Source organism: Undibacterium sp. Tian12W, from assembly GCF_049339405.1.
GTDB lineage: Bacteria > Pseudomonadota > Gammaproteobacteria > Burkholderiales > Burkholderiaceae_D > Undibacterium.
In genome coordinates, this window is the sequence record NZ_JBMPPK010000006.1 from 230687 (window position 1) to 288357 (window position 57671).

Below are 57671 nucleotides of genomic sequence, written 5' to 3' on the forward strand. Positions count from 1 at the left end.
AGCCACTCCAGTGTGGCAGGATCACCGGTTTCAGGTGCGCGGCCACTCTGACGCTTGAACAGGGAAAAACGGAAGCCCTGATAATGCCGCAGACTATTGCCCTCCTCAGTCTGCAAAGCGGCCAGCACAGGAATTTCCTGCGCCTGCAATTCGCGCACGAAATCATGTTCTTCCTGTATTGCTGCATCTGACCATCGCAAGGGCCGGTAAAACTTGGCAATAACCGGCGAGGCGTCTTCTATGCCTATCTGATAAACACGGTTTTCATAGCTGTTCAGGGCCAGCATGCGGCCATCACTGCGCAAGCCACTGCTTTCAACAGCATCAAGGACTAATTCGGGCGTCAGCCCGGCGAAAGAATCTGGGGGAGTAAAATCTGTCATCCCGCTATTGTACGTGGCTGCCAGTAGATTCGACATAAAACTCCTGTGCAGCCAGCACACAAAGCGCTAAACTTCCGGTATTTTCATACTTATCTTTTCAAGAGTCACGACATGCATCTCGACGAACCACTAAGCGACAAAGAATTCAATGAACTCGACAAATTCCTGATGTCGGACAAAGTCGGCGACGATGGCATGACCATGGATGCCCTGCACGGCTACCTGACCGCCATTGCCCTGGGGCCAGAAATCATCCCTATGGCTGAATGGTTGCCACTGGTATGGGGCTTGCCCGACCAGGGCGAACCCAAGTTCAAGAACGAAAAGGAAATGCAGCGCGTGACAGGTCTGGTAGCCCGCTTCATGAATGAAATACAGATTACCTTTGAAGTCGCACCACAGGAATATGAGCCCCTGTTTTGCGTCATGGAGCAAAATGGCAATGAATTGATCGATGGCGAAACCTGGGCCTGGGGCTTTTGGGAAGGCATGCAATTGCGCGAAGAAGCCTGGGAAGCCGCCTGGGAATCGGAAGAAATAGGCCCATTGCTGCAACCGATTTACCTGCTGGGCGCAGAAGAAATAGAAGAAGATGAATTGAAATTTGTCGATACGCCAGAAAAATGCCATGAGCTGGCACTGACGTTGGAAGCCTCCATCCCTACCATACGCCGTTTCTGGGCACCTTTACGCAAATCTGGCGTCACTACCGTCAAACGTGAAACGCCCAAGGTAGGCAGAAACGACCCATGTCCTTGCGGCAGCGGTAAAAAATATAAAGTCTGCTGCGGCGCTGAGCCTACCACCCTGCACTAATTGCAATCTTGCGCTGGAGGGAAACCTCTAGCGCAAAACTGCCCTGCCTGCATGTCTTCATGCTATTTTTGCGCTTCTTAATAACATGCTGGAGACTCCCATGAGCTTGCAAGAACAATTCACTCAGGCACAAGCCGATTCCAAAAACCTGTCCGAGCGTCCGGACAATATGACTTTGCTCAAGATTTATGGCCTGTTCAAACAAGGTAGTACTGGCGATGCCACCGGTGACCGTCCTGGCATGACCGACTTTGTCGGCCGCGCCAAGTTTGATGCCTGGGCTGGCCTGAAAGGCACAACACAGGAAGCAGCAATGCAGCAATATGTAGATCTGATCACTTCACTCAAGGATTAAGTCGCCTTCATTAAGTCACTACCATTAAGTTGCCATCTTAAGCTGGAGGGTTGAGCCAATCTCTGGGCTTGCCCTCAGTCAGACCGGCAATCAGATTATCTGCCGCACGGTTTGCCATTGCCCGCCGGGTTGCTTCTGAGGCACTGGCGATATGCGGTGTCAGTACGACATTGCTCAAGCTTAAAAAGTCTGGATGGAATTTGGGCTCATTCTCAAACACATCCAAACCTGCTGCTGCAATCTGCTTTTCACGCAAGGCCGCAATCAGTGCCTGGTCATCTACGATACCACCGCGTGCCAGATTCACCAGGGTTGCACCCGGCTTCATCATCTTCAATTCTGTCGCGCCTATGGTGTGATGCGAGGCGGCTGAGTAAGGCAGTACCAGCACGACATGATCAGCTTGCTGCAGTAACTCTTCTTTGCTGACGTATTGCGCGTTATTCGCATAGGCTTCCTGTTCAGCACTGAGGCGTGAGCGGTTGTGATACACAACCTTCATATCAAAACCTGTAGAACGCCTCGCTATGGCCTGCCCTATCCTGCCCATGCCGATAATACCCAGAGTAGCACCATGCACATCTGCCCCCAGGAAAGAATCGAAGCGCCATTTAGTCCAGTGGCCCGCGCGCAGCCAGTGTTCAGACTCCGTTACCCGCCTGGCCGTCGCCATCAGCAGGGCCCAACCAAAATCGGCCGTGGTTTCATTCAAGACCTCTGGCGTGTTGCTGGCCATGACACCGTGCGCCGTACATGCCGGCACATCAATATTGTCATAGCCAACTGCCATGCTGGCGATCATTTTCAAGCCCGGCACTTGCTGCAACAGCTCGGCATTGATTCTGGCACTGGCTGTCGCCAGAGTACCGGCCTTGTCCTTGAGTCTGGCAGCGAGTTCTGTGGGTGAAAAAATAATATCGTCCTGATTCGACTCGACTTCAAAATACTGTTCCAGCTTAGTCAGGACTTCAGGAAAAATGGCGCGTGTTACCAGGATTGCAGGCTTCATGTCTGGCCTTAATTAAAATGATATGTAAATTAGCAAATACTTCAAATGCCCATCCATCTGATGATGAACAGGGCGGATGCTGCATGATACCGTTTCTATGCCGAATTTTCCTGCACCCCTATAGCAGTTCAACAACTTTCATCCTGGCTATCATTGCTGCAAGAAAATTCATGCAAGTGATGCAAATCAAGCCAGTTCATTGACAAGTGGCTTACAATTATTCACTTCAGGCAGCCTTCAGGAGCAAAGCACCTTGATTCGCCTGTATTTGCTTATGCGCAAACTATATAAGCCTGATTTGTGAGAACTGCTAAATTGCCTTAAAATACAAGGCTTTGCAGCCCTGAGCCTGTTTTTGCGCCCAGACTGCGCCTAAATCCCGAATTTTTAGTTTAGATTGGACTGTTATGACCCACGTTGTGACCGAATCCTGCATCCGCTGCCGCTATACCGATTGCGTGGATGTGTGCCCGGTGGACTGCTTCCGTGCTGGCCCGAATTTCCTGATCATTGATCCAGACGAATGCATCGATTGCGCCGTGTGCGTTGCAGAGTGCCCGGCTAACGCCATTTTTGCTGAAGAAGATGTGCCTGCAGATCAGCAGCAGTTTATCAAGATCAATGCCGACCTGACCCGCAAATGGCCGTCGATTACCAAGACAGTTGCTCCCTTGCCAGACGCTGACGACTGGAAAGACGTCAAAGATAAATTGCAATATCTGGACAAATAAGTATCTATAAGTATCAGGCGCAGCAATATGGGCTTTGCTTAATCGGCTCAAACAAATCCGCAATATCAGGAATCATCTCGTCGTATGGAAAATAAACAAACTACCGCGGCCAACGCCGCTATTGAAGCAGATGCCGTCATCATCGGTGCGGGCCCAGTTGGCCTGTTCCAGGTATTTGAACTCGGCTTACTCGAAATCAAAGCACACGTTATTGACTCTCTGGCAGTTGTCGGCGGCCAATGCGTAGAACTGTACCCAGACAAACCTATCTATGACATCCCTGCTGTGCCGGTCTGCACAGGTCAGGAATTGACAGACAATCTGTTGAAGCAAATCGAACCGTTTGAACCGACCTTCCATCTGGGCCAGGAAGTGACCCTGGTTGAGCGCCGTGAAGATGGCCGCTTTGACCTGGAAACATCGACAGGCACACGCTTCATCACCAAAACCATTTTCATCGCTGCCGGTGTTGGCTCCTTCCAGCCACGCACTTTGAAAGTCGAAGGTATAGAAGCGTTTGAAAACAAACAGGTCTTTTACCGCGTCAAAGATCCTAGCCAGTTCCATGGTAAAAACCTGGTGATCTGCGGTGGTGGCGACTCTGCGCTGGACTGGGCACTGAACCTGGTTGGCAAGGCTGAATCCGTGGTGGTATTGCACCGCCGTGAAGACTTCCGCGCTGCACCGGCTTCTGTCGCCAAGATGAAAGAACTCTGCGACAACTATGAAATGCAACTGACCATAGGCCAGGTCACAGGCATAGAAACCAAAGACGATGTACTGTCTGAAATCAAGGTCACTGGTGCTGACGGCGTTACCCGTCGCATGCCACTGGATACTTTGCTGGTCTTCTTTGGTCTGTCACCAAAACTCGGCCCTATCGCCGAATGGGGCCTGGACATAGAACGCAAGCAGTTGAAAGTCGTCAATACCGAGAAGTTTGAAACCAATGTGCCTGGCATTTTTGCCGTAGGTGATATCAATACCTACCCAGGCAAGAAAAAGCTCATCCTGTCCGGCTTCCATGAAGCTGCGCTGGCTGCGTTTGGTGCTGCACCGTATATTTTCCCTGACAAGAAAATCCACATGCAATACACCACCACATCGCCAAAGTTGCACAAAATCCTGGGTGTGGAAACACCGGTTTTCGACTAATCCGAGAACCACCCAAACAAAAAAGCGCAAAGATTTTCTTTGCGCTTTTTTGTTTATGAACCCTGGCTTTTCCAGGGCTATAGAATCACAGCCGTCCAATTTCTCAATTTGCTGGCATGTGAGAATCCGATTCCTTGAACTGATTGGCAATCTGATTGAACTCGTCCGTGATTTGCAGGAAGGCATCGAGGATATCAGGGTCAAAATGCGTCCCATGCCCCTTGCGCATGATGCCGATGGCCTCTTCATGCGAAAATGCAGGCTTATAGACGCGCCGCGAGATCAGGGCATCATATACGTCGGCAATCGCCATCAGGCGCGCAGAGAGCGGTATGGCGTCACCTGCCAGATTCTCTGGATAACCTGAACCATCCCATTTCTCTTGATGCGAATACGTGATTTCTCGGGCGAAGCGCAAAAACTCATTACTTTCACCCAGGTATTTTTCTACTGAGATAATGGTTTCACGCCCGTACACAGTATGCAGCTTCATGACTTCAAATTCTTCTGAAGTCAGTTTGTCGGGTTTGAGCAAAATATTATCAGGAATTCCGACTTTGCCTATGTCGTGCAATGGCGCCGATTTGTACAGCAGGTCTATATTTTCATCCGTCAATTCATTCGTAAAGCGAGGATGGTTTTTCAGCTTGCGGGCCAGTGCTGCGACATAATTCTGGGTACGGCGAATGTGGTTGCCGGTTTCGTTGTCCCTGGTTTCAGCCAGCGATGCCATGGCCATGATAATCGCGTCCTGCATCTTGCCCAGCTTGCGGGTTCTGTCCTGCACCAGGCTTTCCAGGTGTTTGTTCTGGTCTTGCAATAAATGCCGCGCCCTGACGAGATTTAATTGCGTAGCCACTCTTGCAAGCACGATAGGCGGACTGATCGGTTTGCTGATGTAATCGACCGCTCCCAGACGCAAGCCCATCTCTTCATCCTGCACCTGGCTTTTCGCAGTCAGAAAGATAATCGGGATATCCGCCGTGGCAGGGTCAGCCTTGAGGCGGCGGCAGGTTTCATAGCCGTCCATCTCGGGCATCATGACATCCAGCAGTATCAGGTCAGGTCCGGGCAGGCTGGAGGCTATTTGCAAGGCTTTCAGACCATTGGTGGCAATCTTGATTTTGTACTGGTCTTTCAACAAACCCGACAGAAGTGAGATATTGTCGGGTGTGTCATCGACGATCAGGACTACCTGCTTGGCGTTTTGATCGAATACTTCATTCATACATCACCCCGATAAGAAGTAATTGCCCCGCATTCCTGTGAACGCCATGCATTAAACTGGATACCATCGTATCAAAGTATTTCATAACCGAGGTTTTTCGCACTATTGCTTAATAAGTTCAGGGCTACATCGTAGTCAAACTGTCTGACTGCACGCATGATTTGTTTTTGCACATCGACGCCAAAAGCATTGGCGATCATTTCTCCTGACTCTAACAGCAAGTCCACTGCTTCGCCATCGTAATCGCGCAACAAGTTACAGCATTTTACAAGTAAATCCTGCATGAGCTCATGATCCACCGGCACCAGATCAAGCACTTTCGCATCTGCTTTACTGGTGGATTTTTCCTGCGCCAATACCTGGTCTATCGCATTGATAGTAACCAACATTGTTTGCGCGCATTCATCCAGCACTGGTGCCAGTTCTGCCAGAGTCGCATTGTCATGCAGCTTCAACTCCAGCTCTGCGGCATAAGGCTGTATGGCTTTAGCGCCTATCAGACCAGCCACGCCCTTGAGGGTATGCGCCAAACGCTCTGCCAGCAGATTGTCGCCAGCCTCCATCGCCTTGCGGATATGCTCGGCAACATGGCGCTGATCATCGCAAAAGCGCGATAACAGCTCCAGATAAAATGAGCGATTGCCAAGGGTGCGGCTCAAGCCCTCTTCAACATCAATTCCCTCTATCAGCAAGCTGCTAGTAATGTCCTGTATCGGTAATTGCACATTATCAAAATTGCTGCCAGTCACATGTGCCGGGCACCAGTGCGAAATAGCGTGATACAGCTCCTTGGGATTAATGGGCTTGGCAAGGTGAGCATTCATGCCGGAAGCAAAGCAGAGCTCACGCTCCTCAACCATCGCATGCGCTGTCATGGCGACGATGGGCAAGCCATCAAAACGGGCATCTGCACGTATCAGGCGAGTTGCCTCATGCCCATCCATTTCCGGCATCTGCACATCCATGAATACGACGCCGTAGAATTCCGGATCGACCTTGCTCACCATATCGACGGCGATTTTCCCATTGCCGGCGATATCGACGGCAACACCGGCGGCCTCCATCAGTTCACGGGCAATCTGCTGATTGATTTCATTGTCCTCGACCAGCAATACGCGCAAATCGGTATATTTGGGCACGAGTACACCGTGACTGACAGGTATCGCGTAATTGCTGCTGGAAAACAGCTCAACCAGACAATCGACCAGGGTTGAGGCATTCACAGGCTTGGTCAGGAAACCGTCAGGCAAGGCGATATCGTCACGATAACTGACTTCTTCACGACCATGGGCACTGACCAATACCATAAGAGGTGTGGGCTGCAACGAGCCATCACGCTTGAGGTAGGTAATGAGCTCCAGCCCATCCATTTCCGGCATGCGCAAGTCTGTGAATACGACGCCATAGGGATAGCTCAGATTACTTTCCCTGACAGCTTGCATAGCAGCCGCACCGCTGCTCACCACATCAATATCGACCGGTAACTCAGAGAGTATTTCCTGCAAAATCTCGGCAGCGGCAGGGTTATCGTCAACAATCAGCAAACGCATGCCATTGATGGCACCGGGGATCACCTGTCGCTGCACTACTGGCTGAGCTATACCAAACCAGCCCGTGAAATAGACACAGGTGCCACAACCTGCTTCGCTGCTCAGGGCAATCTCACCGCCCATCAACTCAACCATGCCCTTGGAAATCGACAGGCCCAAGCCTGTGCCACCAAATTTGCGTGTCGTTGATTCATCAGCCTGGCTAAAAGGACGGAATAATTTTTCCGACTGTTCTTCCGACATGCCTATGCCGGTATCACGCACCTCAAACTTGAGTTTGACTTTGCCGCCAGCCATTTCCAGTGTCTGGCAAGTAACGTATATCTCACCCTTCTCGGTAAATTTGATGGCATTGTTGATGAGGTTGATCAGGACTTGCCCCAGCCGCAAAGGGTCGCCATTGAGATAACGAGGAATGTCTGGTGGCGCACGGAACAGGAATTCCAGTCCTTTTTCGTCAGCCTTGTCAGTCGTTACCGCAGAGATATTATTGAGCACATCGTCGAGATTAAAATCAACCTGTTCGATATTGAGCTTGCCTGCTTCTATTTTGGAGAAATCCAGGATGTCATTGATGATGCCCAGCAAAGAAATACCTGCCTTGTGGATTTTATCTACGTAATCTTTTTGCTTGGGATTGAGTTCCGTTCTTAAAGCCAGATGTGCCATACCGATGATGGCATTCATCGGCGTGCGGATTTCATGACTCATATTGGCCAGAAACATGGATTTGGCTTCCGTCGTCTCTTCTGCATGACGGCGCGCCATTTCGGATTCTTTTAATTCATTTTGCATTTGCAGGGTCTGCAGGCGTATCTGTTCAGCCATGCTTTCCTTGAGCTGGGATTCGAGCAGCTTTCTCTGCGTGATATCCGAGACAAAAGACAGGGTCGCCGGGCGGCCTTCCCAATCTATCATGACGGCGGATAATTCCACCCAGATGATGGAACGGCTTTGGTTATTTTCTATGCGAAAATGATAGTACTGTTCAACGTCTTCACCACGCAGGCGGCGCGTATGATGATCAATCACCATAGGCCTGTCGTCGGGATAGATGGCGGTGATAAAAGACATCTGTGCCAGTTCGTCAGCCTTGTACCCGGTCAGACTCTGCACGCGCGGATTGGCAAAAACGATGCGCCCATCCTGTACAACCAGTATGCCTTCAGTCACGTTATTGATAAGTTGCCGGTAATGCTGCTCGGACTTACTCAAGTCTTCTTCTAGCTGACGACGGGCAGAAATATCCATGACCACCCAGACTGTGCCATGGTTCAGGTTGGTTTTATCCACCGCACGGCCAGAAAAATGAACCCAAAAAACGGTGCCATCACTACGCCGCATTTTCAATTCAGTCTCGAAAGCAACACCCTTGAGAACGGACTCATTGACCAGGGCACCTGATTCCAGATACGCCTCACGAGACTCATAGAAGGGCTCCAGCGAAGCTCCCAGAACATTATCGCGCTCTACCCCAAATATTTGGCACAGCGGGGTGTTAACCCATTGCACACGCCCCTGGTTATTCAAGAAAACCATGCCAACGATGGAGTTTTCCAAAATAGTTTCACGTTCGGCCAGTATGCGTTTGAGTTCATCTTCGAGCTGGCGGCGCTCAACCATGGCGCGCTCGGCCATGCGGCGTGCTAACTCCGCTTCTTTTAATTCGTTCCTGATGTGCAGGGTTTGCACGTGTACACGGGTAGCCAGGCCCTGTGCCTTGGCAAACAAGTCAAGATAGCGCTTTTGCTCGTGATAAGCTTCTTTCCACTCTCCCATTTCGGTAAATATCTCGGACAATTCCTTGAGGGCCCTCAAGGGCATATAGATATACCCATTGCCGCCGACTTCATCAACCCCGCGGCGCAAGTCACGGATGGCTTCTGGATAACGCTTATGAATGCGGTGCAAATGACCGCTGACCCACCAGCTATACGGCTTCAAATGCTTGTCTTCAAAACTGTCCAGCAACTTCATTGCTGCATCACTGAGTTTATCTGCCTCATCCACCTGCCCACGCATGGCCAGCGTATAGGCAGCTACCGAGAGGCAAAATGCCCTGCTGGAATTATCAGAATTTTCGCCGCTCTTGATACCGCCAATATATGAAGCAATGGCCTGATAGGCTTCTTCATATTTGTCCAGCGATACTTTGCACAAAGCCAGCATGGTCGACACAAAAGGTGCCAGCCAGCGCTCGCTGGAGTTGACAGCGATATCTCTTGCTTCTTGCAATAAGACCTCTGCATCTTCCGCATTACCGCTGACGTAAAAAATCTCCCCCAGGTTGGCAGTTACCTGTGCCACACGGTTGGGGATTTGCAGTGCACGGGCGTCATTCAACGCAGTGTAAAAATGCCGTATGGCTTCTTCGGTATATCCCAACTCCTGAGACAAAATACCGAGAGTGTTATAGACAACGACAGAAATGCGGCTGACCTTCATGCGCAAAGCCGGCACGATGCGTGAATGGCAAAGCGCATAGGCATCTTGCACCTTGCCACGGCGACGCCAGACTGCAACAGTGCCAAACAGGGCAAATGCCATGCCCTCATGCTCATCCACTGATTCAAACAGCGTTGCTGCACGGTCAAATACGGGGGCTGCCTGCTCCATGTGATCATCAAAATAATCAGCAAAAGCGTCGATCAGATCCGCAGCAATCAAGGCAGTGGGGTTGGCTTTAACGGCATCTTGCAGACGCATGGCGACGGCCACCTTGCGGCCATCTGCCGGGTTATCGCGCATCAAGTCCAAGGCATCGAGGCAAAGCTCGCGCCAGTGGATTTCTGCTAGAGAACTATCTTTACTCATTCTGCTCGGCTCTTCAGAAAAGAAATGATGCGATGAAAAATCTAATTGAACCTGAGTCATATCCACACTCAAGCACCGGCTCAAATTCATTATTCTTGTATCAGGCACTGCACATACCGCAATATTAATGCGAGTGACCTGCCAATGGATGAACATTGCCTGAAACTGTGTCTTTTACCTGAATAAATACGCGAAACAGGTCTTTTTACGTTTTGCGACAGTAAACGAAACGGCACAAAACAGCACAAAACAGCGAATTCTTGAAAAATAACTTAAATTTCAACATTTCCACAAGAAATCATTGTATATAAATCAATAATTTAACATTAATTCACACCAACAAGTTGCGCAAGTCCTTTGCTCAGCCAAAAATTTTTAAAACTGGTTTATGATGCATTGCAGCAGTTCGCAACAGTTTGATTAAGTGTTTTTTCTAAGCTTGTTTCGCCCTGTGTCATTTGGTCCCGGCTATCCTGTTTTGACCGAGTGAATGCGTGGCCCCCTATTTGAAAGATTCACTATGCTTTATCAATTTCATGAGCTCAATCGCGCCTTTCTGAATCCCCTGACTCAATGGGCAGAAGCATCTTCAAAACTGTTCACCAATCCAGTTTCACCTTTGGCGCACACACCCTATTCGCAACGCATCGCTGCAGGCTATGAACTACTGTTCCGCCTGGGCAAAGATTACGAAAAACCAGAATTTGGCATTACCTCTACCACCATAGACAAGCAGGAAGTAGAAATTGCACAAAGTACGGCTGTCATCAAGCCCTTCTGCAAATTGCTGCACTTCAAAAAAGTCTTGAGTGACAAAGAGCTGACAAAACTCAACCAGCCCAAAGTATTGCTGGTCGCCCCTCTGTCTGGTCACCATGCAACTTTGCTGCGCGATACTGTGCGCGGCTTGTTGCCCAAGCATGATGTGTACATCACCGACTGGACAGATGCACGCATGGTGCCTTTGTCTGCCGGCCCTTTCCATCTGCATGATTATATTTATTACGTGCAGGATTTCATCCATTTCCTGGGTGCAGACACGCATGTTATTTCTGTATGCCAACCGACTGTACCGGTGCTGGCGGCAATTTCCCTGATGGCGACAGCCAAAGATCCTTTGCTGCCCAAGACCATGACGCTCATGGGTGGCCCTATAGATCCACGCAAATCGCCAACACAAGTCAACAACCTGGCGACGGAAAAGAAATTCTCGTGGTTTGAAAACACCGTGATCTACAGCGTGCCGGCAAATTATCCAGGCTATGGCCGCAAGGTCTATCCAGGCTTCTTGCAGCACACCGGCTTTGTTGCCATGAACCCTGATCGTCATGCGCAAAGCCACTGGGACTTTTACCAGCACCTGATACAGGGTGATGATGAGTCTGCAGAGCAGCATCGTAAATTCTATGATGAATACAATGCAGTACTGGACATGCCGGCTGAGTACTATCTGGAAACCATCAAGTCCGTGTTCCAGGAATTCCGCCTGCCAACCGGCACCTGGGAAGTTGAAGGCAAGCTGGTAAGGCCACAAGATATCAAGAATGTTGCCCTGTTCACCGTAGAAGGCGAACTCGATGACATCTCTGGCCCTGGCCAAACCCAGGCAGCCCATGACCTGTGCAGCGGCATCCCTGCCAATATGAAGCAGGATTATGTGGCACCGGGTGCAGGCCATTACGGCATTTTCTCTGGCCGTCGCTGGCGCGATATCATTTGCCCGAAAATCGGCGAATTCATCAAGCAGCATTCCTGATCCATACAGGTCAATTCAGCCTGAACAAAAGCCACGACGCTCAAGGCCTCGTGGCTTTTTTGTTTGTGGCTGTTGATGTTTAGGGGGATAATCACGGCTCTCCATTGTCTTTTATGATCACCGTGTCAGAATCTCTAGCAGATCAGCTTGAAAACGCCTTGCCGCAAACCCAGTGCACCAAGTGTGGCTACCCTGCTTGCCGTCCTTATGCCGAAGCCATTGCCAACGGCACGGCCAACTACAATCAATGCCCGCCCGGTGGGCAGGAAGGTGTAGTGCGGCTTGCCAGCATACTCGGTAAGACTGTCATTCCGCTGGACATCAGTCACGGGCTTGAGCGCGAAAGACCAGTAGCGAAGATAGAAGAAGCCTATTGCATAGGCTGCACCCTGTGCATACAAGCCTGCCCGGTCGATGCGATTATCGGTGCACCCAAGCAAATGCACAGCATCATCAGCGAGCTGTGCACCGGCTGTGACCTCTGCGTTGCCCCCTGCCCGGTTGATTGCATCAGCATGCTGCCTGTCACAACAGGACAAACCGGCTGGGATGCCTGGAGCCAGCCCCAAGCGGATAAATCGCGTCAACTCTATACTTTGCGCAATCAACGCCTGATACGTGAAAAACAGGAGAATGATGAGCGACTCGCGGCCAAGGCAGCGGCCAAGCTTGTTGCACTCGAAGCGGAGCCAGCACTCAGTGCAGAAGAAGCTGCCAGCAAGGAACGCAAGAAAGCCATCATTGCGGCAGCCATAGAAAGAGCGCGCATCAAGAAACTGCAAACACAAGAAGACTCAGCAAAAGGTGACAAGCAATGAATGCAGCAAAACGCCAGGCCATTTTTGAACGCTTGCGAGAACAAAATCCACATCCGACTACAGAGCTTGAATACACCACGCCTTTCGAATTACTGATAGCAGTGCTGCTCTCGGCACAGGCCACGGATGTATCAGTCAATAAAGCTACCCGATTACTTTATCCAGTCGCGAATACACCCAAGAAAATACATGCACTGGGCGTTGATGGTTTGATCCCCTATATACAAACCATAGGCCTGTTCCGCACCAAGGCCAAGAATGTGATCGAGACTTGCCGCATCCTCATGGCTGAGCATGGTGGTGAAGTACCACGTCAGCGCGAAGCACTGGAAGCATTACCCGGCGTAGGCAGAAAAACTGCCAATGTCGTCATGAATACCGCCTTTGGCGAACCGACTATCGCGGTGGATACGCATATCTTCCGGGTATCGAACCGCACCGGTATTGCACCAGGCAAAAATGTCGATATCGTCGAGCAAAAGCTCATGAAATTTGTGCCCGCAGAATTCAAGCAAGATGCGCATCACTGGCTGATATTGCATGGCCGTTACACCTGCATTGCCAGAAAACCCAAGTGCTGGAACTGCATGATCGCCGACTTATGTGAATTCAAGCAAAAGACGCCCTTGCCCGATTCAGTTTAAAAAGCATTCACGCAAGAACAAAAGCCTGCATTTTTGCAGGCTTTTGTTTTTTAACAGAGCATCAAGAGATTCAGACTATCTTGCACGCTTCATCAAAACTCAGACGCGGGGAACGTGGGAACAATTGCTGTGCATCGCCATAACCAAGATTGCAGATGAAATTGACTTTAACCGTCGTGCCGGCAAAAAAGGCAGCATTGAGCTTGTCTGCATCAAAACCCGACATAGGACCGCAATCGAGGCCCACAGCGCGTGCGGCGAGCATGAAGTAAGCCCCTTGCAGCGATGAGTTACGGAAAGCCGTTGCATCGATATTGGCTTGATTGCCAACGAACCATGAACGGGCATCTGCATGCGGGAATAATTGCGGCAGCTTTTCAAAAAACTCCATATCCATGCCGATGATGGCAGTCACTGGTGCTGTTTTGGTTTTTTCAAAATTACCCTGGGAAACACAACCCAGCAATTTTTGTTTTTCAGCTTCGGACCTGACAAATACTATGCGAGCAGGAGAACAATTGGCAGAAGTAGAGCCCCATTTCATCAAATCATATATTTCTTGCAACTGCACATCAGTAACCGGCTTGTCCAGCCAGGCATTGTGGGTACGTGCATTGGTAAACAAGGTGTCGAGAGCGTCTTTGGATAACATGGAGTATTCCTTTCAAATAATCGGAGGATAATAACTCAAGTCGTCAAAAGCTTCAGGGCAGCAAAAGAAAATACCTTTTACAATAGGCGCACTTTTTAATTTGGACCAGCCATGTTCACCCCTAGCCAGCACGATGTACGCCGTTTTTTTTGTGAAACCTTTAGAAAAACCCGCGAAAACCTGATACTGACACCAATAGAAATCATTGCCTCTGACTGGATCAGGCAGCATCCCGAGTACGACAATGAGCTTGCAGATATAGAGCAAGCCCTTGAAGCCAACTACAGTGTGGATCAGGGTCAGACCAACCCCTTCCTGCACTTGTCCATGCACTTATCGATAGCCGAGCAAATCTCGGTTGATCAGCCACCCGGCATCAAACAGGCGTTTCAGATACTGGCCAGAAAACATCAGTCTGAACATGAAGCACACCATGAAATCATGGAATGTCTGGGGGAAATGATATGGAACTCACAAAGGACAGGCTTGCCGCCAGATGGGCAAGCGTATATAGAATCGCTGAAGATGCGCTGCAGCTAAGCTGCGTATTATCGACTGACTGTACACAAATTCATTTAAGGTTAATCGACCGAAATCCATCCCCACCCTGAGCCGTCCACCGCGCCGCTCATAGGCACTTTAGATTCTGTCGGCACAAAGCAAAAAAGCGAGGCTCAGCCTCGCTTTTTTTACGTAACCAACTATTATTTCAGCTGATCGTTCAAGAGTTGCAGGATCTTGTCTGCCACTGGTGAAGATTCAACCTTGCCGTCACTGCCATGTACGGATACCTGGCTGGTTTCGCCAGTCGTCGTGTTCTTGACCAGAATGCGGTATTTCTGCGCATTCTTGGCTGCATCGCTGGATGAGCCGAACGAGAACAGGCGTGAGAAGAAGCCTTCGCTGGCGCCTTTAGTCTTGGCATCGATGTCCTGATCAACATAACGGACAAAGTACAAGCCCTGGGAACGGTCACGGTCTTCCACTGTAAAGCCTATGCGGTCCAGCGCCAGACCTACCCTGCGCCACGAACGGTCAAAGGCCTCATCCACTTCAACAAAAGTCTTGCCATCAACCTTCAGCAATTGAGAGTGCGGCTTGCCTGTTGCGGCAGGTGACGCCACAGCAGTTTTGGCTTTTTCACCATCAGAACCCAGGCGCACCATCAGGCGTGACAAGAATTCAGCTTCCAGGCCAGGATCAGCAGCACGAGGTGTCCATACCGTACCATCTTTCTGCGCGCCAACCAGTACCTCTTGTGCGCCGCGATGGCTGATATAGATCTCTACTTCGCCATTAGCACTACGCTCAATGCGGGTACGGAATTTATCACGCTCACCCGTTGAGTACAAAGAATCAAGCACTTTACCCAGGGTACTGCGGATAATATCCTGAGGAATCTTGGCGCGGTTCTCTGCCCAATCAGTTTCCATGACGCCAGCTTCCTGGTTTTCCACATTGATCAGGAAACCCAGTTCCTGCCAAAAGTCTTTCAATTGTGGCCACAGGGCTTCAGGCGTGTCTTTAACGACCAGCCAGCGGGCATTGCCATTGCGTTCTATACGCATGCTCTGCACTTGCTTGACTGCAACTACGCCAGAGTTAGTGGCGACTTTATTTCCTTTTTCCAGGTTGTAGCTGGATGCTGTAGCACTGCTTTTGTTTGCTTCAGGAATGGAAAAACGACTATCGCGTCGAATTTGCGTCAAATCTGGTGGCACCTCCAGGGATGCAGTCGTTGCCTTACTGGCACTTCTATAGTCGATCTTGTTAGGTTCGAGGATATTGCCGATCGAACTACAGCCAGTCAAACCTGCCAGCGCCAGCGCGCCTATGATGCCGTTTTTAGCAACAAAGCTTTTTGCCATGTGAAAGTCCCTACGTATTAGTATCGAGTATCAATTAAAACTGCGTGAAGCAAACGTGCAAGTTTCCAAGCCGTTCAGGGGGAGTCATTGTAATACACCCGCCTCACGCATTGCTGCGCGAACGGTTTCATGATATTGCTCAGCCATCGTTACCAAAGGCAAACGAATACCAGTTGGTATCAAACCCATTTCTACCATCGCCCATTTCACTGGCAAAGGATTAGGTTCGATAAACAATTTATTGTGCAAAGGAATCATGCGGTTATTGATGGCAACGGCTTCCTTGACATCGCCGCGCATGGCAGCTGCACACAATTCATGCATGGCTTTGGGAGCAACGTTGGCAGTCACCGAGATATTGCCTTTGCCGCCGTACAGCATCAGCGCTACTGCCGTCGCATCATCACCAGAATATACGGCGAAAGAAGCTGGGGCCAGACGTATCAGGTCTGTACCTCTGGCGATATTGCCTGTTGCATCCTTGACACCGATAATGCCAGGAACTTGCGCCAGACGCAGTATAGTCTCATTCGACATGTCTGCAACAGTACGGCCAGGTACGTTGTACAAGATAATAGGAATATCAACAGATTCAGCAATCTTTTTGAAATGCTGGTACATGCCTTCCTGGGTAGGACGATTGTAATAAGGCACGACTTGCAAAGAAGCATCAGCACCCGCCTGCTTGGCAAACTTGGTCAGGTTGATCGCTTCTTCAGTCGAATTACCACCAGAACCGGCAATGATAGGGATGCGCTTATTGGCATGCTCAACCGCCACACGTATTAATTCGCAATGTTCCTCGACAGAAACAGTGGGAGACTCACCTGTCGTACCAACGATGACGATGCCGTCTGTGCCTTCGGCGATATGCCAGTCTATCAATTTGCGCAAACAAGGCAAATCAAGACTGCCATCTGCATGCATGGGGGTTACGATCGCAACCAGACTACCCTGAATCTTTGTCATGTTAATGCAAGAAAAAAGTAAAACCCTGATTGTAGCGGATACGCTGCTAAACGGGGCGCAAATAGCTGGAATAAGCCTCTAAACTTGTGAGCATTTGCTTCAAAGCTTATCCAAAACACTGATTTTTCCAGTTTTTCTGGCACAAATACGCTGCACCATGGCTGGCTTAGGCTGCTCGACATAGCCATCTTCGTAAGCGATGATGGACATAGTCACTGCGGGATTAGACTGCATTTGCGCCAGAAGTTCGCCTGATCGTAACAAAAATGCAGGATTAGAGGGTTTACCAAAATTCTCATTACCGGCAGCAAAGGTTTCATAAATCAGCAAACCATCCGGTTTCAGACTGGCGAGTATGTGTGGGAATAATGGCCGGTGCAGGTAGTTACAGACGATGATGGCGGTAAAACTATGCTCGGCAAAAGGCCAGTCATAGCCACCCTCGCCGGCCTCAAGATCATGCCCTTTAGTCGCTATACCTGCGGCTTGCATGCCAGCAAGGCTTGCAACATCCCTGTCCAAAGCCAACAAAGGTAACCCAAGGCAGTGCAGATAGAAACTGTTTCTCCCAGTACCACAGGCCAAATCAAGTATTTGCCCGGCATCTGCATTAAGCAAATGAAGGTAGCGTTGCAACCAGCTTGAAGGCAGGCTCAAAAGAAGAACTCCAGAGTGCAAAATGCCAGCATCAACCCGCTCCCAATAAAAGGCTAAAGGGATACATGAATAGGGATAACAAGAAGTTACCTGCCAGCATAACTGGCGTCATCCAGAAATCAAGCACATTCATCATCGCAAGACCGATGACGATGAAGAAGCCATATGGTTCAATCTGCGCAAATTTATATGCCAGATTATGCGGCAGCAGGCTAAAAAGTATGCGACCCCCATCCAACGGGGGGATGGGGAACAGATTGAAGGCAAACATCATCAGATTAACGATCAAACCTGCGTTGGCCATACTCATAAAAAATTTAGCCATACTCAGGAAAAACTCTTCCTGCACCTGCATCTTTTGTATCAATGCGGCAAGCAACACCCATGCAAATGCCATGATTAGATTTGCCATAGGCCCGGCCAGAGCAACCCAGGCCATATCACGCTTAGGTTTTTTCAAATTGGAATAATTAACTGGCACCGGCTTGGCGTAACCAAATAACAATCCGGTCCCCGTAGAAATATAAATGACAGCCAGAACAACAGGAATCAGAATGGTGCCAACTGGGTCTATATGCACCATGGGATTCAAGCTTACCCTGCCCTGGCTATAGGCTGTCAAATCACCAAGGTATTTGGCGACATAGGCATGAGCCGCTTCATGCAAGGTAATCGCAAAAATAACAGGTAGCGCATAAATGCAGATTGTTTGGATTATCAGGTCCATTGAGTATTTCTATTTAAGTCTGTCGTTGAAGAGGAAATTGCCCCTGCCATCACAATCCGAACAAAGCAGCGTCACCACGTCCCTGGCGCACCAGTTCTGGAATTCCGCCGGTCATGTCAATGACGGTTGTCGGCACCAGGCTGCAAGCCCCGCCATCAATGACCAGATCGACGAGTTTTGAAAGCCTGTCTCTGACCTGCTCAGGATCAGTCAAAGGTTCTTCTTCATCGGGCAAGATCAGTGTGGTGCCCAGCAAAGGTTGCTTCAACTCTTCCAGCAAGGCATGGGTGATAGAGTTTTCCGGTACGCGCAAGCCTATGGTTTTGCGCGATGGGTGGCTCAGGCGGCGCGGCACTTCCTTGGTCGCTTCCAGGATGAAGGTATAGGGTCCTGGTGTAGCAGCCTTCAACATGCGGTACTGGCTGTTATCAACTTTGGCATATTGTGCAATTTCAGACAGATCGCGGCACAGCAAGGTCAGGTGGTGTTTTTCATCAACGCCGCGAATTTTGCGCAGACGCGTGACCGCATCCTTATCGTCCAGATGACAAACCAGTGCATAGCAAGAATCGGTAGGCAAGGCAACGATGCCGCCATCATCAATAATTTGCACGGCCTGCCTGATCAATCTCAGTTGGGGATTATCAGGGTGAATTTGAAAAAATTGGCTCATAAAAAGAAGAAAGGCGGTAGCTCAGCTACCGCCGCAAAATAATTATAAAATTAACGCATGTTCTGTAATGCGGCAATACGTTGCTCTAGTGGCGGATGAGAAGAGAATAAAGCACTCCAGCCAGGTTTATCACTAATGCCAGATGCGGCCATCGATTTTGGCAACTCGCCCGGTTGCAAACCACCCAGTCTTGCCAAGGCATGCATCATGGGCTGGCGGTTACCCAGCAAGTTCGCCGAACCGGCATCTGCACGAAATTCACGCTGACGCGAAAACCAGTTAACGATCATGGATGCAGCAATACCAAACAGTATCTCACATACAAATACCGTGATCATATAACCTATGCCCGGCCTGTCATCATCATTATTGCGAAATACTGCCTTATCCACTGCGTAACCAACTACCCGGGCCAGGAATACCACAAAAGTATTCACCACACCCTGTATCAGTGCCATGGTCACCATATCGCCATTGGCGATATGCGCCACTTCATGACCGAGTACGGCTTCTACCTCTTCCCGAGTCATCCCCTCCAGCAAGCCAGTGGAAACAGCAACAAGTGCAGAATTCTTGAAAGCACCAGTGGCAAATGCATTGGCCTCACCGTTATAGATCGCCACCTCAGGCATAGCGATGCCCGCCTTTTCAGACAGGGCCTTGACAGTATTGACCAGCCAGAGCTCGGTTGATGTAGATGGAGATTCAATGACCTTGGCACCCGTTGACCATTTCGCCATGGGCTTGCTGATCAACAACGAAAATATGGCCCCGGTAAAACCGACAACCAGGGAAAATGCCAACAAGGTCGATAATTGCAGGCCGTTCGCCGTCAAAAACCGGTTAACGCCCAACACGGATAGCACAACCGACATGACGGCAATCACCGCCAGATTTGTCAGCAAGAACAAGACTATGCGCTTCATGAACACCTCCCAAAGGAACACACGATTCATGCCCTGTTACATATGGCTTAAACCCGCGTTTTCAAGGCAGCATCTTCAAGCCAGAGACCACTGCTCCCACACAGGTTTTGCTATTTTTGGCAAGGGTGGCAAACGCCCAATATCGACCTCGGCATCCTGAGGAGAGTGAAAATCAGAACCACGTGAGGACAAGAAACCATAATGCGCAGCAATCCTGGTGTATTCCTCATACTGATCCACCGTGTGGCTACCAGTCACAGTTTCTATTGCCAGGCCACCAAGATTCTTGAACTCGGTAAAAAAGGCATCGTAAGCCAATGGGCTAAGATCATAGCGCCCAGGATGTGCCACTACAGACACACCACCGGCACCACATATCCAGCCCACCGCCTCTGCCAGAGTCGCCCAGCGATGAGGAACAAAACCTGGCTTGCCATCTGCCAGATAATGTCTGAATACGTCGGACACCGTGGCGCAGGCACCAATCTCCACCAGGTAACGGGCAAAATGTGAACGCGAAATCAGGTCAGGGTTGCCGACGTATTTGAGCGCGCCTTCATAGCTATTGGCTATACCTGCCTTGCTCAGCAACTCCGCCGCCATATCACGCGCACGACGCTCACGGCCTGAGCGTGTTTGCGCCAGGCCACTGACCAGATCAGGATTGGTTTCATCAATATTGAGGCCAACAATATGGATAGTCTTGCCAGCCCAGGTAATCGAGATTTCTACCCCGGCAATATATCCCATGCCCAGGTCCAGTGCCGCAGCACGCGCCTCAGGGATGCCGCGCACTTCATCATGGTCAGTCAGTGCCCAGACATCCACCCCATTTAACTTGGCGCGCTCTGCCAGTTGCGACGGTGTCAACACACCGTCAGAGACGACGGAGTGGCTATGTAAATCGGCATTTAATTCTGGAGATAACATGATGAGTACGGTGGAAAATCAGGCTGGCGGTGTTTATTTTTTTCCAGACTGCCTGTTTTAGCCAGGAATTGCTTGTGTATGCATCTATACATCGTGCACCTATACACCGCCCTACTGAAGTATTGTACTCTCCAAGACAAGATCGTGCTGCACTGCACGATCCTTTGTTTTTATGGCATGACTTACAGCTTCATCTCTACACGCAATGTCCAGGTGGTGTAGGTTCTTGATGTATTGTAATCAGCACGGTTGATCGCAGGAGACACTGGCGTCGCAGGCGCGACAATAGAACTACTTGTTAAGTAATCATTGGCACGTAAGTTATTGGCAGACAGGCGTACCTGTAAAGTCGGACTGAATTTCCACAAGCCATACAAATCTAGCTGACGTTTTATACCAGTAGTATTTAATTGCTCCACGCTACTCTGCACCTCATAAGCGGGTGTCCAGTTGATGTTCCCGCCTACAGTCAAAGGGATGCCTGCTGGGCGATAATCCAGGCCAAAATTTGCAGTTTGGCTGGGTTGCTGATCAAGGCGATTATTTGGTCCCGGAATCTCATCGACCTTGGACCAGAAATGGCTATAGTTGCTGCGTACATCGATCGCCGGGCCATCAGGGAAAAATTCCTGCAGTTGGAATTTTGCTTCCAGCTCTATGCCACGGGTCGTGGCATGACCGATATTAACGGGCATGGAAACCTCACGGGTTACAGGCACACCATTCACCAATTTTGTGACTGGATCAGTACGCCTGCGTATCAGGTTATCAATGTCGCGCACAAAGAAATTAGCACTGATGATACCTGCACGCGTCAGATAATGTTCAAAGGCCAGGTCCAGCCCTTTGGATAATTCCGGCTTCAAGTCAGGATTTCCCGTGCGGTCTGGACGGTATTTGCTGTTTTGATTCGAATAACTAGGCAAGGCAATTAAGTCATTCAAGGCTGGCGCACGATAGCTATGCGTCAAACTCAACCTGACCTGATCCTTGCCTGCACCTGGTATACGCCATACACCGTGCAACACCGGGCTCCAGACACTACTGGTATTTTCTATCACGCCGCTGGCCGTCGTACTGCTGGTCTTAATACCTTCCCAGCGCAAGCCTGCATAAGCAGAAAACTGGGGGTTGATATCAAACTCATCTTGTGCAAACACCGCCATGCGCCGTGTGCTGGCGTCCAGATTATCTCCTGACTCAGCGAATTGTGGTTGTCCATTATCCAGCGAAACACGGGTCTGGCTACGCTTGCCCACTTCCAGGTCCCAGCCTGCCGCCAGGGTATGCCCTTCCCCATAAGGCTTGCTATACTTGCCGCCAGTATTGAGGCTGCTGTCACGGGTATTATTGATATCACTGATGACATCAAGCTGATTGCCAACGCTATCAAACTGATAGCGCAGCGAAGAGTTTTCCATCTTGCCCAAGCCACCACCAAATTTGATATTCAGCTTGGCATTGTCTTCAAACTTATGCTGCCAGTTACCAAAGCCACGCAGGAAGGTGGTTTCTCCATGCGCGGACGAGGTTGCCAGGGCAAAACGCTGAGTGGTGATATTGGTGGCGTTTGGATCGCGGAAAATCTCGGCAACATCACTGCGAGTATTGGAGTCACTGCGTGAATTCATCAAGAAAGGTTGCACCATCAAGGTATCGCCATTCTCAAATTTATAATTGAAGCGCGGAGTCAGATGTATGCCCGTCGTCTTGCGATTGGTTTGATCATGCTGATTTTGCACTAACATGTCATTGCCAACCGGATCTTTTTCGTCAGTCAATGTATTGCCATCATCATGCTGGCGATTTTGGGAAATAGAACCACTCAAGGCATAAGACAGGTTACCGAATTCTCCAGGCACAGTAATCGACACGTTGGGTGCAAGCCTACCCTGCTCTACACCGAGCGACAGTTTCAGATCCGTGTTTTTTTGCTTGTACTCTTCCCGCAAAACAATATTGATGGTGCCAGCAATCGCCTGGGTGCTGTATTCAGCCACGGTACCGCGTATGATTTCTATGCGTTCTACCTGGTCAGGTGTCAGGCTGTCCATGGAGAAGCCGCGTGGCGCACGTTCACCATTAAGCAGTATCTGGGTATAACCATTGCCCATGCCACGCATGCGTATATCACCGCCACGTCCTGGCCTGCCGCCCACAGTCACGCCGGGCAGGCGTTTCAACACCTCCCCGAGATTGCTATCGCCATTCCTGTCCAGCTCTTCCCTGCCGAAAATAATTTTGGCTGCAGTGGATTGGCGGCGCTCTTCCTGGTCAGTACGGCCACCATTGATGGTGACTTTTTGTATATTGTCCTTGCTGGCTGCTTCAGTTTTTTTGTCGCCTGTCTTGGCTTTGGCTTTCACGTCCTGAGAATTTTCCTCAGTACTTTTGATGGCTTCAGGAGGGGTAGTTTGCGCATAAGCAAACGTGGTCACTGAGAAAACACTGGCAACCGCCAGTGTCAGGGTACGCAATCTAAATTTTGGATACATAGGTTTCAAACGTGAAAATACAAAAACTGCATGAGCGCAAACAGGCAGCGCTCGCTCATGTCAGGATTGTATTTTTAAGCAAGCTTGAATACCAGCAAACACCGGTTCATATTTGTATAGAATTGAAACAGTGGGCTTGAGATGGTTACTTTGTGATACCAGACAAAATCTATGGTTTTCAGGCTTTACGGAAACGCCATAGCGCAATTACACCAAAAACAGCAGCAAAAGCCAGTTGCACGCCCACTGCGGGCAAAGCAGCTTCCAGCCCCAGGCCACGCCAGGTCATGGCATCCAGACCATCGACAGCCCAGCGTGTAGGCACAATCAGGGTCAGGCTTTGCAACCATTGCGGAAACATGAAAGAAGGCATCCAGGCACCGCTGAGCATAACCATGATCAGGGTCGCAAACACCGATATGCCACGCGCTGCCTCAGGGGTTTTGCCAAAGGCAGCAATCAACAATCCAAAACTGGCTGTCATCAGGGAGAAAGAAACCACTACGCCGATGAAGCCAGGCAGACTTCCTGCTATATGCACATTGAATACAAAAACCGCGACCAGAAAAATAAAACACATGAGGCCACAGGCGATCAGGGCACATGACAGCGCCCTGGCGATCAGCACTGTATTCAGGCCAACTGGCGCGGCCAGCAAGCGGTTCCACAAACCCAACCGCCTGGCCAGCAGTATGCCGATGCCAGCATCTATCGCCATGAATAAAATAAACTGCACACTCATGCCTGCAAATGAATGAGCATAACCATTGTATTTATTGGTGACTGGGTCACCTGCGGTCATGGCCTGATCCTTGGTAAGGAAGGGCATGCTCAAGCCAGTATTTGCGGCCTTTGCTGATTTTGCTGCATCTGTTGATTTTGCAGCAGAAGCGCTTGCTGAACCCGCATCTGCAGCAGTATCTGCAAGCTCAGTTTTCTGCTGGCTAAGCTGAAATTTTTTCAGGCTACCAAGAAAGTTATGCAGCTCACCTTTATTTTTATTGGCTTCATCCATCTTTTCCAGCTCTTGCAGGCTCTGGTCTATGAACTTGGTACCTGATTTGCCACCAAACATTTCGGCACTGACACTTTGCATGACTTGCTGCGTCAACATACCCTTGACCATAGCCAACACCGCAGTTTGAGAAGGGTCGTAAAAAATAAGCAGCTCTGGTTTTTCCTTGCCACCAAACAAGGCTCCGCCAGCCTGATCACCAAATTTTTCAGGTATCAGGACCGCCATATTGAGCTTGCCTTTCAGCACCAGAGCCTTGGCCTCTTCAAGGGGTAATTCCTTGACTGACAGAGTGGCCTCTTCCTTCAGGCCCTTTACTATTTTCTGGCTGATCACATGATCATCCTGACTGATCACGGCGATCTCTATCTTGGCCGCATCTTTGGCCTCTCTGCCGCCAGTGACAAACCCAAAGAATGCCCCCAACAGTATGGGCATCACCAGGTTAAGCAATAAAGCGCGACGGTCCGCCAGGAACAGGATCAGGTCTTTTCGTATCAGTGCGATCAGGGCAGTCATTATGGTTCCTCAGTATTTCGCATTCTTATTGGAGGGATTTCAAGCGCAAATCAAGAGAAAATCAATCGCGCAAACTACGCCCGGTCAGGGTCAGGAATACCGCTTCAAGATTGGTTTTTGCAGTCGCAAAATGATTGGTCTTGTAGCCGTTTTTTGCCAGCCAACTCAGCAAACCAAAAGCTACCTCATGCTCAGTCAGCGTGACATCCAGATGCTTGCCGTGGTCTGACATATGCACACTATCGACACCTGGCAAGACACTCAGAGCAGCAACATCTGTCTCGGTGATCTGCGTATTCAAATCCAGTTGCAACGCTGCCTTGGCAGGCAAACGGCGATACAAATCTGCCGGGGTTTCATTGGCGATGACTTTGCCATGGTCGATAATGACAATATGATCAGCCAGACGCTCAACCTCTTCCATGTAATGACTGGTATAGATAAGCGTGCGGCCTTGTGCCTTGAGCACATCGAGGCTATCAAAAATCGCATTGCGGCTTTGTGGATCAACGCCAACGGTAGGCTCATCCAGTATCAATAATTCCGGGTCATGCAAAAGTGCGGCGGCAATATTCAGGCGACGTTTCATACCACCAGAGAAAGTCGATGGCTTGTCATTTGCCCTGTCCGCCAGATTGACCAGCTCCAGCACCGCATCGCAGCGCTGTTGCAGTTTGCTGCCAGACAGACCATACAAGGCACCAAACAATTTGAGATTTTCTCTTGCTGGCAATTCGTCATACAGCGCCAGGTCTTGCGGTACCAGCCCTATTTTAAATTTAACCGCATTATTGCCGGCACCCATGGTCTGCCCATCCAGCAATACCTTGCCCTGCTCAGGCTGCAACAAGCCGCAAATCATGCTGACCGTGGTTGATTTGCCTGCTCCGTTTGGCCCCAGCAACCCCAGGGTTTGCCCGCGCTCAATAGTAAATGAAACATCATCAACGACCTTGCGTGCGCCATATGATTTAGTCAAGTTCTGTACATCCAGCAGCGTGCTAGCCATGGGATTTGCCTTAATGGAGAACAATTGAACACAATTTAAAGAACCAGTGTCAGCAATGGTAATTCAAACAATGCTTTTACAGCAATCAAGAATCCTGACTATGCGCGAGTTTGCAACAGATGGGGCAATACCAAGGGTAAAGACATAAAAAAAAACCTGCTTATTTGAAGTAAGCAGGTTTTCAGGTTCAGCCAGCCGTTTTCAGGCAGGCTTTGATCTTCATGATCAGTCGGCGCGATCTGCCAGGTTCAGGTTCAATTGCGAACGCAGCAAGTCTTCAGTATCTGGGCGCGGGCTATTACGCGCTGTTTCCAGCTTGTCGAGATAACCAGACGTGACATCACCCGTGATGTAAAAACCATCGAAGCAGGATGCTTCTATGTTTTTCAACAGCGGGTTAACATCGGAAATTGAACGCTTCATGGCCGCCACATCCTGATACACCAGAGCGTCAGCAGTGATTTCACGGCAGACTTCTTCTTCACTACGGCCATAGGCGATTAATTCGCTACGGGTAGGCATATCGATACCGTAAACGTTAGGGAATTGCACCGGTGGCGCAGCAGAAGCAAAAATCACGCGCCTTGCACCAGATTCGCGTGCCATTTGCACGATTTCACGGCTGGTCGTGCCACGGACGATAGAATCATCGACCAGCAAGACACTCTTGCCCTTGAATTCAGAACCAATGGCATTCAACTTTTGGCGTACAGACTTACGACGCACAGCCTGGCCTGGCATCATGAAAGTGCGGCCTATATAGCGATTCTTGATAAAGCCTTCGCGATAATCAAGATTCAATTTTTGCGCCAATTCCATTGCCGATGGGCGGGAAGAATCAGGGATAGGCATGACGACATCAATTTCACCATCGCGGAATTGATTACGTACCTTGTCGGCCAGATACTCACCCATTTTCAGGCGGGTCAGATACACCGAGGCGCCATCAATGATGGAATCAGGACGGGCCAGATATACATATTCAAATGCACATGGGTTCAAGCTAGGATTATCAGCACATTGCTGGGTATGCAATTTGCCATCCATATCGACGAACAAGGCTTCACCTGGTTCTACGTCACGCAGGAACTTGAAGCCCAGGCCTTCGAGCGCAACTGATTCGCTGGCAATCATGTATTCAGCGCCGTTTTCGGTTTGTGAAACGCCGACGCACAAAGGGCGGATACCAAATGGATCACGGAAAGCCAGCAAGCCGTAGCCAGAGATTTGTGCAACAACAGCATACGAACCACGTACACGCCTGTGCAGCATCGCAACAGCGCGGAACAGACCTTCTGGGTCAAGCGAATAACCGCTGGTGACTTCCTGTATCTGATGCGCCAGGATATTGAGCAAGACTTCAGAGTCAGAATCGGTATTCAAATGACGGCGGTCATTTTTGAACAGCTCTATCTTCAGCTCTACCGCATTGGTCAGGTTGCCGTTATGTGCCAGCACGATACCAAATGGTGCATTCACATAAAAGGGTTGCGCTTCTTCTTCGCTGGTGGAGCCGGCAGTTGGATAACGTACTTGCCCAATACCGACATTACCAGGCAAGGAACGCATGTTGCGGGTACGGAATACGTCACGCACCAGACCATTCGCTTTATGCATGGCGAATTTATTGCCATGATTTGTTGCGATACCAGCTGCGTCCTGACCGCGGTGCTGCAACAACAGCAGCGCGTCATAAATCAATTGATTGACAGGATTATTTGAGAATACGCCTACGATGCCACACATGGTGGACTCCTAAAAAAAACAATTAAAACTTTACATGCTCCGAAACCGAGACTGGCAACAGCGGGATCACCGTGCGCGCTGCGGTTTCTGCAAGAGGGCTAAGCCATGCATGGGTCCAGAACGGCTGTTGCGGTATGGATGTCATACCGCACACCAGCACGGCAGCCAACACCAGTATGCAACCACGCGCCAGACCAAACAGACCACCAAGACCCCGGTCTGCCAATGTCAGGCCGCTAGCCTTGATCATGGCATCCACCGCCATCATGATCAGCGCCATCAACAGGCGCACACCGATAAACAGGGCAATAAAGGCAACAATCAGGCGCAGCATCTGGCCTGGCACCATGGATGGCAACCAGGTCGTCAATACATCACTATAGGCATTGGCAATCACAAATGCGACCACCCAACTGACCAGCGACAAAATTTCTTTAATTAAACCGCGCAGCGTACTGATCACGATGGAACAAACCAGGATCAGCAGCACGAGATAATCAAACAATGTCACGCCAGATATTCCTTACTCATTAGTTAGGTGGCAGGCTGGCACTCAGGCCCAGCTTGCTTAATTTGGCGCGCATTTTATCTGCCTCTTCTTTGGAAGCAAAGGGGCCTACCCTGATCCTTGTCACTTCACCATTCGTGGTGATGATCTTTTGCGTATATGAACGTATATTCGCCGCGTTCAGCTTGGCTTGCACTTCATCCACTTTGGATTGTGTGGAAAACGCGCCTGCCTGCACCGTGTAAGATGATTTTTCTGCAGGTTTGTCTGCGGCTTCCGGCTTGCTGACTACCGGCTTGGTAGCTGGTGGAGTTTTACCTTCGAGTATGGCGAGCGCACGGGCAGCCTCATCATCGGCATTGCCAGGTTTGGCGACAACTGGTTTGACATCAGTTTTTTCAGACTTGGCAGGCTTGGCTTCAGCTTTAGGCTCATTTTTTGCCGTAGCCACGTCCTTCTCCACCGCTTTGACTGGAGCTGGAACTGGCTTTACCTCAACTTTTGGTTCAGGTTTGCTTTCTGCTTTTACTACAGGTTTGGTTTCTGTCTTTGTTTCGGGTTTTGTTTCTGTTTTTACTTCAGGCTTGACTGGCTTGGCCGTTGCTGGCGCAGTCTGGGCCAGCGTAGTACCGCCCGCAGTGGTCATGGACTTGACCTGTCTGTCGGCACCATCAGTGGCAGCAACTTTGTTTTTTGGCGTCGTTGGTACTTCTATAATTTCTTCAGGCGGCTCATCTGGCAGCTGTTTTTTGGATTTTGGCGCAACAGTATCAGCGGTGATATCCGGCGTTTTATCCTTAGAGGGAATGCGGATATTGATATCATCAGGCAAAGGCTTGGGATCAGAATCCAGGATCATGGGCAAGCCTATGATGGCAGCAAGTGCCAGTGCAACGGCACCTATCAGGCGGCGCCTGGCACGTTTCTTCTCTGGCAATATGGGATCATCGACCTTCGAGCGCCTTCTGGGCTCGGCCTTTTTTGTCCTGGAACGAGTTTCGATACTCTCTTCTTCAGCGCGGGAACGGAATTCACCGCTATCCTGAGTATCGGAAGTTTCTTGCTTCTGTGTAAAACGCGAGAGCAAACCCATGTGCAAATTTCTGGTTGGTTAGCAAGCGGGTCCGTCATCAACAAACCGGCTTGCAAAAAACATCAATGGAGAGCAGAACGACGGGCGCGCATCACACCTGCTACCGTCAAAAACGATCCAAAGACCACTATTCTATCATTTTCGCCTGCCTTGCTGATGGCGTCTGCATATGCCAGCTCTGGCGACTCGAAACCAGTGACAGTTTTTTCAGTATCTGCCAGCACGCCAGCGGCGACCAATTTGTCTTTCAATACCTCAACTGGGGCCGCTCGCGGCAAAGGCAAGGCCGTGACGCACCAGTGATCGACTTTTTCTTTCAATTGAGCAATGACGCCGTCAATGTCCTTGTCCAGCATGGAACCAAATACCGCATAGGTATAGGCATGAAAGCCCATATTGTCGAGATTTTGTGCCAGCGTAGCGGCGGCGTGCGGATTATGCGCCACATCCAGCACCACGGTAGGGCGACCTGGCATGACCTGGAAGCGACCCGGCAAATCCACCATGACCAGACCAGTACGCACTTCTTGCGCGCCGACTGGCAGTTCAAGCTTCAGGGCTTCCAGCGCGGCCAGCACGGCAGAGGCATTCAAGAGCTGGTTGGCACCACGCAAACTAGGGTAACCAAGGGAATTACGGCGCTGGTTGCGCCCGGCAAAATTCCATTGCTGTTTGTCGCCGTTATAATTGAAATCACGGCCAAACAGCCACAGATCAGCACCTATCGCCTGCGCATGGTCTATCAGGGATTGGGGTGGCAAAGGGTCGCCACAAATCGCTGCCTTGCCAGAGCGGAAGATACCGGCTTTTTCAAAGCCTATCTTTTCACGGGTATCACCGAGATAATCTACGTGGTCGATATCAATGCTGGTAACAATGGAGACATCAGCATCAATGACATTCACGGCATCCAGGCGACCGCCGAGACCCACTTCAAGGATCACCACATCAAGCTTGGCATCAGCCAGCAATTTACAGATTGCCAAGGTAGTAAATTCAAAGTAGGTCAGTGAGATATCGCCACGTGCCTCTTCCACATCATTGAAAGTGGAAATAAAAACATCATCCTTGACCATTTCGCCATTGATACGGGCACGCTCATTGAAGTCAAGGAAATGCGGCTTGCTGTACAGGCCAACACGATAGCCGGCTTGCATCAACACGGCTTCCAGCATGGCGCAGGTAGAGCCTTTGCCATTGGTTCCAGCGACCATGATGACGGGGCAAGCATAGTGGATCGCCAGCTTGTTTTTGACCGCTGCAACGCGGTCCAGGCCCATATCGATTTCTTTGGAATGGCGAGTTTCGAGTACGGCCAGCCAATCAGCCAGGGTGGCAGGTAAATTTGTCATAAGATAAAAAAAGCCCGAACAAAATGCTTCGGGCTTGATAGGTATTTAGGTATTCAATATATTTCAGGTGGATACTGCTTCAGCAGGCTGGTTTTGCAACAAAGCCAGCAAACGCGCAATCTCTTCACGCATCTTGCGACGATCGACGATCATGTCGATCGCGCCTTTTTGCAGCAGAAATTCAGAACGCTGGAAGCCTTCTGGCAATTTCTCACGTACGGTGTTTTCAATCACGCGTGGGCCAGCAAAACCGATCAGGGCTTTTGGCTCTGCCATGACCACGTCACCGAGGAAGGCGAAAGAAGCAGACACGCCACCCATGGTAGGGTCAGTCAGCACTGAGATGAACGGCAATTTCTTTTCAGACAATTTGGTCAGCATGGACGTGGTTTTTGCCATTTGCATCAGGGACAACAAGCCCTCTTGCATACGTGCACCACCAGTAGCGGTAAAACAAATGAAAGGTACTTTTTGCTCCAGCGCAGCCTGCACGCCACGCACGAACCGTTCACCCACCACAGAACCCATGGAACCACCCATGAATTCAAATTCAAAACAAGCTGCCACGACAGGCACTGCCATGATGGAACCACCCATGACAATCAGGGCATCGGTTTCACCGGTAGTTTCCAGCGCATCTTTCAGGCGATCAGGGTATTTTTTGCTGTCTTTGAATTTCAGTGTATCGATAGGCAAGACTTCCTGGCCAATTTCATAACGGCCACCGGCGTCGAGCAAAGCATCCAGACGTTCACGTGCGCCTATACGCAAATGATGGCTGCATTTTGGGCAAACATGGATATTGGCTTCCAGATCAGAACGGTAAAGCACCGCTTCGCAAGAGGGGCACTTGACCCACAAACCTTCGGGAATCGACTTACGATTTGCAGATTCCGAGCGTTGTATACGCGGTGGCAACAGTTTTTCTAACCAACTCATGTTTTCTCCTTATGGCCGCCAGGCTGTCTTTTTAACAACCCGGCATCAGGTTCATTCTGGTAAAAGAACCAGTCAGGCGCGTATTTTACTCGTCCAAAGCCTGTCTGACACCAGAAATAAAGCTTTTCACTGCAGCAACTGCATTTTCACGCGGGGTATTTTCCAGTTCCTGGATGATACGCGAGCCTATCACCACCGCATCCGACACTGTGGAAATCGCTCTTGCCGTCGCCCCGTCACGTATGCCAAAACCCACGCCTACCGGGATTTTGACATGCTTTTTGATACGCGGGATCATCGCGGCAACCGCATCCAGATCCAGTGCACCAGAACCAGTGACACCCTTCAGCGACACATAATACACATAACCACTAGCAATTTTACCAACTTGCGCTATGCGCTCATCTGTCGATGTCGGTGCCAGCAGGAAAATGGTATCCATACCCTGTTGCTGCATTTTACTTGCAAATTCTTCACATTCTTCCGGCGGGTAATCGACTACCAGCACACCATCCACCCCAACTTCAGCTGCCTTGGCAATGAATGCATCCTGGCCCATGCGCTCTATGGGATTGGCATATCCCATGAGCACAATCGGTGTCTTTTGATTACTTTGCCGGAATTCGCGGACGAATTGTAATACATCCCGCAAGCCAACTCCAAATTGCAAGGCTCGCTCAGAGGCGCGCTGTATGACAGGGCCATCTGCCATGGGGTCAGAAAACGGCACACCCAGCTCGATAATATCCGCCCCGCCCTCGACCAAGGCATGCATTAAAGGCACAGTTAATTCTGGCGCAGGGTCACCTGCGGTGATGAAAGGGATCAAACCTTTTTTGTTATTGGCTGCCAATGCAGCCATGGTATTTTGAATTCTTGACATCTTGTCGGTCCTCATCTGATGCACTATTGGCAAGGCAATGGCATCAATTTCAATTCTTGATAGGGAGGACATACAGGCAACATCTCTCTATGTATGTGCCTGTATGTCATTGCGCAATAGCTAATCAGAACTTCAAGCCTGCCCGCTCAGCGACGGTGTGCATATCCTTGTCACCACGCCCCGACAGATTCGCCAGGACGATCTGATCCTTGGGCAAAGTCGCAGCAAGTTTGGCTGCATAGGCCAGAGCATGGCTGGATTCCAGTGCGGGGATGATGCCTTCTATGCGGCAGCAATCATGAAAAGCCTTGAGCGCCTCATCATCGGTAATGGTCACATATTGCGCGCGGCCACTTTCCTTCAACCATGCATGTTCTGGCCCCACACCGGGGTAATCAAGACCTGCTGACACAGAATGCGTTTCGATGACCTGGCCATTCTCATCTTGCAGCAGATAAGTACGGTTACCATGCAATACACCAGGGGAACCTGCAGTCAACGAGGCAGAATGCTTGCCGCTTTCCAGCCCCTCGCCTGCTGCCTCAACACCGACAAGCCTGACTTGCTGGTGATCAATGTAAGGATAAAAAATGCCCATGGCATTCGAGCCACCGCCTACGCAAGCCACGACATGGTCTGGCTGACGCCCGGTTTGCTCAGGCATCTGCCATAAGCATTCCTCACCGATAACAGACTGGAAGTCCCTGACCATCATGGGATAAGGATGCGGGCCAGCCACCGTGCCTATGATATAAAAAGTATTGTCGACATTCGCCACCCAGTCACGCATGGCTTCGTTGAGCGCGTCTTTCAGGGTCTTGGAACCAGACTCAACTGGCACCACGGTCGCACCGAGCAACTTCATGCGGTACACATTTTGCGCCTGACGCTTGACGTCCTCAGAACCCATGTAAACCACGCACTCGAGACCAAAACGGGCGCAGATGGTGGCTGTAGCAACACCATGCTGACCAGCACCAGTCTCGGCAATCACACGCGGCTTGCCCATGCGCTTGGCCAGCAAAGCCTGGCCGATGACATTATTGATCTTGTGGGCACCGGTGTGATTCAAGTCTTCACGCTTGAAATAGATTTGTGCCCCCCCCATCAAATCAGACCAGCGCTTGGCGTGATACACAGGCGACGGACGACCGACAAAGTATTTCAATTCATTGCGAAACTCGGCCAGAAACTCAGGATCATGCTGGTACTTGGCGTAGGCTTCTTTGAGCTCTGTCAGTGCATGAGTCAGCGTCTCGGACACAAAAGTGCCACCAAACTGACCAAAATGGCCACGTGAATCGGGTAAATGATATTGGGCTGACTGATAAATTGCCTGACCGGCGATAGACTGGCGCTCGAACTGAGCATCCAAAGACTGGAGTTCTTTCATTTTCTTTCCTTCAAACTGGCTTGAAAGCGATGCGCCGCGGAGATACCCCAGCTACCATCACTATTCCTGATTGTCTGCCAGACGCACCGCAGCTATAAACGCACGCACGCTGGCCTCATCCTTGATACCCTTTGCCGCCTCCACACCACTGCTGATGTCGACCGCAAACGGGCGAACCTGACTAACTGCGCCAGTCGCGTTCTGTACGCTCAAGCCACCACTTAAAACGACCCGAGGCGCGAGCTCTTTTGGAATGAGAGACCAATCAAAAACCTTTCCACTACCGCCGTACCCATCAACATGGGTATCTAGCAATAAACCACTGAATAAAGGACTAGCATTACGATAAGACTGCTCACATTCTAGCAAATCCTCAGACCTTGTGTCAGCTTTGACGCGATAAGCACGAATAAAAGGACGATTGACACTGGCTGCCAGACTCGCACATTGCTCTGGCGTTTCATCGCCGTGGAATTGCAGCAATTGCACGGGAGCCTTGCTGATGACATCTTGCAAGCCTGCTTCATCGATATTTACGAACAAGCCGACCGACATGACGAAAGGAGGAATTTCACTCAACAAAGCACCAGCAACTTCTGGCCCTACATAGCGCGGGCTGGGTGGATAAAACACAAAACCCAAGGCATCAGCCCCAGATGCGACAACAAAGCGCACATCTTCTGCTCGGGTCAAGCCGCAAATTTTGATTCTGGTTTTGTGTTGCATATTGTGTTGCATAGATGTCACCAAGTTTTAGTTTGCTTTATTTTACCTGCTTAATACCGTCCCCCTTCATGCCTTGAGTAATTTCTGGCATCTCTTGTGCGATAATTAATTTACCACTTCAGCCAAACACGCCATGAATTCACCCGCGACAAAACCGCTCATCACCCGGCTATTCGGATTGGATATCTGCAATATGCGTTTTGCAGATGCCAATCAGCATTTGCTGGAAGTTGCCAGCAGTCGTGACCATGCGAGTCGCGTGGTAGTGACGCCAAATGTGGATCATATGACCAAGCTCGAATATGAGCCTGAGTTCAAGACCTTGTATGCCACTTCAGATTATATTTTTGCTGATGGCATGCCGATAATCTGGGCCAGCAAGATGTGCACCCTGCCCTTGCCGGAACGTGTGACTGGGGCTGATCTGTTCGTGTCGCTATGCCGGGGTTGCATAGAAAAAGATTTGTCGATTTTTGTCTTGGGCGGCATGCCAGGGCAAGAAAGCCTGTTGCTGGAATCATTCGCCAAGACTTACCCTGGTCTCAAGGTTGATATTTTTTGCCCATCCATGCAGTTCACTGCCGACGGCGCCGAAAGTGATCTGGCCATACAGCGCATACAGGCGGCAAAACCAAATATCCTGTTCATTTGCCTGGGCATGCCCAAGCAGGAAAGACTGGCGTTTCGCTATCGCGCACAATTCACCACTGACAACGTGCCATTGATATTGTGCGTGGGTGCAGCAATGGAATTTGCGCTCGGCCAGAAAAAACGTGCGCCTTTATGGATGCAAAAGATAGGTATGGAATGGTTCTGGCGCCTGGCCAGTGAACCGCGCCGTCTGTGGCAACGCTATACCACACAAGCCTGGCGCTTTGTAGGGCTATTGCTGCGCGAAAAAAAAATACAGAAACAAATGCGGAATTTAAATTCAACTACAAAATAAAAAAGGGAAAATTTACACTTACAAGGTGCTCCAAATTCATTGGCTTACTTTCTTTCCATATAAGCTAAAGATTCATTAATTGCTGTTGCCACACTATCCAGGTAAGCCTTATTTTTATCCTGAATAGCTACTTGAATAATCCCACCCGCACCAACTTTTAACTGCCAATCGCGTTGAAAATAGAGGATAAAAAAAACTGCACTTAAAGCAAGCATAACAAATCCGACAAAAGGCACGTTGAAAACCATTATCAAACTGAATAAAGTAGAAAACAAAGCCAATATGAAAAGCAATACGTTGCCTGATTTCTGAGAAACAGTAACAGAAGTCAAATTTCGAATTGGGAAATTTGCACCCGTCGAGAGTCTGAACATTACATCGCTTACATATACACCATGCCTGTCCATAAACACCTTCTCTACTACCACATCGTTATTTCTTTGGGGTGCTGGCGGGACATCTACGTTTAGTGAGGCTCCGCAACTATTGCAAAATTTTGCATCCGCCTGAACCTCAGAGCCACATTTTGAACAAAACATATTTTTCCAATAAGAATCTTTAAAATAACATCGCACAAATGGTAACAAAAAAATATTTATCTAGCATTTACTTTTTTTGAATGCAATATGTAAAAAAAACCGCACAGATAACAATCTGCGCGGTTTTTTCTTGGGGGATTACTTTAAATACTTACGCTACTTCTCAGGCTACTTTCTTCGCATCGAAGAATTGCTCATCTTCAGTAGAACCATGCAAAGCTGTCGTAGAAGATTTACCTTGCTGAATCGTTTGTGTCACTGCATCAAAGTAACCAGTACCAACTTCACGTTGATGTTTAACGGCTGTAAAGCCTTTTTCTGCTGCTGCGAATTCAGCTTCCTGCAATTCAACGAAGGCAGACATCTGGCGACGTGCGTAGCCATGTGCCAGGTTGAACATGCCGTAGTTCAATGCATGGAAACCTGCCAATGTGATGAACTGGAATTTGTAGCCCATTGCGCCCAGTTCTTTCTGGAATTTGGCGATCGTTGCATCGTCCAGGTTTTTCTTCCAGTTGAAAGATGGTGAGCAGTTATAGGAGAGCAATTTACCTGGGAACTTGGCATGGATAGCGTCAGCAAATGCCTTGGCAAATTCCAGATCAGGCTTGCCAGTTTCACACCAGATCAAATCTGCATATTCTGCATAAGCCAGACCACGGGAAATTGCTTGCTCCAGACCTGGTTTGGTTTTGTAGAAGCCTTCAACTGTACGCTCGCCTGTGCAGAAAGGCTGGTCGTTAGGATCGACGTCTGATGTCAGCAAATCAGCAGCTTCAGCATCGGTACGGGCCAAGATCACAGTGGAAGTACCCATGATGTCAGCAGCCAGACGTGCTGCATTCAGTTTTTCAATCGCTTCACGTGTAGGTACCAGAACCTTGCCACCCATGTGGCCACATTTTTTAACAGAAGCCAGTTGATCTTCAAAGTGAACGCCAGATGCACCCGCTTCGATCATGGCTTTCATGAGTTCAAAGGCATTCAATACACCACCGAAACCGGCTTCCGCATCAGCCACGATAGGGGCGAAGAAGTCGATGTCGTCTTTACCTTCAGACCATTGGATCTGGTCGGCGCGTGTCAATGTGTTGTTGATGCGTTTAACAACCAGTGGCACAGAATTGGCTGGGTACAGGGATTGGTCAGGATACATTTCACCAGCAACGTTGGCGTCGCCAGCAACTTGCCAGCCAGACAGGTAGATGGCTTTCAGGCCAGCTTTGACCTGTTGCATGGCCTGGTTACCAGTTAACGCGCCCAGGGCATTGATGAAAGGTTCGTTATTCACCAGATCCCACAATTTGATCGCGCCGTTTTTTGCAATAGTATGCTCCACCTTCATGGAGCCACGCAGGCGAACTACTTCTTCCGCCGTGTAGTTACGCTTGATACCGATCCAGCGTGGATTGGTATCCCAGTCTTTTTGCAATTCTGCTACTTGTTGTGCGCGAGTTGTCATATTTCTCTCCTGTGGGCAAATCAAATGAAAAGGTGCATCCGTTGAGAGAAATAATAGAGTATTTTTTGCGGAGCAACAAGGTCTTATATAAGACATATGACAAATATTTAATCGTTTAAAATCAAATACTTAAAATTCATTTTTTGCGATATGAAATTATATTTCTTAGAATGAGAAAAATAATTTGTGCAGCGAGTCAGCATTTTTCACAATATGAAAAATTGATTTCACATCATAAAATTTGGCAATTCAGTTTTTTACACAAAGAAAATTAAGTTTCAAATTCCCTCGGGAAACTGGAAGTTTTTAGTGCAGAACGCGCGGATGCCACCATTGCACCCACAAGCCCCTCAAGAGACTCATTAACAATCTCAACAACAAGCTTAAAACATGCTTATTAAAAGGAGGACTTAAGCAACACCACCCCAAAGCTTGCAGTTTACCGTGCCCCCCCCAATTCGTCATACCCGCGCAGGTGGGTATCCATGCCTGATCGCCCCTGCACCTGCATTACAAGCTCCGAGATTGATCAACGATGGATTCCCGCTAAAAGCACGCGGGAATGACGGTTTGAGATGCGCTGTATTGATTGCGCTCATTGTGATCTATGCATGGCCGACGTAAAAACCGTCAATGCCAATTTTGCTTAAGTCCTAAAAAGGCTTATTCAAGGACGAGCTCATACCAGGGCGATGGAAAGTCAAAGTCGAGCTCAAAACCATCTGGCTTTTTGCTGATGGCAGAACTGGCCAGTGCCTTCATGCGCACGCCATTTCCATCCAGCGGATATACCGTCATCTTTTTGCTTTTGCTGGCGTGGAATAACTTGACCGGGATACGCTCCAGCCATACAGGAGCAAGGCCTTCCAGTGAACCGGAAGGTTTTCTGGCGGTTGCAGGGTCAGGCTCCAGCGTCCACCATCCAGATTGCCCCTCATAATTGATCAATTGTTTAGGACGTTCAGGTTGCACGCCAGCTTGCGTGGTCGTTGTGGCACCACTTAACACGAGCAAAAGGTGGCGACTATTTTTCAAAGGCAAGGCATCGCGGCTGCTCAGCATAATGACGCCATATTGCCGTCCTTTTTCTGAAAACACAGGCAGGTATTTATCTGCTTCCATAATGACAGAGCCCGGTGCTTTGCGCCCCGCGAACAGGCGCGTATAAGCAGTTTCTGCTGCCAGCCAGGGGCCAGTTTCACCGTAACGTAATTCGCCCCCGGCTGCAGCCCAGGTCATATCATCTTCATGCCACAACCTTGCAGTGTGCTGCACTGGCCCGACCGGTTTGGCTTGCGTGCCATACATCATGGCTACACGAGTATAAAAAGCATGCCGGTAATCAATGCCGTATTGCGCCTGTAGCCAGGCGGGCATTCCACCGCCACTGACACCATCACGCAAAGCGCCAAGCATGGTGCGTTCTTCAGGTGCCAGGTTGATATTCATCTGTGTTGGTAATGGCTGCACCTGGTATTGTCTGAACAGAGCTGCCGCCATGCCGCTGACCACGAGTTGCCCACTGTGGCCACTAAGCCCAAAACTGTCCGGCACGGACCGCCAGAGATCGCCATCAATGTAATGAAACAGAAACAGCCCATCCCAGTCCTGGGCGCTGGCAAACGCACTTATGACAGGCAAAATTTCTGCCGACTGCCGATTTGGAAAAGCCTGATTGAATTCACTGACTACAAAGGGCTTGCGCGCATCGCGCACATATGCACGCTGCAACAGCGATTGCCAACCCTCGCGCAAGACAGAATTATTGCGTATGCGCCAGTCATTTTTATCCCACTCCTTATGCGGAAAGTCATAGTGATCCACATAAAAGTGCTCATCAACATAATCCATCTGCTGCTGCGAGTCGGCGAGTGCTACCCCACCAAAATACATTTGCGTACCAGTCACAGGCAATAAATCCCCTGCTTCCTGTCTTACAGTCTTGCGAATCAGATTCAAATATTGCTGATCAAGATCAGACAAAAACCGTACATAGTCGAGTACCCTGCGGCCATTGCCCTTTTGATGTGGGCGATATTGCTGCTGCAAGGAGGCTGGCGTCTCCCAACCCAGCTTATTGATTGCGCGTCGCGAAAAACGCTGCACGCCCGCGACCCAGCCTTCACCGTATTCAAGTATGCTGGCCTCGGACGACTTGACATTGATCACGCCTTTGCGCGGTAGTGAACAGCTATCCCATAGCTTGCAGGCGTTGTCGGCGTGCCCATGTTGGCGCAGCACCCATTTTTGCCAATGCTGCTGCAAGGCTCTTTCATATTCACCTGTCAGGCCATCGAGCTGCTTTCTTTGCCAGGCCCCCAGCAATGAAGATTCATTATTGATTTCAACCATGGCGAGGGCAGGATCATCCCTGAGTTCCAGCCTGCGCAATAGCTGCTGCACATACTCTGCCTGCAGACTGATCATGCGCGGCTCAAACAGATGCAGAGGATGGCTGGCAAAAGGCATTTGCTCACCGGCCATCAAAGGCGTGACCTGATCAACCGCCGGGCGAAATTGATAGCCCACATGCAGGTTCAGGTTGATATACAGGCCTTCGGCCTTGAGTGCATCAATAAACACGCGCAAGCGCCGCAAAGCTGTTTCGTTAAAACTGGGATATGCGGCTGTCGTCAAAATACCACGTGGCTGCTCCAGGCTATCGCTGAGAACACTGTCCAGATGATGCAGGCGCACTGCGTTAAAACCCAGCTTGCGCAAACGGCGGGCGATTTTTTGTGCGTCTTTTTCTTCGGGGAAGTTCGCCGCACCAGACAAGCTGATGCCAAAGAAGCGCACGCGGGCGTCGTCTTTGGTGCCACCCTTGCCATCTGGCCCAATGCGGTAAAAATGCCCTTGCTTGACAAATACTCTGTCAGCAGCCCCCAGAGTATGATTCATGCCGCCAAAATCCACGACTGGCGACAGGACATCCTCATTAACTTCAAAACGGTACCAGGCGAGATCACCCGCTACTGCAACAGGCGGACAGAGACAAATCAGGCTCAATAAAGCCAATCTGAAGGTGAAAGGGACGTGAAATCGAAAATACTTCATAGTTTGGGGCGCAACAGACAAGGTAGCCATTAGAATATCGCACAAACACATGACATTAGTATTGAGAAATGCAAAATTTGTCCGTACTGCCCGGCAATACCAGCCTGAACCTGCTGGAAACCAGAATCGTCAAACTGATGATCGTTCTGTTCGTGGTTTTTTCCCTGTTACCTTATGGCATTTCCTGGGATTACACCGGCTCGTCTGCATTGACCATGGAAGGTTCGCTGACCACAAAACTGCAATGGGGTGGCCTGTTTTTGCTGGCAACATTCATCCTGTATCGTCACTTGCCTGAGGCCTTGCAAGATGTAAGGGCGATGAATCCCTTCCTGGCCTTCGTGTTGATATGGTGTCTGGCATCAAGCATCTGGTCGCCCTTGCCAGCGACGACCTTCAAACGTGCGATACAGCTCTATGGTCTGGTGATGATAGGTTTCAGCATACAGCTCGCTGAACATCCTTTGAAAATAATGGTGAACTATGTCTTGTATACCTTGACGGGTATGCTGATACTGTCCTTCTTTATGGCTGTTGCTGTTCCCAGCATAGGCATAGACTATGACCTCAGAGGCGCCTGGCGCGGTGCCCTGTCGCAAAAAAATGAACTGGGCCAGGTTGCAGCCCTCAGCATTTTATTATGGCAAATCAAGGCGTGCAGAGAGACCGTGGGTATCAGAAGCCTGGCGCTGGGCATATTGTTTTCTTTTTTCATGCTGGTCATGAGTAAAAGCTCGACCAGCATGATCATCACCCTGCTGACTTCGGGTGTTTTCCATTTGCTGCGCAAGCGGCACATTTCATCTTCTTATTCTTTGACGCGGCCCAGCCTCGTCATTATGTGCCTGTTGACAATCGCTGTGTATGTCTTTTTTATGCAGGAATCGCGTCTGCCTACCTGGCAAGAAGCGGCATCACCAATTGCTGGCTTGTTTGGCAAAGGCACAGACCTGACTGGCCGCACTGATGTCTGGCAACTGGTAGAGATGGAGATTAACAAACACTATCTGTTTGGTCTGGGCTATGGCGCATTCTGGCTGGGGCCAGACAGTCTCTCGCAATTCGTCATTGATGCCTTGCACTGGATACCTTTGCAGTCTCACAATGGCTATCTGGATATTCTCAATGAACAAGGGCTGATTGGTTTGATACTGGTGATACTCACCTTGTTGATGCAGGCAAAAATGCTGATTACGCTTTCCCATCAGGATAGGCAACAAGCCGCCTTCTGGTCTGCCATGCTGGCCGTTGTCGTGATTACCAATTTCACCGAAAGCAGCCTGTTTCGCGGCTTTGTATTCCAGAATGTATTCTTTATCTTCAGCCTGATTGCGGTCAGCTCATCGAGCCGGAGATTCAAACTCGCAAAATCAAACTCAGCAAACCTCGCAAATTCAGACCATTAATTTGCGTCCAAGGTTCTGAAAAGTCTGTTCTATGTAACGGTATGACAAGTGAGATAACAGCAGCGAAAGCGCAGTGATGAGCGCGATTCTGGGCAAGGTAGTCAGTTCCGGCAAAAAATGCGCAACGCTATGTGTTACCAGCCAGTGGTACAGGTACAGGGAATAACTGATACGCCCCAGATAGACGACAGGTGGCAGTTGCAGGAAATTGTTCAAGGCATTTTTTTCAAATACCAGCATCGGGAACATATAGAGCAAAGCCACTCCCTGCAAAGAGTAACGCAAGGATTCACGAAACTCTTCGTTACGGATAGCTAGTGTCATCAACATTAAAAAGGCACCACACAGAAAGGTCTGCTGGCGTGATAGCTTGGCAAAAAAAAGTGGGTAGTACGTCTGTATGATAGCCAGGACCACTCCATACAAAATCGAATCAGCGCGGGTATCGGTCGCTGTATAAATTCTGTAATGTGGTAAATGATCCAAACCAATGGCCAGCACCAGATACACACGCCAGGCCAGCATTGCCAGCAGGATTACCGCAATCAGGCTCAAGAAGCGTTTTGGCAGGCTGATGAAACCGATAAACAAGAAAGGAAAAACAAAATAAAAATGCTCTTCCACTGCTAATGACCAGGTTATCGCCAGGGGTTGCTTGATCAACTCACCGCTGAAGCTGGAGTAAATGCCATAGTAATTCGCAAAATAAAAAAATACCGAGGCAACTTCTTTTTGCGGTGGCAACTCTCCGACAACAGCCATCAATGTCAGCGATATCAACACAAAAAACAGCAAGGCCGGTGTCAGCCTGAATAGCCTGCGCACATAAAAATTACGTATGCTCACACGGCCACTGGCGTCCCACTCTGCCAGCATCAGTTTGGTGATGATGAAACCGCTGATAAAAAAGAATATCGTCACACCCAGGCCGCCAGGGAAGAGATGGCCAAATCCTATGTGCGACAGAAAAACCAGTGCAATGGACAAGGCACGCAAGCCATCAAGGGCCTGTAAGCGTTGGGATTGATGAGCCATCATGAATTATTTCTTTGCTGGCTGGCTGCCATAGGCATGGCTGGCACTACCCCAGAAATAACTGAGCTTGCCCAGTTGAGAAGCAGCGACCCTGAGCCAGGCGAAGCTGCGCAGGAATTTAAAAGGTAACAACAGCAAGGCGAATAACAAGGCCAGCACAAATTGCACGCAGGCCCGGGCACTGAGCAACAACGCAGAACTGATTTTTTTACCGCCTTCGAGCATCGCCAGTTCGGTGCGGATGAATAATTGCCCGGTGCGAAAAGACCTTTGCAACAACCATTTTGCAGTAGCCCTGTCCGCCGGAATAAATTCATCAGCAGGTGCTTCATCGCACCAGACCATGACGGCCCCCAGTTTATCCAGACGACGAAACAACATGGTATCTTCCCCACCCGTCGTACCAAAGGCAGGGTCGAACGGGCCTATGCCATCTTTTTGGGATGCAGCTATATCCTGCAGTAGTGAACGACGAACCAGCACGTTGCCACTACGGGCATCCTTATGATCTATTTTTGTGCCGGTAGGCATGCGGCGACGGTCAAAATAGCCGCCCTCGCGTATCCAGGCTGGCGTACTTTCTGAGTACTCAGGCAACACCGGTGCAAATACTACATCAGCCTGCTCAGCCTTTTGCACTTTCAGCAATTGCTCAAGCCAGTCTGGCACTGGCACTTCGTCATCATCAATCATGACTATCCATTGTCCGCTGGCGGCGGCAATAGCTGCATTTCTGGCCAGTGAAATATTTGAATTTGCCAGATTCAGAGCCTTGAGACTTCCGGCGAAACCGGCTGCCATTTCAGCCAGTACGGCCGCAGCAGACTGATTGACGTCATTGTCAACAACCACTACTTCTATGGCCATATCCCGTACAGTTTGCGTCAAAATAGCTTGCAACAAGCGCCGCAATAATTCCGGCCTTTTATAAGTGCAAATGCAAATACTCAGTTCAGGCATATGAACTCAGCTTTTCCGCCGAAATAATTTGGACAGCAAACGCATAAGCCAGCTGAATGGCGCAAAACGCACTGCTTCTGCCGGCTCATATTGATTGAAGATCGTTCCCAGCACCTCAACACCAGCTGCCTGCATGTCTGCCTTGGCCTGACGCAACTCATCGACATAGGTATGGTCTTTTCTGGCTACCAGCAAGACGCTACCGGTCTGATGGGCAACCATCTGGGCATCCGATGCCAGGGTCGCTGTATGGGTATCAATCACGAAAGCATCGAACTCATCGGAACAGGAATCGAGCAATTCACGCATGCGCGGTGCACGCAAAATCTCCAGCGGGTTAGGCGGTTGTGGCCCGGCTGGCAAGAAATGTAAATTGGGCATCAGCTGTATCAGCGCATCGGATGCTTTAATACGTCCGGCCAGCACAGAAGACAAACCATCCGGTTTGCCGAGTGAGAAATATTCATGCAGCTTACCGCTACGCAGGTCAGCATCTATCAGTAAAGTACGTTTGCCAACTTGCGACAAGGCGATAGCCAGGCTGGCTGCCATATAGGATTTGCCATCGCGGCGAGCCGGGCTGACCAGGGTGATCTTGATTTTCTCCTGGCCGCTGAACTTCAACAGCAACTCACTGCGCAAACGGCGGATTTCTTCTGCCTCCTTACTGAAAGGGAAGTAAAAGAATTTCAGAGATTTATCGGCACTGCCGTTAATCAGGTCCTTGGTTGAGTAACCGAACTGCTCACCCAAAGCCTGATCCAGCTGCGTCTGGCTCAGGTAACCCAGCGCCAGTGCTGCATCACCAAACCTGAGTTTTTTTTCTTTTTGCAGTTGCGCAATCTGGTCGATCTGCTCAGGTGTGAGTAAACCTTTTTGCAGGAATAACTCGCCGAGCCGGCCTATTTTAGAGGCTGGTGGATTCATGGTTTCAGCTGTTTGCATGCAAACCACCCTCACCCTGTCCATTGCCACTCAGCTTCTCATCAAATCCAATTTTTGCCATCACAGGTTCATCAAATTCACGCTCCAGATCTTCCAGGCAACGTACACGGCGGTTCATCAATTCGAGCAGGAAGGCCAGGCCAAAGCCAAACACGATGCCAGCCAGCAAGCCAAACACCAGGTTATTGCGCAGCAGTGGCTTGGCATGCTTCTCGGGCAGCTCGGCCCATTGCATGACTGAGGCATTTGAGATGGCCACATTACTGGTCATCAGCAACTCATCAAATTTTTGTATGGCAGCGTTGTAAATCTTTTGCACGCTGTCAAGCTGACGCTGGTAAGAGCTGATGACATCCCTATGTTTTTTGTTTTCAAACGTCTTTTTCTGGTAGCTGGCGATTTCTGTTTCTATGACTTTTTCCTGCTGGCTCAGACGCGTTTCAGAAGCACCAAGCATTTCAAATGCAGTTGCAGACTCTCTTTTGAGCTTGTCCAGCAGCGCCTGGCGCTCGTCATTGATCGCCATGTATTTGGGATGACGTACACCAAGAGTAATCTTGGCGTTGGCCAACTGCGTATCAAGCGAAATCAGGGCAGCTTTCAAGCCTGAGATATGACCTATGCCAGCAATCTCAGGGATATCTGATTCTGGATTACCTTCGCGTACGAGTTTTTCCAGCGACTGGCGCTTGGCTTGGGCTTCCACTTTTTGAAGTTGCACATCAATCAGGCGCACACTCAAGGCATTCATTTGCTTGGATTCAATGTCAGCCCTTTCATCGACATCGACGATCTGATATTCCTGCTGATAAGCCGTCAGTTTTTTTTGCAACTCATCAATCTGCCTGCTCATGGACTCAAGCTGGGCATTGTATTGATCACGCCGGGCCCTGGCTGGTGCATTCATCATCTCCAGCGATAAATCTATATAGGCCTTGACGACAGCATTGGCAACTTCTTTGGCATGCTTGGGGTCACTCGATGAATACTGGATTTCTATGACACGGCTATTCTTGTGCGGCGACACATCAGTATTCCTGACGATAGACTCAGCCAGTGCGCGTAAGCCGCGCTGCTCGCCATATCTTTGTACAAAGCGCTTGGCCTCAGGCGTGGTCTGCAAGCCCAGTGCCTGTATCACGCGTTCAGCAACCTGCACACTCTTGATAACGTCAAACTGGGTCTGCAGATAGCTTTCATCCTGCATGGGGTGAAATTGGCGGCCACCGATAGGGTCATTGACGCGGTAATCGATAAAAATATCAGCTACCGCCACATAGGTCTTGGGCAAGATCAGGCTGGCCACGGCTGCACCAACAACAGCGACTATCATGACAAAGGCGATTAACAGCTGGCGCGCCCGCAACATTGCCCCGATCTGGGCAAAGGACAAAACCAATTCACTTGGGGAGGTTTTTATCATACGCGTCAGAATATTCTTTCGTTGATAAATACCACATCGCCAGGCAATACCCGGTCGGCAATACCTGCCGAAATTTCGCGCAATTCGCCACTGTCTGTCTTGCGATGGATGATAATGCGCCTGACTGAACCCCGGTCAGTCACCCCGCCGCCTATGGACAAGACCCGCATGACATTCAAATCATCTTCCATGGGGTACATACCAGGACGGCGCACCTCACCGTAAACATAAAAGTTTTTCAATTGGGGCACGAACAAAACATCATTCGGCTGGATTTTTTGTGCCAGCTCTGGTGCCAGCTTTGTTGCGTCCAGCTCCAGCTTGACGGATGCATATTCTTGCAATTCCGAAGCAGGTTTGCCGGGTTCACGGCGCAAGATGCGCAGGCTTTTCTCGGCTTTCTGTGAGACACCACCGGCCAGGCTCAGGGCTTCCAGAATACTGATTTGCCCTGTCAGGGGATAACGCCCCGGCCGCAATACTTCGCCGAGGACTGAAAAAGTCCTGCTTAGCTGTTGTATGACCTTGATGGAAACCCGGGGATTTTTAATGTATTGCCCCTGCTCCAGCTTTTTTGCAAAGGTGGCGGCAATTTCTGTTGCTGTGCGGCCTTTGACTTCTACCGTACCCACCAGCGGCAGGGTGATGATGCCACTCTCGCCTATGGTGACATCGGCGGTCAGGTCGGGCTGTCCGAATACGGTAATCAGCAACTGATCGCCCTCGCCTATGACATCAGAGGCTGCATCGCCAGGCATGTCATCTGCGGCATTCTTTGCCGTGTTTGGTACTGATGCTGTTGCTGGCGCTTTGTCTGCCTGAGGTATTTGCAACAACTGACTCTCTAGTTTCATGCCATTTGCAGGGATAGTCTTGATCTCTTGCGCCTGCGCCTGCCCGATAAATGCAAAGGCCAGCACTGCAGGCAGCAGTTTGCGGGCAGTTATCTCAGTAAAAGCAGAAAATTTGGACCAAATTGTCATCTGAATCAGGCATTTCTTAGAAAGAACTTCATTTTATATTGCAATAGTAAGAATAGATGCAAATTTTTGTCAGGACAACAAAACCCTGTAACAATAAGCTGCCAGCTTTATTAGCATTGCTATTTAATTACAAAAATTAACCTTTATTGAATTGTGGGCAACTCAAAGCTCAGTTAACATGCAAATAAAAGTAAGAAAGACTAATTATGCAAAGCCCGAGCACACAGCCATCAGCAAGTCCTGCCAGAGTGGTACCTCTGGTCATCATTGCGCCGGTGCGTGACGAAGCCGACCTGATCAGGCTGACTCTGGACTCCATGGTAGCGCAAACAGTCAAACCGGTAGAGTGGATCATTGTCGATGACGGCTCACAAGATGGTACCGCTGACATCGTACGCGAATATTCTGCCCAACATCCATTCATCAGACTGGTACAACGCCCCGACCGTGGTTTTCGCAAGGTAGGTGGTGGTGTGGTGGCAGCCTTCAAATTTGGCATTACCCAGATTGAACATCAGGAATATGAATATATCGCCAAGCTTGATGGTGATATGTCGTTTGGGCCGCGCTATCTGGAATGCATGTTTGAGCAATTTGCCCAGGAACCCAAGCTGGCCGCCGTATCCGGCAAGGTTTATCGCGAAGAAGAAGGCAAGAAGATAGAAGAAATTATCATTGATGAGCATGTAGCTGGCCAATTCAAGCTCTACCGCAGAACAGCATTTGAAGAAATTGGTGGTTTTGTCGAAGAAGTCTTGTGGGACGGTATAGACGTTCACACTGCCCGCATGAAGGGCTGGACAACCAAAAGCTTCTTGCATCCTGATGCCATTCTCATGCATCACCGTCTCATGGGTTCGTCTGACAAGAATGTCTATCGTGGCCGCCTGCGCTGGGGGCGTGGCATCTGGTTCATGGGATATCACCCTCTATACGCACTGGCCTCAGGTATTTTCCGCATGCGCGAAAAACCATTTGTCATCGGTGGCCTGTTGATCATTGCTGGTTATCTCGGTGCTGCAATTAAACGCGCGCCCAGATATGAAAATCCTGAATTCAGGGAACATCTGCATCGCTGGCAGCTTGGACAGATCAAAAAACTCTTTTCAGGGCAAAAAAACTAAACATGCAGGCCGGGTAATTTGTTTTAAAAACCACTGCAGCATCCCCAGGAATATCAGCGAAAAACCTTATCACCATGCTCAACGCTTCACCCGCCTCCAACACCTCACAATCAGCGCAAATTTTGGCTGCGTTTACTGGCGTCGCGTTTGGCATAACGACTTACATGACGCTACTTGGCATCATTCTATATTCAGACCATAGCGATATCGAAATTTTTGGCGTGCGCATGCTGATTGCAGGCCTCTCCAGCATCATTGTTTTTTCCAGCCAGCAAGTGCTGGCGACTCTGCAAGAAAAGCATGTGCTGGCCGCCTTCCCCAGTATTACGGCACGCTGGTTTGTGGTGTTCATGATCGTGCTGATGAGCGCCTACGTCGACAAGTCAGCAGAAAGACTGTCACGCGCCATCATGCTGATCTGGCTGTTTACCACGCCATTTACGCTTTTGTTGACGGCGCTGATCATGCGCAAGCTGGCAGTGTTTTACTACTCAAATCCTTCAAGACGACGCAAGGCCGTACTGATCTGGTCTAATACAGCCTGTGCCGACCTGGTAGAGTCACTGCGCAATACACCTCTGGCTGCGATTGATTTTGTCGGATTCTTTGATAATCGCAATGAATCGCGCCCGCCCAGCAACCTGGAAAGACTGGGCGACCTGAGTGACGCGGCAGAATGGATTGTTGATGCTGAAACCGGCCATGTGAATGTCGATGTGGTCTTCATAGGCCTGAACACCAAGGAACCGCCAGAACTGGCAGAAATCATTGCGATTCTGGAAGACAGCACGGCATCCACGTACTTTGTGCCTGAATCGCTGATCTTTGGTATGCCGGGCATACAATTACGCGAACTGGCAGGCCGCCCCGTACTGGCATCGACAGAGACTCCTTTCATCGGCCTGGCCGCCCTACCCAAACGCATGCTGGACTTGTTCGGCTCTTTCTTTGGCCTGATTGCGCTGTCGCCTATATTGTTACTGATAGCGATAGGCGTGAAGCTCAGCTCACCTGGTGCTGTACTTTTCAAACAGGTCAGGTATGGCATCGCTGGCAGGCCTATTAACGTCTATAAATTCCGCAGCATGCGGCAGAGTAATCCCAATGAGCGCGTGGTCCAGGCGACGGTTGGCGATCCTCGCGTTACCAAGTTTGGTGGTTTCTTGCGCCGCTCTTCGCTAGATGAGTTGCCGCAACTTTTCAATGTACTCAAAGGTGAAATGAGCCTGGTTGGCCCCCGCCCTCATGCAGTTGAACATAATGAGTTGTACCGCAAGCTGGTCAGTGGCTACATGTTCCGCCACAAGATCAAACCTGGCATTACCGGCTGGGCACAGGTCAATGGCTTGCGCGGCGAGACCGAGACGCTGGAAAAAATGGAAGAACGCATTGAATACGATCTTTACTATATCCAGCACTGGTCTGTCTGGCTGGACATCGTAATTATCTGGCGCACCATCAAGGTTGTGCTTGGCGATAAAAACGCTTATTGAATACAAGCTTATTAATTCAGCTTATTGCGACAAGCTTATTAATGCAGACTTACTTGCCAGCCTGGCGCAATTTACGCAAGTGTTGCCCCAAGCTGGAGGCTTTCAATTTTTGCTTGCCATGATAGAGTCCGGCTTGCACCCTGCTCAAAATAGCAGGTGAGCTAACCGCCCCTTCACACAATTGATTTGCACCCGTGGCAAAACGCAGTTTGTATGGCTGATCACCCCGGCCCAAATCTATCATAGTAATGCCTGTTTGCGCGGCGTGTCTGGCGCATTGCGCCAGCAAGATCAAACCTGGCGAATGCTCTGCAAAGTCTGTGTGATACCAGGGGAACCAGTAATGCATTACCTTGCCAGAACGCATACCAAAATGTGCCGCGATCAAAGTATCGCCCGCGTACAGTGTCGATAACATGCCGGCAAAATCAGGTGCATTTGCTGCCCTGATTTCATCCATGACCTGCCTTACCCAATCCAGCCTGAAAATATCATGTTCAGCCCCGACTGTGCGCTGGAACTGATCGCGCTTGCCAGCGATCAAAGCGGCAAAATCAGTGTCGCTGCTACTTTGCAAGTCAAAACGCAATTCACCAAACTTTTTGCTGAGCTTGCGTTCATTGGTAGCGACTTTTTTTAAGAGCGAGGCGTCGCGCATTTCTGTCAGGCGCTGCGCATATACATCAAAGCCACCAGTCAAATCCAGGATATGCGACTGACTATGTGTCCACGCATACTGGCTGAACTTGCCCAAGCCAGATGGCATATGGTTAAAGGAAAAATAGCGACACTGCATGGCACGCAAGGCATCAGCAATGTGCAAATCCAGAGATGCCTCACACATCGGCCCCTGATAATCTGCCAGAAAATCACCAATGGAAACAGCGCGAAAGCTGCTCAAGGAATGAAAAGGCCATATGGCAACGATACGGCCAGCATCTTCCGCTACCAGAATGCGGACATCGTCTCTCGCATTAGCGATAATGGTGGTGAAAGCCGGGGAATAATATGGGCTATCATAGATAAGGCTTTGACTGCGCAACTCCGCCCAGCGCGCCATTAAAGGCGCGTCGAGTTCTTTTGCACTGATCAAACGGAATTTCATTTAGCCTTGCCCCACCGGATAAAAATAAGTCTGCAGGCTCTGTTGTAAACCATTTTCTATACTTTGATCAACCAGGCTGGATAATTGGCTCTCCCGCGTTGAATCAAATACAAACAGGCGATAAATATCTGACAGACGCAGGCTCGCAGGGTTGACCAGCATGATCCACAATTCGGCCCCAGCTTCGTTTTTGCGTAACCAAAAGCGGCTACGTGAAGCGGTGGTTTCTACCTTCACTCTGGCAACCCAGCCAGCTTCGGCCATATTTTCCAGCAAACCCTCAATTTCATCTATACCCAATCTAGTCTCGGTACGTATGGTATTGACGCTGACAGCTGCGGTAGCGTCAGCCAGACGGGCATCGACCAGCACTTGCAAGATACTGACCGCATCTTCAAAAGCACTGCCTGGTGTGGGCACATGCCACCAACGTTCGAATTTCACAACCGGTAAAGCAGCAGCGATGACCGCGCCAATCAGGATAATCAACCAGGATACATAAATCCAGACCAGAAACAAAGGTACAGCTGCCAGGGCACCGTATACGATGGTATAGGTAGGAAACTGAATCACAAAGCTGGCAAATATGCGCTTGGCAATTTCAAATGCCAGCGCTGCAAACAGGCCACCCCAGACTGCATCGCGCCACTCAACCGCACGGTTAGGGACGATCAGATACAGCAAGGTAAATGCACCGGTCGTGAATGCAATTGAAGTCAGGGTATAAAATACCGCACCCAAAAATGGCACGGCCCCGACTACCCCACTGGTGGCAGTGAACAGGTAAGACGTGCTGGAGATGGAAACACCCACCAGCAAAGGCCCCAGAGTAACGATCGCCCAATACACCAACAGCCTTTGCAAAGCCGGGCGCGGGCGCTTGACTTGCCAGATCTGGTTGAATGACTTGTCTATCATTGCCATGGTGGTAATGGCGGTCACCATCAAGGCCACGCCACTGATGGCAGAAACGCGGGTCGCCTTGGTGGCAAACTGCGTCAGATAACCCAAAATCGTATTGGAAATCCCCTTGGGCATCAGACTTTGAATAAAATACGCTTCCAGCGAAGTACGGAAGGTATTAAATAGCGGGAAAGCTGTAAAAATGGCAAATGCCACAGTCAGGATAGGTACCAGGGCCAGTACCGTGGTAAAAGTCAGGCTACCGGCAACCTGTGGCAAACGACCTTCCTGCAGGCGCTGCAGGGCAAATTTGAAGAGATTGAGTATTTGTTTCCACGACAGACCACGCATAGTTTTTGCAGCTAGAGATATAAATGCCTCGATTTTAACGAGAGACCAGGAAAAAAGACTTCTATAATACAAGCATGACTACACAAGAACTCACGATTTTAGTTTTATTTTACTCACGGCATGGTAATACCAGAAAAATGGCAGAATTTATTGCCCAGGGCATAGAAAGCGTGCCGGGCTGCAATGCCCGCCTGCGTACTGTGCCAGCCGTTTCCACAGTGGCAGAAGCAATCGCCTCAGATGTACCGGCAGATGGCGCGCCCTATGTGGAATTTTCTGACCTCAAGGAATGCGCCGGGCTTGCGATGGGTTCACCCACCCGCTTTGGCAATATGGCGGCAGCCCTGAAGTATTTTCTTGATGGCACGGCTGCCGACTGGCTGTCTGGCACCCTGACTGGCAAACCGGCCTGCGTATTCACCTCCACCGGCAGCATGCACGGCGGCCAGGAATCAACTTTACTCAGCATGATGCTGCCACTGATGCATCACGGCATGCTGATGCTGGGCCTGCCCTATAGCCATGCAGAACTGATGACAACTTCAACCGGCGGCAGCCCTTATGGTGCCACCCATTGGGCAGGCCAGGACGGTGCACAAGTTATTTCAGAAGACAGCCGCAAACTGGCAATCGCCCTGGGCAAACGGCTGGCAGAAGTCAGTAAAAAATTACAGGCTGCAGCATGAGCACGGCAACACCAGAGAAAAAATATTACCTGCTCGCTTCTGCCAGCCTGATTGCTTTGCTGCTGCTCTGCATTAGTTGGGAATGGTTTCTGGCTCCGCTGCGCCCGGGTGGGTCATGGATGGTACTCAAAACCCTGCCCTTGCTAATACCATTGCGCGGCGTACTGAAGCGTGACAACTACACCATGCAGTGGTCTTCGATGCTGATCTGGTTGTACTTCACCGAGGGTATAGTCAGGGCCTACAGTGACCGTAGCTCCCTGTCTGTAGCTCTGGCTTTGGCTGAAGTTGGCTTGTCCATCTTGTTCTTTATTGCAGTCATCCTGTATTTACGCCCCTTGAAAAAAGCCGCAAAGGCGTTGGCAAAAGTAAATGCAGCAAATGTAGCAAAGGCAGCAGAACAGTGACCCCGGCAAGCGAAGGCGATATCATGCATGTTGAATTTCTTGCTGATTGCATCAAGATTCTGGGCCATGATTTCGTCATCACGAATGCGTCAGAACAATACCCGTATTTGATGGACTGGCGCCAGCGCTATCTCGGCAAGGCTTTGGCAGTACTACTACCAAAGTCTGCCGATGAAGTGGCAAGCCTGGTGCGGCTGTGTGCAACACATAAAATCGCCTGCGTACCACAGGGTGGCAATACTGGCCTGGTATTGGGCAGCATACCTGATCAGACAGGCCAGGCTGTAGTCATCTCCTTGAAACGCATGAATCGTGTTTTGGCTATTGATGTCGCCAATAACACCATCACCGTCGAAGCTGGTTGTCTGCTGGCACAGGTACAGGACGCTGCCAGCGCAGAGCAAAGATTATTCCCCCTATCACTGGCCTCAGAAGGCAGTTGCACCATAGGTGGCAATCTCTCGACCAATGCTGGCGGCACCGCAGTTCTACGCTATGGCAATACCAGGGAATTATGCCTGGGGCTGGAAGTCGTCACTGCCCAGGGCGATATCTGGGATGGCTTGCGTGGCCTGCGCAAGGATAATACGGGTTACGATTTACGCGACCTGTTTATAGGTGCCGAAGGTACGCTGGGCATCATCACGGCCGCCGTGCTGAAATTATTCCCGCAACCACGGGCGCAGATTACTGCATTGGCAGCACTCGACAGTGCGGATACTGCCCTGGACCTGCTCAAGCAATGTCAACATGCATTGGGGCCAACCCTGACTGCATTTGAATTGATCTCTGACTTCAGCCTGCAACTGGTACTCAAGCATTTCCCGCAACTGCAGCATCCATTCAAGCGCAGCCATCCTCGCAGTTATTCTTATTATGCATTGCTGGAAATGTCTGACCACGAATCAGAAAGCCACGCAATTACCCTCATCGAGCAAGTGCTGGAGCAAGCGATCAATGATGGTCACGCCGCCGATGCTGTCTGCGCTACATCGGTCAGCCAATCAAGAACCTTATGGAAGTTGCGCGAGCATATTTCTGAAGCTCAGGCCAGGGAGGGCAAGAATATCAAACACGATATTTCCATCCCGGTGTCGCAAATCCCCAGTTTTATACACATCACGTATGCAGAATTAACAGCTGCATTTCCGGGTTGCCAGATCGTCTGCTTTGGTCATATGGGGGATGGTAACCTGCACTACAATGTCTCAGCGCCTGCTGGTAGCAGCGATGCGGCATTCATCCTGCAACAAGCCGACATCAACCGCATAGTCCATGACCAGGTGCATCAGTTCAAAGGATCGATTTCTGCCGAGCACGGGCTGGGAATGTTGAAGCGCGATGAGATCAGGCTGTATAAATCCGGGCTGGAATTAAGCATGATGCGCGCCATCAAAATGGCGCTGGACCCGCAGAATATTATGAATCCAGGCAAAGTCTTGTAAACCGCCTCAATGCATTTATCGCACGAACTGCATTGAGGCTGGGATAAATTTCAGTTCGCCTTCAGTTCGTCAGTTGTCTCGGCGTATAGCGGCGCGCCTGTGGGCCAGCCACTTCAGTTGCCTGCATATTGGATGGTAACTGGAACACGCTGACTGCGCGCGTCAATTCCACTGCCTGCTCTTCCATACTCTCTGCCGCCGCTGCCGCTTGCTCAACCAGAGCTGCATTCTGTTGCGTCATTTCATCCATTTGCGTGATCGCCAGGTTCACCTGTTCTATACCTGAACTTTGTTCCTGGCTGGCCGCGGTAATTTCGCTCATGATGTCGGCCACATGCTGCACGCTGGTGACAATCTCATCCATGGTCTTGCCTGCCTCATCGACGAGCTTACTACCCTGATCAACTTTATCGACTGAGTCGCTGATGAGGGATTTGATTTCCTTCGCTGCACTGGCACTGCGTTGTGCGAGATTACGCACTTCTGCCGCAACCACGGCAAAACCACGACCTTGCTCACCTGCCCTGGCGGCTTCTACCGCAGCATTCAAGGCCAGGATATTGGTCTGGAAGGCGATGCCATCGATGACGCCGATGATATCGACGATCTTGCGGGAACTCTCTTTGATCGAGCCCATGGTATTGACGACTTGCCCTACGACTTCACCACCTTTGACCGCTACGCTGGAAGCAGAAACAACTAGTTGATTGGCCTGACGGGCATTGTCGGCATTTTGCCTGACCGTGCTAGTCAGTTCTTCCATTGAGCTCGCTGTTTCTTCTAGTGAGCTGGCCTGTGATTCTGTGCGGCTCGACAAATCAGCATTGCCTGAGGCTATCTCTTGCGAGGCTACGGTAATGGTTTCTGTACCCGTCTTGATCTTGGAAATCGTAGTCAAGAGATTTTCCTGCATCATTTGCAGGGAATGCAGCAGGTCACCTATTTCATCCGTGCCACTTGCTTCTACATGCTGAGTCAAATCACCATTGGCAATCTGGTCAGCGATAATGGCAGAGCGTTTGATCGGGCCAGCAATGGTTCTTGCAATCAGCCATGCTGCAACAGAGCCTATGACTATCGTCAAAATACCAATGATCAACATACCCAGCCGGGCATTTTTGTAGTTGGTCAGCGACTCATCATAAGCAGCCTTCATCGCCTTGTGCTGCTGGCTGGCCAGCTCTGACAGCGCCTGCATCCATTTTTCATTTGGTGCATTAAATTCTGTTTGCAATACAGATGCTGCGTCGAAATAATTTCCTTCAGCAACCAGTGCTTTGATTTTGTTGGCAATCGCCAGCACCTGCCGTTTTTGATCAAGAGAATTTTGCAGGGTATCTTTACCCTCTTTATCATCTATCAATTTTTTTGCTGCAGTTTCAGAGGCGTCATAGCCTTCCAGTATCTTGGCCAGTCTTTTGGTTTCGCGTTCGGCCTCTGCCATGTCACTGGGAGCAGTCATTTTGCGCAGCACCAGCGCCAGAGCACGCCCCTGCTCACGCATATCAGTCGCGGCATCAAGACTGGCGACCTTGGTATTGAAAATATAATCGGTGGAAGCCTGTAACTGACTCAGACGGAACAAGCCAAGAACGAGCAAGCCGCAAGACAGCAAGATGACCAGTCCAAAACCCAGAGCCAGGCGACCGCTAATCTTCAAACGTGACAATTGATTCATACATTTTCCTGAGTATCCGCAAAAGACGGAGGGTGAATATCAGATTAACAAGAGAAGAGCTGAGAGTACTTCCCAATTTTTCCACGCACTCTGATTTTTATATTTTCAACACGCAAAACTTCAGAAAAAACCTGCTTCAACATGCACTCGTAATAGCAATTTGAATAGGCCTGCCAACAAGAATTAAGATCAAATTCCCTGAGCAACAAGTGGTACTACTTGCTTAGAGTATAGCCTGAAAAAAAGGCGGCACACATGCGTCAATGATGACGAATTGCAACATCGACTCAAAATCACAACGCCTTTTTGCATACTCATTGTTCACTCAGGCATTTATGCACGCGGTAAAAACAATTCACAGCTTCAGATGAAAATTTATTTTCTATGGAGCAGGTGTAGCTGCTTTGAATGACACCGTCTGCATGACCTGACCATCATCAAAACACAAGCTGCGTTCTGGCCATTGCAATGCCGCCAGCTTGCAATCTGACTCAGGAAAATCTTTATTTTTTCTCGCAGACCAGCGTCCACCCACAGAAAAGTCAACGCAAAACACATTACCGGCTACACCATGCCATGCAAGCGGCGATGTATTCTCAAACAGGTCTTCGCCTCCCTTGCCAACATGGGCACGGTCAAACGCATTGAAGCGGCGCCAATAATGACCAACCACCACAGGTAGCTGATCGGTGTATTCATTCCACCATTGCTCACGCCCGACAAAACGCCATTTGCCACCGGAATAAAAAGCTTCATGCCATTTACTTTCTACTCCCGATGTCAACACTCTCAATGGATTATGCATTTGCATCAGCACATCGTATGCGGCATGAGCGTGCATGAAGGGTGGCAGATGATCCGGGTTTTCCAGGCCAGGACTGTGTGCAGCCAGTTCAGCCTGCATTTGCGCAGCAAATTCCTGCGCCAACTGCCGCGTGTCGGCGTCCAGGCGGCGGTCATTCTCCATCACGCTGCCCAGAGCAAGATGACGTATTTCTTCTATATGTTCAGCAATCCATGCCGCATGCACCACCCGCAGATCTTCGCGCTCAAGTGCGACAGGCAGAGAAGCTAAAAAATTTAGGGTATCTGCTTTCTTTGCAGCATCCAGCCTTTTGAAAGGCGCATACTTGGGTTCATCCCTTACTGCTCTCTCATCAAAAAACCAGCCAGCACCATCTTTGGCACTACCGCGCAAAAGATTCATTTCATGATTGCCCAATACCGCCACAGCCCTGCCCGTCATGACCAGGCGCTCAAGCAATGCCAGCACGGCGGGGCTGTCTGGCCCACGATCGCAAAAATCCCCGACAAACACCAGGGTACGCCCGTCCTTGTGCCGGCCATCGGCATCATAAGCAAGATGGCGCATCAAGTTGCATAG

At 49.9% G+C, this 57671-nt stretch carries 50 protein-coding genes (2 of these 50 running past the window's edge); 15 read left to right on the forward strand and 35 right to left on the reverse strand.

Annotated features, from left to right (window positions below; genetic code table 11):
- Positions 1-419 carry the beginning of a serine/threonine protein kinase gene (locus tag ACO0LI_RS09805; protein ID WP_422951015.1) on the reverse strand. It extends 625 nt beyond the left edge of the window, so the window shows 419 of its 1044 coding nt (coding positions 1-419); its start codon is at positions 417-419; its stop codon lies off the left edge, out of view.
- A 75-nt stretch (positions 420-494) separates the two neighbouring features.
- On the opposite strand from ACO0LI_RS09805, the gene ACO0LI_RS09810 reads away from it, so the two are divergent.
- Positions 495-1199: a UPF0149 family protein gene (locus tag ACO0LI_RS09810; RefSeq protein WP_422951014.1), complete on the forward strand. Its 705-nt coding sequence runs from the start codon at positions 495-497 to the stop codon at positions 1197-1199.
- A 100-nt stretch (positions 1200-1299) separates the two neighbouring features.
- On the forward strand, positions 1300-1554 hold the full coding sequence (locus ACO0LI_RS09815; RefSeq protein ID WP_422951013.1) for an acyl-CoA-binding protein: 255 nt from the start codon (positions 1300-1302) through the stop codon (positions 1552-1554).
- Between the two features lie 37 nt (positions 1555-1591).
- Here ACO0LI_RS09815 and ACO0LI_RS09820 read toward each other — a convergent pair whose 3' ends face one another.
- The gene (locus ACO0LI_RS09820) at positions 1592-2563 is read right to left on the reverse strand and encodes a 2-hydroxyacid dehydrogenase (protein ID WP_422951012.1); all 972 of its coding nucleotides are present in this window, start codon (positions 2561-2563) and stop codon (positions 1592-1594) included.
- Between the two features lie 407 nt (positions 2564-2970).
- Here ACO0LI_RS09820 and fdxA point away from each other — a divergent pair, with 407 nt between their 5' ends.
- Complete coding sequence (fdxA, locus tag ACO0LI_RS09825; protein WP_186951675.1) at positions 2971-3294, forward strand: ferredoxin FdxA; 324 nt, start codon at positions 2971-2973, stop codon at positions 3292-3294.
- A gap of 84 nt (positions 3295-3378) precedes the next feature.
- Positions 3379-4449 carry an NAD(P)/FAD-dependent oxidoreductase gene (locus ACO0LI_RS09830; RefSeq protein ID WP_422951011.1) on the forward strand — a complete coding sequence of 357 codons (1071 nt, stop codon included), beginning with the start codon at positions 3379-3381 and terminating at the stop codon, positions 4447-4449.
- Positions 4450-4552: 103 nt separating this feature from the next.
- Here ACO0LI_RS09830 and ACO0LI_RS09835 read toward each other — a convergent pair whose 3' ends face one another.
- Entirely contained in the window at positions 4553-5677 is a 1125-nt protein-coding gene (locus ACO0LI_RS09835; RefSeq protein WP_422951010.1) for a response regulator, read from the reverse strand.
- A gap of 71 nt (positions 5678-5748) precedes the next feature.
- The gene (locus tag ACO0LI_RS09840) at positions 5749-10041 is read right to left on the reverse strand and encodes a response regulator (protein WP_422951009.1); all 4293 of its coding nucleotides are present in this window, start codon (positions 10039-10041) and stop codon (positions 5749-5751) included.
- Between the two features lie 520 nt (positions 10042-10561).
- Here ACO0LI_RS09840 and ACO0LI_RS09845 point away from each other — a divergent pair.
- From ACO0LI_RS09845 to nth, 3 genes are all read left to right on the forward strand, one after another.
- Positions 10562-11797, forward strand: coding sequence for a polyhydroxyalkanoate depolymerase (locus tag ACO0LI_RS09845; RefSeq protein ID WP_423032416.1), 1236 nt, complete (start codon positions 10562-10564; stop codon positions 11795-11797).
- A gap of 113 nt (positions 11798-11910) precedes the next feature.
- The gene (gene rsxB, locus ACO0LI_RS09850; protein WP_423032446.1) at positions 11911-12615 is read left to right on the forward strand and encodes an electron transport complex subunit RsxB; all 705 of its coding nucleotides are present in this window, start codon (positions 11911-11913) and stop codon (positions 12613-12615) included.
- Positions 12612-13259 (forward strand): endonuclease III, encoded by a 648-nt coding sequence (gene nth, locus ACO0LI_RS09855; RefSeq protein WP_423022470.1) that lies wholly within the window; start codon positions 12612-12614, stop codon positions 13257-13259. The genes rsxB and nth overlap by 4 nt, the downstream gene beginning before the upstream one ends.
- A gap of 70 nt (positions 13260-13329) precedes the next feature.
- Here the strand turns inward: nth and ACO0LI_RS09860 are convergent, their stop codons facing one another.
- Entirely contained in the window at positions 13330-13911 is a 582-nt protein-coding gene (locus ACO0LI_RS09860; RefSeq protein WP_422951005.1) for a malonic semialdehyde reductase, read from the reverse strand.
- Positions 13912-14022: 111 nt separating this feature from the next.
- Between ACO0LI_RS09860 and ACO0LI_RS09865 the strand changes: the two genes are divergently transcribed.
- Positions 14023-14451 carry a DUF1841 family protein gene (locus tag ACO0LI_RS09865; protein ID WP_422951004.1) on the forward strand — a complete coding sequence of 143 codons (429 nt, stop codon included), beginning with the start codon at positions 14023-14025 and terminating at the stop codon, positions 14449-14451.
- A 164-nt stretch (positions 14452-14615) separates the two neighbouring features.
- Here ACO0LI_RS09865 and bamC read toward each other — a convergent pair whose 3' ends face one another.
- The 18 genes from bamC to ACO0LI_RS09955 all read right to left on the reverse strand — a co-directional run bounded on the left by bamC (position 14616) and on the right by ACO0LI_RS09955 (position 34351).
- Positions 14616-15779, reverse strand: a complete 1164-nt coding sequence (gene bamC, locus ACO0LI_RS09870; RefSeq protein ID WP_422951003.1) for an outer membrane protein assembly factor BamC — start codon at positions 15777-15779, stop codon at positions 14616-14618.
- Between the two features lie 84 nt (positions 15780-15863).
- Positions 15864-16748, reverse strand: a complete 885-nt coding sequence (dapA, locus tag ACO0LI_RS09875; RefSeq protein WP_422951002.1) for a 4-hydroxy-tetrahydrodipicolinate synthase — start codon at positions 16746-16748, stop codon at positions 15864-15866.
- A 99-nt stretch (positions 16749-16847) separates the two neighbouring features.
- Positions 16848-17405, reverse strand: a complete 558-nt coding sequence (locus ACO0LI_RS09880) for a class I SAM-dependent methyltransferase (protein WP_423032417.1) — start codon at positions 17403-17405, stop codon at positions 16848-16850.
- Between the two features lie 31 nt (positions 17406-17436).
- Positions 17437-18132 (reverse strand): site-2 protease family protein, encoded by a 696-nt coding sequence (locus ACO0LI_RS09885; protein WP_423032418.1) that lies wholly within the window; start codon positions 18130-18132, stop codon positions 17437-17439.
- A gap of 49 nt (positions 18133-18181) precedes the next feature.
- Positions 18182-18805 carry an L-threonylcarbamoyladenylate synthase gene (locus ACO0LI_RS09890; RefSeq protein WP_422950999.1) on the reverse strand — a complete coding sequence of 208 codons (624 nt, stop codon included), beginning with the start codon at positions 18803-18805 and terminating at the stop codon, positions 18182-18184.
- A gap of 50 nt (positions 18806-18855) precedes the next feature.
- Positions 18856-19731: a protease HtpX gene (gene htpX, locus ACO0LI_RS09895; protein ID WP_423032419.1), complete on the reverse strand. Its 876-nt coding sequence runs from the start codon at positions 19729-19731 to the stop codon at positions 18856-18858.
- 75 nt (positions 19732-19806) lie between these two features.
- Entirely contained in the window at positions 19807-20661 is an 855-nt protein-coding gene (locus ACO0LI_RS09900) for a 3',5'-nucleoside bisphosphate phosphatase (RefSeq protein WP_423032420.1), read from the reverse strand.
- 182 nt (positions 20662-20843) lie between these two features.
- Positions 20844-23156, reverse strand: a complete 2313-nt coding sequence (locus ACO0LI_RS09905; RefSeq protein WP_423032421.1) for a TonB-dependent receptor plug domain-containing protein — start codon at positions 23154-23156, stop codon at positions 20844-20846.
- A gap of 178 nt (positions 23157-23334) precedes the next feature.
- Positions 23335-24690: an ABC transporter permease gene (locus tag ACO0LI_RS09910; protein ID WP_423032422.1), complete on the reverse strand. Its 1356-nt coding sequence runs from the start codon at positions 24688-24690 to the stop codon at positions 23335-23337.
- 61 nt (positions 24691-24751) lie between these two features.
- Positions 24752-25699, reverse strand: a complete 948-nt coding sequence (locus tag ACO0LI_RS09915) for an ABC transporter ATP-binding protein (protein ID WP_423032423.1) — start codon at positions 25697-25699, stop codon at positions 24752-24754.
- Positions 25700-25924: 225 nt separating this feature from the next.
- The gene (purF, locus tag ACO0LI_RS09920) at positions 25925-27445 is read right to left on the reverse strand and encodes an amidophosphoribosyltransferase (protein WP_422950993.1); all 1521 of its coding nucleotides are present in this window, start codon (positions 27443-27445) and stop codon (positions 25925-25927) included.
- A 22-nt stretch (positions 27446-27467) separates the two neighbouring features.
- On the reverse strand, positions 27468-27956 hold the full coding sequence (locus tag ACO0LI_RS09925; RefSeq protein WP_423032424.1) for a CvpA family protein: 489 nt from the start codon (positions 27954-27956) through the stop codon (positions 27468-27470).
- Positions 27957-27975: 19 nt separating this feature from the next.
- Positions 27976-29046, reverse strand: a complete 1071-nt coding sequence (locus ACO0LI_RS09930; RefSeq protein ID WP_423032425.1) for an SPOR domain-containing protein — start codon at positions 29044-29046, stop codon at positions 27976-27978.
- A 62-nt stretch (positions 29047-29108) separates the two neighbouring features.
- Positions 29109-30398: a bifunctional tetrahydrofolate synthase/dihydrofolate synthase gene (folC, locus tag ACO0LI_RS09935; protein ID WP_423032426.1), complete on the reverse strand. Its 1290-nt coding sequence runs from the start codon at positions 30396-30398 to the stop codon at positions 29109-29111.
- A 63-nt stretch (positions 30399-30461) separates the two neighbouring features.
- Entirely contained in the window at positions 30462-31337 is an 876-nt protein-coding gene (gene accD / locus ACO0LI_RS09940; RefSeq protein ID WP_423032427.1) for an acetyl-CoA carboxylase, carboxyltransferase subunit beta, read from the reverse strand.
- Positions 31338-31422: 85 nt separating this feature from the next.
- A complete protein-coding gene (trpA, locus tag ACO0LI_RS09945) occupies positions 31423-32220 on the reverse strand; it encodes a tryptophan synthase subunit alpha (RefSeq protein ID WP_423032428.1) in 798 nt (265 codons plus the stop codon).
- Between the two features lie 124 nt (positions 32221-32344).
- Positions 32345-33613: a tryptophan synthase subunit beta gene (gene trpB, locus ACO0LI_RS09950; RefSeq protein WP_423032429.1), complete on the reverse strand. Its 1269-nt coding sequence runs from the start codon at positions 33611-33613 to the stop codon at positions 32345-32347.
- Between the two features lie 60 nt (positions 33614-33673).
- The gene (locus ACO0LI_RS09955) at positions 33674-34351 is read right to left on the reverse strand and encodes a phosphoribosylanthranilate isomerase (RefSeq protein ID WP_423032430.1); all 678 of its coding nucleotides are present in this window, start codon (positions 34349-34351) and stop codon (positions 33674-33676) included.
- 181 nt (positions 34352-34532) lie between these two features.
- Between ACO0LI_RS09955 and ACO0LI_RS09960 the strand changes: the two genes are divergently transcribed.
- Positions 34533-35285 (forward strand): WecB/TagA/CpsF family glycosyltransferase, encoded by a 753-nt coding sequence (locus ACO0LI_RS09960; RefSeq protein ID WP_423032431.1) that lies wholly within the window; start codon positions 34533-34535, stop codon positions 35283-35285.
- Between the two features lie 44 nt (positions 35286-35329).
- On the opposite strand, the gene ACO0LI_RS09965 is transcribed toward ACO0LI_RS09960, so the two are convergent.
- The 3 genes from ACO0LI_RS09965 to ACO0LI_RS09975 form a co-directional block, all read right to left on the reverse strand.
- Positions 35330-35824 (reverse strand): DUF6232 family protein, encoded by a 495-nt coding sequence (locus ACO0LI_RS09965; RefSeq protein ID WP_423032432.1) that lies wholly within the window; start codon positions 35822-35824, stop codon positions 35330-35332.
- 163 nt (positions 35825-35987) lie between these two features.
- Positions 35988-37286: an isocitrate lyase gene (gene aceA, locus ACO0LI_RS09970; protein WP_186951700.1), complete on the reverse strand. Its 1299-nt coding sequence runs from the start codon at positions 37284-37286 to the stop codon at positions 35988-35990.
- Positions 37287-37949: 663 nt separating this feature from the next.
- A complete protein-coding gene (locus ACO0LI_RS09975) occupies positions 37950-40295 on the reverse strand; it encodes a capsular biosynthesis protein (RefSeq protein ID WP_423032433.1) in 2346 nt (781 codons plus the stop codon).
- Between the two features lie 116 nt (positions 40296-40411).
- On the opposite strand from ACO0LI_RS09975, the gene ACO0LI_RS09980 reads away from it, so the two are divergent.
- Positions 40412-41749: an O-antigen ligase family protein gene (locus ACO0LI_RS09980; RefSeq protein ID WP_423032434.1), complete on the forward strand. Its 1338-nt coding sequence runs from the start codon at positions 40412-40414 to the stop codon at positions 41747-41749.
- On the opposite strand, the gene ACO0LI_RS09985 is transcribed toward ACO0LI_RS09980, so the two are convergent.
- From ACO0LI_RS09985 to ACO0LI_RS10005, 5 genes are read right to left on the reverse strand one after another with little or no spacing between them, the layout of a single operon-like run.
- Positions 41738-42787: an acyltransferase family protein gene (locus ACO0LI_RS09985; RefSeq protein WP_423032435.1), complete on the reverse strand. Its 1050-nt coding sequence runs from the start codon at positions 42785-42787 to the stop codon at positions 41738-41740. The two genes, ACO0LI_RS09980 and ACO0LI_RS09985, sit on opposite strands and share 12 nt — an antisense overlap.
- A gap of 3 nt (positions 42788-42790) precedes the next feature.
- Positions 42791-43744, reverse strand: coding sequence for a glycosyltransferase family 2 protein (locus tag ACO0LI_RS09990; RefSeq protein WP_423032436.1), 954 nt, complete (start codon positions 43742-43744; stop codon positions 42791-42793).
- Positions 43745-43750: 6 nt separating this feature from the next.
- The gene (locus tag ACO0LI_RS09995; protein ID WP_423032437.1) at positions 43751-44689 is read right to left on the reverse strand and encodes a polysaccharide biosynthesis tyrosine autokinase; all 939 of its coding nucleotides are present in this window, start codon (positions 44687-44689) and stop codon (positions 43751-43753) included.
- The gene (locus ACO0LI_RS10000; RefSeq protein ID WP_422950976.1) at positions 44676-46112 is read right to left on the reverse strand and encodes a Wzz/FepE/Etk N-terminal domain-containing protein; all 1437 of its coding nucleotides are present in this window, start codon (positions 46110-46112) and stop codon (positions 44676-44678) included. The genes ACO0LI_RS09995 and ACO0LI_RS10000 overlap by 14 nt, the downstream gene beginning before the upstream one ends.
- 5 nt (positions 46113-46117) lie before the next feature.
- Entirely contained in the window at positions 46118-47095 is a 978-nt protein-coding gene (locus tag ACO0LI_RS10005; protein ID WP_423032438.1) for a polysaccharide biosynthesis/export family protein, read from the reverse strand.
- Positions 47096-47301: 206 nt separating this feature from the next.
- Between ACO0LI_RS10005 and ACO0LI_RS10010 the strand changes: the two genes are divergently transcribed.
- Entirely contained in the window at positions 47302-48219 is a 918-nt protein-coding gene (locus ACO0LI_RS10010) for a glycosyltransferase (protein WP_422950974.1), read from the forward strand.
- Positions 48220-48293: 74 nt separating this feature from the next.
- Positions 48294-49712, forward strand: coding sequence for an undecaprenyl-phosphate glucose phosphotransferase (locus ACO0LI_RS10015; RefSeq protein ID WP_422950973.1), 1419 nt, complete (start codon positions 48294-48296; stop codon positions 49710-49712).
- A gap of 49 nt (positions 49713-49761) precedes the next feature.
- On the opposite strand, the gene ACO0LI_RS10020 is transcribed toward ACO0LI_RS10015, so the two are convergent.
- Positions 49762-50817, reverse strand: coding sequence for a GNAT family N-acetyltransferase (locus tag ACO0LI_RS10020; RefSeq protein WP_423032439.1), 1056 nt, complete (start codon positions 50815-50817; stop codon positions 49762-49764).
- On the reverse strand, positions 50818-52071 hold the full coding sequence (locus ACO0LI_RS10025; RefSeq protein WP_423032440.1) for a YihY family inner membrane protein: 1254 nt from the start codon (positions 52069-52071) through the stop codon (positions 50818-50820).
- Positions 52072-52145: 74 nt separating this feature from the next.
- On the opposite strand from ACO0LI_RS10025, the gene wrbA reads away from it, so the two are divergent.
- Genes wrbA through ACO0LI_RS10040 form a run of 3 tightly spaced genes read left to right on the forward strand, consistent with a single transcriptional unit; the run spans position 52146 to position 54609 of the window.
- Complete coding sequence (gene wrbA, locus ACO0LI_RS10030; protein ID WP_423032441.1) at positions 52146-52757, forward strand: NAD(P)H:quinone oxidoreductase; 612 nt, start codon at positions 52146-52148, stop codon at positions 52755-52757.
- Positions 52754-53164, forward strand: a complete 411-nt coding sequence (locus ACO0LI_RS10035) for a DUF2069 domain-containing protein (protein WP_422970544.1) — start codon at positions 52754-52756, stop codon at positions 53162-53164. Before wrbA ends, ACO0LI_RS10035 begins: the two co-directional genes overlap by 4 nt.
- Positions 53165-53187: 23 nt before the next feature.
- Complete coding sequence (locus ACO0LI_RS10040) at positions 53188-54609, forward strand: FAD-binding oxidoreductase (protein WP_423032442.1); 1422 nt, start codon at positions 53188-53190, stop codon at positions 54607-54609.
- A gap of 61 nt (positions 54610-54670) precedes the next feature.
- Here the strand turns inward: ACO0LI_RS10040 and ACO0LI_RS10045 are convergent, their stop codons facing one another.
- Positions 54671-56287, reverse strand: a complete 1617-nt coding sequence (locus ACO0LI_RS10045; protein ID WP_422950967.1) for a methyl-accepting chemotaxis protein — start codon at positions 56285-56287, stop codon at positions 54671-54673.
- A 382-nt stretch (positions 56288-56669) separates the two neighbouring features.
- Positions 56670-57671, reverse strand: partial view of a metallophosphoesterase gene (locus ACO0LI_RS10050; RefSeq protein ID WP_423032443.1) — the 3' portion only. It continues 72 nt past the right edge of the window; the window shows 1002 of its 1074 coding nt (coding positions 73-1074); its start codon lies off the right edge, out of view; the stop codon is at positions 56670-56672.

Coding starts and splice junctions, on each gene's coding strand:
- ACO0LI_RS09810 (WP_422951014.1), top strand. CDS start 495: ATGCATCTCGACGAACCACTAAGCGACAAAGAATTCAATGAACTCGAC.
- ACO0LI_RS09815 (WP_422951013.1), top strand. CDS start 1,300: ATGAGCTTGCAAGAACAATTCACTCAGGCACAAGCCGATTCCAAAAAC.
- ACO0LI_RS09820 (WP_422951012.1), bottom strand. CDS start 2,563: ATGAAGCCTGCAATCCTGGTAACACGCGCCATTTTTCCTGAAGTCCTG.
- fdxA (WP_186951675.1), top strand. CDS start 2,971: ATGACCCACGTTGTGACCGAATCCTGCATCCGCTGCCGCTATACCGAT.
- ACO0LI_RS09830 (WP_422951011.1), top strand. CDS start 3,379: ATGGAAAATAAACAAACTACCGCGGCCAACGCCGCTATTGAAGCAGAT.
- ACO0LI_RS09835 (WP_422951010.1), bottom strand. CDS start 5,677: ATGAATGAAGTATTCGATCAAAACGCCAAGCAGGTAGTCCTGATCGTC.
- ACO0LI_RS09840 (WP_422951009.1), bottom strand. CDS start 10,041: ATGAGTAAAGATAGTTCTCTAGCAGAAATCCACTGGCGCGAGCTTTGC.
- ACO0LI_RS09845 (WP_423032416.1), top strand. CDS start 10,562: ATGCTTTATCAATTTCATGAGCTCAATCGCGCCTTTCTGAATCCCCTG.
- rsxB (WP_423032446.1), top strand. CDS start 11,911: ATGATCACCGTGTCAGAATCTCTAGCAGATCAGCTTGAAAACGCCTTG.
- nth (WP_423022470.1), top strand. CDS start 12,612: ATGAATGCAGCAAAACGCCAGGCCATTTTTGAACGCTTGCGAGAACAA.
- ACO0LI_RS09860 (WP_422951005.1), bottom strand. CDS start 13,911: ATGTTATCCAAAGACGCTCTCGACACCTTGTTTACCAATGCACGTACC.
- ACO0LI_RS09865 (WP_422951004.1), top strand. CDS start 14,023: ATGTTCACCCCTAGCCAGCACGATGTACGCCGTTTTTTTTGTGAAACC.
- bamC (WP_422951003.1), bottom strand. CDS start 15,779: ATGGCAAAAAGCTTTGTTGCTAAAAACGGCATCATAGGCGCGCTGGCG.
- dapA (WP_422951002.1), bottom strand. CDS start 16,748: ATGACAAAGATTCAGGGTAGTCTGGTTGCGATCGTAACCCCCATGCAT.
- ACO0LI_RS09885 (WP_423032418.1), bottom strand. CDS start 18,132: ATGGACCTGATAATCCAAACAATCTGCATTTATGCGCTACCTGTTATT.
- ACO0LI_RS09890 (WP_422950999.1), bottom strand. CDS start 18,805: ATGAGCCAATTTTTTCAAATTCACCCTGATAATCCCCAACTGAGATTG.
- htpX (WP_423032419.1), bottom strand. CDS start 19,731: ATGAAGCGCATAGTCTTGTTCTTGCTGACAAATCTGGCGGTGATTGCC.
- ACO0LI_RS09900 (WP_423032420.1), bottom strand. CDS start 20,661: ATGTTATCTCCAGAATTAAATGCCGATTTACATAGCCACTCCGTCGTC.
- ACO0LI_RS09905 (WP_423032421.1), bottom strand. CDS start 23,156: ATGTATCCAAAATTTAGATTGCGTACCCTGACACTGGCGGTTGCCAGT.
- ACO0LI_RS09910 (WP_423032422.1), bottom strand. CDS start 24,690: ATGACTGCCCTGATCGCACTGATACGAAAAGACCTGATCCTGTTCCTG.
- ACO0LI_RS09915 (WP_423032423.1), bottom strand. CDS start 25,699: ATGGCTAGCACGCTGCTGGATGTACAGAACTTGACTAAATCATATGGC.
- purF (WP_422950993.1), bottom strand. CDS start 27,445: ATGTGTGGCATCGTAGGCGTATTCTCAAATAATCCTGTCAATCAATTG.
- ACO0LI_RS09930 (WP_423032425.1), bottom strand. CDS start 29,046: ATGGGTTTGCTCTCGCGTTTTACACAGAAGCAAGAAACTTCCGATACT.
- folC (WP_423032426.1), bottom strand. CDS start 30,398: ATGACAAATTTACCTGCCACCCTGGCTGATTGGCTGGCCGTACTCGAA.
- accD (WP_423032427.1), bottom strand. CDS start 31,337: ATGAGTTGGTTAGAAAAACTGTTGCCACCGCGTATACAACGCTCGGAA.
- trpA (WP_423032428.1), bottom strand. CDS start 32,220: ATGTCAAGAATTCAAAATACCATGGCTGCATTGGCAGCCAATAACAAA.
- trpB (WP_423032429.1), bottom strand. CDS start 33,613: ATGAAAGAACTCCAGTCTTTGGATGCTCAGTTCGAGCGCCAGTCTATC.
- ACO0LI_RS09955 (WP_423032430.1), bottom strand. CDS start 34,351: ATGCAACACAATATGCAACACAAAACCAGAATCAAAATTTGCGGCTTG.
- ACO0LI_RS09960 (WP_423032431.1), top strand. CDS start 34,533: ATGCGTTTTGCAGATGCCAATCAGCATTTGCTGGAAGTTGCCAGCAGT.
- ACO0LI_RS09965 (WP_423032432.1), bottom strand. CDS start 35,824: ATGTTTTGTTCAAAATGTGGCTCTGAGGTTCAGGCGGATGCAAAATTT.
- aceA (WP_186951700.1), bottom strand. CDS start 37,286: ATGACAACTCGCGCACAACAAGTAGCAGAATTGCAAAAAGACTGGGAT.
- ACO0LI_RS09980 (WP_423032434.1), top strand. CDS start 40,412: ATGCAAAATTTGTCCGTACTGCCCGGCAATACCAGCCTGAACCTGCTG.
- ACO0LI_RS09985 (WP_423032435.1), bottom strand. CDS start 42,787: ATGATGGCTCATCAATCCCAACGCTTACAGGCCCTTGATGGCTTGCGT.
- ACO0LI_RS09990 (WP_423032436.1), bottom strand. CDS start 43,744: ATGCCTGAACTGAGTATTTGCATTTGCACTTATAAAAGGCCGGAATTA.
- ACO0LI_RS09995 (WP_423032437.1), bottom strand. CDS start 44,689: ATGCAAACAGCTGAAACCATGAATCCACCAGCCTCTAAAATAGGCCGG.
- ACO0LI_RS10000 (WP_422950976.1), bottom strand. CDS start 46,112: ATGATAAAAACCTCCCCAAGTGAATTGGTTTTGTCCTTTGCCCAGATC.
- ACO0LI_RS10005 (WP_423032438.1), bottom strand. CDS start 47,095: ATGACAATTTGGTCCAAATTTTCTGCTTTTACTGAGATAACTGCCCGC.
- ACO0LI_RS10010 (WP_422950974.1), top strand. CDS start 47,302: ATGCAAAGCCCGAGCACACAGCCATCAGCAAGTCCTGCCAGAGTGGTA.
- ACO0LI_RS10015 (WP_422950973.1), top strand. CDS start 48,294: ATGCTCAACGCTTCACCCGCCTCCAACACCTCACAATCAGCGCAAATT.
- ACO0LI_RS10020 (WP_423032439.1), bottom strand. CDS start 50,817: ATGAAATTCCGTTTGATCAGTGCAAAAGAACTCGACGCGCCTTTAATG.
- ACO0LI_RS10025 (WP_423032440.1), bottom strand. CDS start 52,071: ATGCGTGGTCTGTCGTGGAAACAAATACTCAATCTCTTCAAATTTGCC.
- wrbA (WP_423032441.1), top strand. CDS start 52,146: ATGACTACACAAGAACTCACGATTTTAGTTTTATTTTACTCACGGCAT.
- ACO0LI_RS10035 (WP_422970544.1), top strand. CDS start 52,754: ATGAGCACGGCAACACCAGAGAAAAAATATTACCTGCTCGCTTCTGCC.
- ACO0LI_RS10040 (WP_423032442.1), top strand. CDS start 53,188: ATGCATGTTGAATTTCTTGCTGATTGCATCAAGATTCTGGGCCATGAT.
- ACO0LI_RS10045 (WP_422950967.1), bottom strand. CDS start 56,287: ATGAATCAATTGTCACGTTTGAAGATTAGCGGTCGCCTGGCTCTGGGT.